Below are 55,567 nucleotides of genomic sequence, written 5' to 3' on the forward strand. Positions count from 1 at the left end.
TAAATCAGAGGAGCAAGCTCCTCATCATTCGCTCGACTTGCATGTATTAGGCACGCCGCCAGCGTTCATCCTGAGCCAGGATCAAACTCTCCATAAAAGTGTTTGACTTGCTCTTGTTTAATACTGACGGAATTAAATTTAATTCCTTACCTATTTCTTTTGTTCAGTTTTCAAAGAACTTTGTGCGTCGCTCGTTTTGGCGACTTTTATAAGATACCACCGTAGACCAGTTGATGTCAACCGCTTTTTTCAGTGAATCTTAATTTGTTTGTTTAGCCGCTGTAAAAGCGACAAGAAGTAATATACCACCTAAGTTATATCGTGGTCAATAGTTTTTATAAAAAAAATCATTATCTTTCTTTTTGCCTTAAATACCTTCTGCAATCTGCAGGCTTTGCAAACCGGCAGAACAAACGATAAATGATTTGATACCTTTCTTCAAGGACCATTTTTACAATTCCATCAATTTTTTTATCTTCTAGATCACATATCAGTTCTTCCATCTCTTTTTTTAACACGTATTCAAATTCATTCAACTCTTGATGGTTTAACAACATTCCGACCAAAACATAGCACCCCCGCTCGACTTTTTTTCTTTTATCATTATTGCCACTAAAATGCTCTGTTATTATTTTTTCGGTTTTTCTAAATATACGGCATATCTTGTCCGGACAATCATAAACATTTTGTAAGGAAGATTGGACAAGGGGGTAAAGGTTATATGAAATTTTTCTTTGTCATAAACGGTAAGAAAGTGAAACAATACATGGTTGTTGTCTTTGCGGCATTTTTTGCTGCATCCCTAGCCTTTGTGGGTCAGCAGCAGCTTTCTGTCTTCTCATCCAAAGATGGACCTCGTGCGATCTATAAAGGAGAAGACCAAGGCAACAAAATCTCTCTGACGTTTGACATCAGCTGGGGCGATAAACGGGTTACACCGATCCTCGATGTTTTAAAAGAGAAAGGTGTAAAGAACTGTACGTTTTTCCTTTCGGCTGCTTGGGCAGAACGTCATCCGGATATCGTGGAGCGTATTGTAAAAGATGGACATGAAGTGGCAAGTCTCGGTTACCAATACAAAAGCTATACCGAGTGGGAAGATAAACAAATTAAACGGGACATTCTTTTAGCACAAGAGAAGATTAAAAAGGTTTCGGGAAAAATGACTTCTCTTCTTCGTCCGCCAAACGGGAATTTTGATGAGCGTGTCTTAACGATTTCTGAGAAATTGAATCATACCGTTGTTCACTGGAGCATTGATACGAAGGATTGGAAGAACCCAGGAGTCAACCAGATTGTGACTACGGCAACAGACGCGACAAAAGCTGGAGATATCATTCTGCTGCACGCTTCTGATTCTGTTAAACAAACGCACATAGCATTGCCGCAGATCATTGATAAATTACGTGGTGACGGATTTAAATTCGTAAGTGTTAGTGAAATGATCGCCAACACGGAAGCACATAGCAAGGAAGTAAATTAGGCAGAACAAAAGCCCGCGCATTTATTAAGATGCGGAGGGCTTTTTTTGGTTTTGCTGCAATAATCTATGCAGCATTAATATTTGATAGGTATTACAAAGCATTAACGGAACAAACCCCATCCAAAGCGATAATGTATTGTTTTCTTTTAATACAGGCACCCACTCTAAGATGGTTACTACCGTAATAAAGAAAAGAGTTGGAATGAAGGCTACTTTTGTGGTCTGTTTTACTTTTACGTAAGCGATAATCATTCCATATACTAAAATCAGCAGCGGAATGCCAATATAATTAACGATACTTTCTCCTTCTTTATGAAAAGAGGTGTACCTTAAGTAGAATAAGTCAAATAAAACAACAGCTATTAAAACAACCTGTACGCCGTTCCATAAACGATGACTTTTAAAGATACCGAGTCCAAAACGATGGACCGTTAGATAAGCAAAGAACCCCATTTGACTAAATACGCTGAACAATGCACCGAAACCGATTAGTCCGAAAATGTATATGAACAGTTCGAACATGCTGCTGTTTTCAGGAAACTTTAAAATAAGACCAACTGTGATGGCACTCACAATACCGATTAAAAGTGTGGTTAAGAATAAAAAGAGCCAACTTCTGATTTTCACGTGCTTTTTCCCCCTCTAACTTGCTCCGTAACGATTGTACCAATGTCCTTTTTAAATTGCCAGTTTTCCTTTAAATAACCAGTATAAATTAAGTCCAAAACATCAAACCTAAACAATATCGAGCCCACTTGAAAGGAGGAGGAATTCGGTTGAAAAAAATGTCCATTTTTCTTGTTTGTATGATTCTGTTTGCTCTTTCGGGCTGTGCTCAAAATGAAGCCCAAGGAAGTTCTCAGATTGACTATGAAGCGACAAAGAAAATGCTTGTTGATTTGTTAAAGACGGACGAAGGTAAAAAAGCGATCAAAGAGGTATTATCTGATAAAGAAATTCAACAGGAAATCCTGATTGATCAGGAAGTTATAAAAGAGACCATCGAAAAACAGCTTCTTTCTGAAAAAGGTCAGAAGTTTTGGCAAACACTGTTTAAAGACCCTAAGTTTTCTGTAGCGTTTGCTAAAAGCATGCGTAAAGAACACGAAAAGCTGATGAAGGATCTCATTAAGGACCCTCAATATCAGGCAGAGGTAATGAAAATCATGCAAAATCCTAAAATGGCTCAAAAATTGTTAGAGCTCGTGGATACGCAGCCTGTCCGAAAAGAAATGAAAAAAGTTATGCTTGATACATTCGAAAACCCGATTGTTCAGGCTCAAATACAAGAGATGCTTAAAAAGATTGCACACGAAGAAATTGACCAATCGATCTCTAAAAAAGAGAAAGAAGCTTCTGGTGAAGAAAAAGGTCAAGACTCTGATGCCAGCACACAATAAAAGCCTCCCAATTAAGAGAGGCTTTTTTTACTTTGTTTTTTCAATTATGGTTTTAGCTATATGAATGTAATGCTCACCAATCGGGTGTGTTTGTTCATACACACTTGGAGCAAAATCATCTTCCTTGATCTCTGGCTGACCTAATGGAATCTGACCTAGCAATGGAACATTTAATTCATCTGCTAATCGTTTTCCGCCATCTTTACCGAATACATATTCCTTTTCCCCAGACGCTTCACTTTGGAAATAGGCCATGTTTTCAATAATACCAAGTACTTCATGGTTTGTTTTGATCGCCATCGTTCCCGCTCTAGCTGCTACAAAAGCTGCCGTTGCATGAGGTGTGGTCACGATCACTTCTTTACATTTAGGAAGCATCTTATGAACGTCTAATGCAACGTCACCTGTTCCAGGTGGCAGATCAAGAAGAACATAATCTAGATCTCCCCATTCTACTTCACTAAAGAAATTCATTAGCATCTTCCCTAGCATCGGTCCGCGCCAAATGACGGGTGCGTTGTCTTCCACAAAGAATGCCATGGAAATTACCTTAACACCAAAGCGGTCTACCGGAAAAATACGGTCACCTTTTACTTTAGGGCGTTCCGTAATGCCCATCATATCCGGTACACTGAATCCGTAAATATCCGCATCGATCAATCCGACTTTTTTGCCTAACCTCGCAAGTGCAACAGCCATGTTTACAGAAACAGTCGATTTGCCGACTCCTCCTTTACCGCTGGCGATTGCGATAAATTCAGTTTTGCTGTTTTCAGATAGAAGTGTTGGAGCCCCTGGTTGTTGTTGTTGAGACTGCCCTTCAGCTTGTACATCTTCTCTTTTTTCAAATCGCAAGCCGACAGATTCTACTCCTGCATTTTTTAACACTTGAACGATCTGTTGCTGCAGCTGCATTTGTTCCGGTGTTCCGGTGTTAGCAAGACCAATCTTCAAGCCCACATAACCTTCTTTAATCTTCAACTCACGAATACTTCCGGAGTCCACCATGCTTTTATGTAAATAAGGGTCTTGAATTGAACTTAACAGCTCGATGACTTTTTCTTCTGTAAGCACATAGACACATCCTTTACCGTAAAATTACCTTTTTAGTATAGCACAACCTCACCCAGCTGGCATGAAAGCGGTTTTATCCAAACAAAAAACCCCTCACTCTGGAGGAGTTTCATTTGTATAGTACCTGAGCATCCCTTGATAAATGGAAGCCGCTACTTTTCTTTGGTAAGAATCCGTTTTTAATAACTCTCGCTCAGATGGATTGGATAAAAACCCAACCTCGACTAAAGCTCCAGGTATTTCTGCGGAACGAAGTAAATAAAGACCTTCAATCGATTTAGCGAGACGGTTCGTGTTCTCTAGATTCCGTTTGATTTCGTCTTGTATGAATTTAGATACTTTTTCGCCTTCTTCTCTTCCTGGGTGGTAAAAAACTTGGGCACCTCTCCATCTGGAAGAAGGCAATGAATTCAGATGAATGCTAATAAATAAGTCCGCATGGTTTTCATTGATGATTCGTTTTCTTTCTTTTAAATCTTCCCACTTACGATGTCTTAGTTTTTTTGTGCCTTCATCTGCTAAGTCCTTGTCCGTTTCACGGGTCATAATGACAAGAGCCCCCGCTTCCTGAAGATAATCACGCAACATCACTGAGATATTTAACGCAATCTCTTTTTCAAGGACCTCTCCATCTCCAACTGCACCGCCATCTGCACCCCCGTGACCGGGATCGATTACGACGATCTTACCGGATAAAGGCAAATTCCAAGCACGCCATGAATCATTGTCCAAGAAACGATAGGTGAAAATAAAGATAAGGACTGCGCACCCTAATGCAAATGCGGCACCCTTCACCCACTTCTTCATATGTTGTCCCCCTATACATACAAGCCATATATCTTTATGTATATGGGACAAGGCAAAATTTATAACTTATTGGAGCTTCATCCGATAACGTTTTTCTCCATTACGATATCCTTCCATCCACCAAACATGAACAAAAGCCTCACAACAAAGATGCAACGATTCCATCATCATTTCCGTTCCCCAGCACCAGAACTGCCAATACTCAAAAAGACCATCCGCGATTGCCTGCTGCTTTTCGTATGCACGATCCTTGATCTTTTCTAGCGTCTCCCCATGATAAGCAAACCTGCTGTAACTCGCTCCAAGCAAATACGAATCGATCGCCATGTCGATACAAGCATCCTCAATATCATTCTGATACAGAAGAGAATATTGAAAAAACGGCTGAAATAACCGCTGAAATTCTTTTTTTATGTTAGCGAGTGATAGGTCACGAAGAACTTTACGTTCAAAGTTTTCTTTTTTATAGCGCTGTTTTTCTTTAAAGTTGTTTAAAACGATAGCCTTAGCCATAATTGCCTCCCCTTCCTACGTCTTAATTGAAGTACGTATTGTTTTTCCATACTGTTATTTTTCGCAAGCGATCAACAATCGAACCTGCATAAAAGATGGAAAGGGAAAAGCTGGCATCCCGTTAAAAAAATTAGCTGCTGAAACAAGAAGTTCTGTTCATTTCTGGGCCATATGAACATGAATCCAAAAGTTTTTGCCTTGAATCCGAAAATTCTGCCCTTGAATCCACGAGTTTTTGCCTTGAATCCAGAAATTCAGCCCTTGAATCCACGAGTTTACAATCCTCGACGAATTATGCGCCTGTTTTATAAGCTAAGCACCGTGCAATAAAATCTACAAACACAAAAAACCCTGATCTCCATAAGAGACCAGGGTTTTGTAAAACGAATTAACGTTTTGAGAACTGAGGTGCACGACGAGCGCCTTTAAGTCCGTACTTCTTACGCTCTTTCATACGAGCGTCACGAGTTAGGAACCCAGCTGCTTTAAGAGATCCACGGTACTCAGGATCTGCTTCTAAAAGTGCACGAGAGATACCGTGACGGATAGCTCCTGCTTGTCCAGTGTATCCACCGCCATGAACAGTTACTAATACGTCATACTTATCAGTCGTTTCAGTTGTGTTAAGTGGTTGCTTAACGATAAGCTTTAATGTTTCTAATCCGAAAAATTCGTCTATATCACGTCCGTTGATAACGATACGGCCTTCACCAGGAACTAATCGTACACGTGCTACGGAGTGCTTACGACGTCCAGTGCCATAATATTGTACTTGTGCCACGTAAATACCCTCCTTTTTTATCCGCGTAATTCGTAGTTTTCAGGTTTTTGTGCTTGATGATTGTGCTCAGCTCCAGCATATACGTGAAGCTTTTTGAACATTTTGCGACCAAGGCTGTTCTTAGGAAGCATACCTTTGATTGCAAGTTCAAGCATTTGGACCGGACGAGTTGTACGCATTTCTAATGCAGTTCTCGTACGAAGTCCACCTGGATGACCAGTGTGGCGGTAATAAATTTTGTCAGCTAATTTCTTACCTGTCAGATGAATCTTTTCTGCGTTGATGATGATTACATTATCACCAGTATCAACGTGTGGTGTATAAATAGGCTTATGCTTACCGCGAAGGATAGAAGCTACTTCACTCGAAAGACGTCCAAGAGTCTTACCTTCAGCGTCGATCACAAACCATTTACGTTCTACTTCAGAGGCTTTCGCCATGAAAGTCGTACGCATGTGTTTTCCCTCCTGTATCTTCAATCAATTTCAATTATATTCAATGTGAACATTTCCCAAAATATCTCCGGGGCATGTGGACGATATCTTTAGAAATACCAAATAATATCTTATAATATATAAACAACGATGTCAAGCGTATCCTAATATTTATTCCGTTTCTTCATCATAACTTACTTGAATCAAATAAAGGCCATGAGCAGGTGCTGTTTTACTTGCAAATGAGCGATCTTTTCGTTCAAGAATCGTCTTGATTTCTTCAGGTCTTTTTTTTCCTCGTCCCACATCCAAAAGTGTACCGACGATTATTCTCACCATGTTGTACAGAAAGCCGGTTCCTTTTATTTTAAAAGTCAGCTCTTCCCCATCCTCAACCATTTCCAGTCGGTAGATGGTTCTTACTTTATCCGTAACATGCGTTTTAACCGAAGAAAAAGATGTAAAATCATGAGTACCTAAAAAGTACTCGCATGCCTTCTTCATTTCACTTCTATTCAGGGGATAGGGATAATGAAACGTTTGATTCCTTCTGAAAATATCTGGTTGTTGCCCTGTAAGAAGTTTGTAGTGATACTCTTTGCTTGTTGAAGAAAAACGAGCATGGAAGCTTTCATCCATCTTTTCCACGTTTCTCACTTGGATGTCCTTAGGCAGCATGGCATTTAAGCCCCTCACCCATCCTGATTCAGGAATATCCATATTCGTATCAAAATGAACTACTTGCCCGAATGCATGGACCCCGGCATCTGTTCTTCCTGATGCTGAGGTAGGAACAAATTCCCCTTTGTGTACCTTTTGAAGAACTTTTTGAATGGAGCCTTGTACGGTTCTTCCTACAGGCTGTATTTGGTATCCGGCAAAGTCAGTACCGTCATAAGCTACGGTTACTTTCATACGAGCCATGTTTCAATCTCCTTTTAACTGCGTAATAAAAATAGAAGGACCGTCAATACAAACAGCAATAAAAGAGCGATCGTGTCTCTCGTATGCCACTCTAATGCTCTCAGCCTTGTTCTTCCTTCTCCACCGCGGTAGCCTCTCGCTTCCATGGCGAGCGCAAGTTCTTCCGCGCGTTTAAAGGACGAAACAAATAAAGGAACAAGCAGCGGCACGAACGCTTTTGCTCTTTCTTTTATAGGTCCGCTCGTGAAATCTGCACCTCTTGCCATCTGGGCTTTCATGATTTTCTCTGTTTCCTGTAAAAGGGTTGGAATAAACCGTAGAGAGATCGACATCATTAAAGCAAATTCATGAACAGGCAATCGCCACTTTTTCAATGGTCCCAACAAATGTTCAAGGCCGTCCGTAATATCTATCGGTGTTGTCGTTAATGTTAAAAGTGAAGTCATCAGCACAAGTAACAAGAGCCTCATTGCAATAAAAATCCCTTGGATCAGACCGCCTTCATAGATCTCAAGCCAACCCGCTTTATAAAGCATATCTCCTTCTTTTGTTAAAAACACATGCAACAGCATCGTAAAAACAACAAGGATCAGGATCGGCTTCAGTCCTTTATACAAAAAACGAAGAGGTACTTTTGACGATGCAATCGTAAAAGCAGTAAATACAATCAACAAACCATATGTGACCCAGCTGTTAGCAAGGAACACGATAAATAAGTAAAAGAACGCAGCGATCAGCTTTGATCGTGAATCCATCCTGTGCAATGGAGAGGATGCTGGATAATATTGACCGATAATCACGTTTTGCAGCATGTTACTTCCCCCTCTTCTTGAGGGATTCGCTTAAGCGTCTAGCCAGTTCATCAATCGTAAAAGCAGAAAGAGTAAGGTTCTGACCTGATTTTTCGTTCCATTTCAACAGAAACTGAACGGTCTCCGGTACATCCAGACCTGCCTGTTGCAGCGCTTCTCTCTGATTAAAGATCTCACTAGGCTTCCCATGTAAATAAAGTTCACCCTTGTGCATAACTGCGATGTCGTCTGCATACTTGGATGCATCCTCCATACTATGAGTTACAAGCAGCGTAGTCAGGTTGTTCTTTTTGTGAAGGTCATAAAATAGCTCCATGATCTCTACGCGTCCAGCGGGGTCAAGACCTGCTGTAGGTTCATCAAGGATAAGAACTTCAGGATTCATTGCCAAAACGCCAGCAATAGCGACTCTGCGCATCTGACCGCCACTTAAGTCGAAAGGTGACTTGCTAAGAACAGATTCAGGCAGTCCAACCAACTCGATCACTTTTTTTGCCGTTTCTTTTGCCTCATCAGCTGAAACGCCAAAATTAAGGGGACCAAACATGATATCTTTTTCAACTGTTTCTTCAAACAGCTGGTGCTCCGGGTATTGAAACACGATCCCTGCTTTTTTTCTTAATGGTTTTAAGTCCTGTTTTTTACCACCTGCTTCAAGAACCATTTCACCCATCTGTATAGAGCCTGCGGATGGTTTTAGAAGACCGTTCAAATGCTGGATCAGTGTAGACTTTCCAGAACCGGTATGTCCGATTAAAGCGAGAAAAGTTCCATCAGCAACATGTAGATTCACATCATGAAGAGCTCGTCTCTCAAATGGTGTCCCTTGCATATAACGGTGCTCTAATCGTTTTACGCTAATGTCCATAATGCATTCACCAGCTCTTCCTGCGTTAAATAACCTTTTTTAAGCTCAATGCCTTCTTGGCGCAGAGCTTCGCTTAATTTTAGCGAAAACGGTAAATCCAGACCTGCTGACTTCAATAATTCTCGTTGCTGAAAAATATCATCAGGTTTTCCTTCAGCTGCCTTTTCCCCCATTTTCATGACGACGACTCTGTCTGCACTTAGCGCTTCCTCTAAATCATGTGTGATGGAGATAACCGTAATGCCTTCTTTTTCATTTAATTCCCGTACGGTTTCAATAACTTCCACTCTACCTATCGGATCTAACATAGAAGTGGCTTCATCCAGTACGATAACCGATGGTTTTTGCGCGAGAATACCTGCTATTGCTACCCTTTGCTTTTGACCACCTGATAAATGATGGGGCTCTTGATTTAAATACGCCTGCATCCCGACTCTCTCAATGCTTTCATGGATGCGTTTGACCATTTCTGTTCGTGGAACACCAAAGTTCTCGAGTCCGAAAGCAATATCATCCTGAACACTTGTTCCAACAAATTGATTGTCCGGATTCTGAAAGACCATTCCGACTTGCCGGCGAATTTCCCATATGTCCTCTTGGTTTGCTGTTGTGAAGTCAGCCACGTTTACCGTGCCCTCGTTCGGAAATAATAAGCCGTTCAGCAGTTTGGCCAACGTGGATTTGCCTGACCCGTTGTGACCGACAATCGATAGCCATTCACCTTTGTACACATCCAAGCTTACATTTTTCAACGTAGCCGACTCTTCTCCTGGATAATAAAAAGTCACATCTTTAACTGAAATAATGTTTTCCATGTGACATCCTCCTCTTAGCTGCTCTCATTCTAAGCTGCTCTCTGCTCTAGATAGTTTTTAAAGCTCTGTACTTTAGTTTTGATTTTACACTTAAAAGAGCTGCAAACATTTATAGTACAGATAGAGCTTTAATCAATTAGACATCATTGACAGTTGATTGGAGCGCAAGGTGCGAGACTCCTGCGGGACCAGCGTGACAGTCGGAAAAGCGGAAGCGGCTTGTTAAGCCCCGACAAGCAAAAGATGAATGGACTATGAAGGCGCATTTTGCCTTCATGACCATTTAACTTTTGACCTCGAGGGGCTAGCCGCTGTAGCTAGACAGGTGAGACTACTAATGGCGCAAAGCGCCTAGGAGGCTCACCGCACGCCCCGCGGAAAGCGAGCACCTGGAGCGCAAATCAACTCTTACTCATAGCATCAATAAATCTGCAAATAAAAAAGGGCAAGATTGTCATTGAAGACTTGATCCCGCCCTTTCGTACGTGTATTAAACTAATTCAATGATAACCATTGGTGCACCATCACCACGGCGAGGGCCGATTTTTGCGATGCGAGTGTAACCACCGTTACGCTCAGCATAGCGAGGTGCAAGATCACTGAAAAGCTTTTGAAGAGATCTTTGTCCAGTCTCTGTGTCAGCTACTTCGTTACGAAGGAACGAAGCTGCTTGACGGCGAGCATGAAGGTCTCCACGCTTACCAAGCGTAATCATTTTTTCAGCAAATTTACGAACTTCTTTTGCACGTGCTTCTGTAGTTTCAATACGTTCGTTAATGATTAAGTCAGTCGCCAAATCACGAAGCATTGCTTTACGAACCGCAGATACACGACCTAACTTTTGGTATCCCATGCTTGTATTCCCTCCTCTGCGCGTTTCTCTCTAGTGTTAATAGAGCGCGTTTTACGATTAATCGTCAGCGCGTAATGAAAGACCTAACTCGTCAAGTTTCTCTTGAACTTCTTCAAGAGATTTCTTTCCAAGATTGCGTACTTTCATCATGTCTTCTTCAGACTTATTCGCAAGTTCTTGAACTGTATTAATGCCAGCACGCTTTAGGCAGTTGTAAGAACGAACAGAAAGATCAAGCTCTTCAATCGTCATCTCAAGAACTTTTTCCTTTTGATCTTCTTCCTTCTCTACCATAATCTCAGCGTTCTGAGCTTGATCTGTTAAGCCAACAAAAATGTTTAAATGTTCGCTAATGATCTTCGCACCAAGAGAAACTGCTTCCTCTGGACGAATGCTCCCATCTGTCCATACATCAAGCGTTAGCTTATCATAGTTTGTTACTTGTCCTACGCGAGTGTTTTCCACTTGGTAATTTACACGTGAAACAGGTGTGTAAATTGAATCCACAGGAATAACACCGATAGGCAGATCTTCGCGTTTGTTACCTTCTGCCTGTACATAACCACGACCACGTTTTGCATGAAGCTTCATTTGGAAATGAGCGCCCTTTGCAAGTGTTGCAATATGAAGATCCGGATTAAGGACTTCAACATCACTGTCATGTGTAATGTCACCAGCTGTTACGACACCTTCACCTTGAATGTCGATTTCAAGTGTCTTTTCTTCATCAGAGTAGATCTTCATTGCTAGTTTCTTTAAGTTTAAGATAATAGTTGTAACATCTTCAACTACACCTTCCACTGTAGAGAACTCATGCAATACGCCATTAATCTGAATAGATGTAACTGCTGCACCAGGTAGTGAGGACAACAAGATACGACGCAAGGAGTTGCCTAGTGTAGTCCCGTATCCACGTTCAAGTGGTTCAACAACAAACTTTCCGTATGTGGCATCGTCGCTGATTTCAACCGTCTCAATTCTTGGCTTTTCGATTTCGATCATTCAACTGAACCCTCCTTCAAACGTCGAATCTCGGCTGGATTGTACCAACCGAAATTCCCCATAGGCATTCCGACTTATCTTTTACCAAAACTTTCACTATAACCATTATAGACAAGTTATGGAATTATATACCGTGTATATCGTTACACACGACGGCGTTTTGGCGGACGGCAACCGTTGTGAGGTACAGGAGTAACATCACGAATAGCTGTTACTTCTAAGCCTACCGCTTGAAGGGCACGGATTGCTGCTTCACGACCAGCACCAGGTCCTTTAACGGATACTTCCAACGTTTTCATACCATGCTCCATTGCAGTTTTACCAGCTGTTTCAGCTGCCATTTGTGCTGCGAACGGAGTTGACTTACGAGAACCTTTAAATCCTAGGTTACCAGCAGTAGCCCAAGAGATTGCATTCCCGTGCGTGTCAGTGATCGTAATGATCGTGTTGTTAAATGTTGAGCGGATATGTGCTACGCCGACTTCAATATTCTTTTTGACACGACGCTTACGTGTATTAGTCTTACGTGCTTTTGCCATTTAGAGTTTACCTCCTTTACTTACTTTTTCTTATTCGCTACAGTACGACGAGGTCCTTTACGAGTACGGGAGTTGTTTTTCGTGTTTTGACCACGTACTGGTAATCCACGACGATGACGAACACCACGATATGCTCCGATCTCGATTAGACGCTTAATGTTTAGAGACACTTCACGACGAAGGTCACCTTCCACTTTATGTCCATCGATGACTTCGCGGATTTTATTTAATTCTTCTTCAGTAAGATCACGAACGCGTGTCTCTTCAGAAACGCCAGCTTTAGCAAGAACTTGCTGTGCCTTTGTTTTACCGATACCAAAGATATATGTTAACGAGATAACTACTCGCTTATCACGAGGAATATCTACACCTGCAACACGTGCCATAATTTTTGCACCTCCTGTATATTAACCTTGTTTTTGTTTATGTTTCGGATTTTCACAGATCACCATTACAGTGCCTCTGCGGCGAATTACTTTACATTTTTCACATATTGGCTTGACTGATGGTCTTACCTTCATTTTTATAACCTCCTTATGTCGCGGAGTACATTTGATTATTTAAAACGATACGTTATTCGACCACGTGATAAGTCATACGGAGACAACTCTACGGTTACTTTATCTCCTGGAAGAATTCGAATGTAGTGCATACGAATCTTTCCAGAAACGTGCGCTAGAACTTTGTGTCCGTTTTCTAGTTCAACACGAAACATGGCGTTCGGTAAAGGTTCGATAACCGTTCCTTCTACCTCAATAACATCATCTTTAGCCATCGACTTGATCTCCCTTCTTCAGAGCAATGACTTTCTCGTCGGAAAACTTCGCTACTGCATAACGCAATTTGCCATTGGTTACACGACCTGTTTCAAGAATGCTATTAACAACTTCCGGAGAAATAAAATCAAGCAGCTCTAAGTGGTTCAGGTTTTTTCTTTTGGCGCGATCGAACTTGCGCTTATCGCCATCTGCAACGAGAACAAAACGTCCGTCGAGAATACCGACTATAACACCTAACCGATCTGCGTCTCTTCCTTTTAGTATCCGAACCATCTGTCCTAAATTCGGTACCGAATCAGATTCGCTTACCATTTCATCACCTTCACTTAGATCTTTGTTAAGATTTCAAAGCCTTCCTCCGTAATGACAATCGTATGTTCAAAGTGAGCACACCATTTGCCATCCGTTGTGACAACCGTCCAGTTATCGGATAATGTTCGAACATAGCGAGTTCCCGCATTAATCATCGGTTCTATTGCTAAAACCATGCCCTTTTTCAAAACCGGTCCTTTACCAGGCGGTCCGTAATGAGGAATTTGCGGGTCCTCATGTAAGTCCTGGCCTATTCCGTGTCCAACATATTCGCGAACAACAGAAAACCCTTCTTCCTCAGCATACTTTTGTATCTCATGAGAAATATCGGTCAACCGGGCACCGGCTTTTGCTTTTTCAAGTCCTTTATACAAAGACTCTTCGGTTACATCCAGAAGTTTTTGAGCTTCATCAGAAATCTCTCCAACTCCATACGTCCAAGCGGAATCACCATGATAACCATTGTACTTTGCCCCTATATCTATAGAGATAATATCGCCATGGTTCAGTACACGTTTACCTGGAATTCCATGTACAAGCTCTTCATTTACAGAAGCACATATGCTTCCACTAAAACCATTATAGTTTTTAAACGAAGGAATTGCACCTTGGCTGCGGATAAACTTATCAGCAATTTTGTCCAGTTCCTTAGTTGTTACACCAGGCTTAATATGTTTTTTTAACTCTTGATGAGTTAAGGCAACGATGCGACCTGCCTCCCGCATGATTTCAATCTCTCGCGGTGTTTTGCAGATTATCATTTCGCCAATCCCCCAATAAGTTGGTCAATGTCTTGAAAGACTTTGTCGATATCCTGATCACCATTAATGTTTTTCAGGTAACCTTTTTCACCATAAAAATCAAGCAGTGGTTTTGCCTGCTTCATGTTTACATCTAAACGGTTTCGAACGGTCTCTTCATTATCATCTTGACGTTGGATAAGCGTACCGCCGTCTTTATCACATACTCCTTCAACCTTTGGCGGGTTGAATATTACATGATACGTGCTTCCACATGTTTGGCAAATCCGACGACCTGTTAAGCGCTGCATAAGATGATCCGAATCAACTGAGATGTTTAGAACATAATCAATTTTTCGGTCCAACTCATTCGTAATTTCTTCTAGCGCTTCCGCCTGGGCTACTGTCCGTGGGAAACCATCTAGTAAAAATCCTTTTTCGCAGTCTTTTTTAGAAAGTCGGTCACGTACGATACCGATTGTAACTTCGTCAGGAACGAGGTTACCCGCATCCATGTACGATTTTGCCTCAAGTCCAAGAGGAGTTTCCTCTTTAATTGCGAGACGGAACATATCTCCAGTAGATATATGTGGAATCCCGTATTTCTCAACAATTCTTTCTGCTTGAGTTCCCTTACCTGCTCCGGGCAATCCCATTAAGACTAGATACATCTAATCCCTCCATAAATCACAATCGTCTTTTTTAAAAGAGAGCTTGTTGGGAAGAAGTTTCTTCCCATGCCCTTATTTAATGAAGCCTTTGTAGTGTCGCTTAATCAGCTGACTCTCAATCTGCTTCATGGTGTCTAATGCCACACCTACAACAATCAGCAAGCTTGTTCCACCAATTTGAATGGCTGGCGGAAGGTTCAAACCTGGAATTGCTGTAAAGACAACTGGCAGAACTGCGATTGCAGCCAGGAAAAGAGATCCAACAAACGTTAATCGATACAGAATTCTTGTTATATAAGTTTGGGTGCTAGCCCCTGGACGAATGCCAGGAATGTATCCACCCTGCTTTTTTAAGTTTTCCGCCATTTGCTCCGGATTAACTTGGATAAATGTATAGAAATACGAGAATCCAATAATGAGGAGCGCATATATAATCATTCCGACTGGCTTCGTGTAGTCAAACGTGTTGATAATCCAAGCCGTAACATCATTCTGTCCAAAAAAGCCGGCAACAGTTCTTGGTGTGATGATCAAGGAAATCGCGAAGATAACCGGGATAACACCTGCTGCATTAACTTTAATCGGCAGATGAGTAGACTGGCCGCCAACAGGCTTTGTTCCAACGACCCGTTTTGCATACTGAATCGGGATTTTCCGAACACCTTGTTGAATAAAGATAACACCCATAATGATGAGTACAATCGCAAGTATAAGGAGGACAACCGTAACGATGTTCATAAACATCTGGTCGTTTCCGCCTTCGAATTGCGTTGTGAAAAGCTGGTTAACTGCTGTAGGAATAGCCGCGACAATCCCCGCAAAAATCAGAACTGAAATTCCGTTTCCAATACCTTTAAGGGTAATCTGCTCACCTAACCACATTAAGAATGCAGTTCCTGCAGTTAAAACTAACGCGATAAATAGATACGTAGTCATGCTAGGGTTTTGTATGAGTCCTGGAAAAAGATTGTTAAAACCGATAGACATACCGATTGCTTGGATAAAACCAAGTACGATCGTTCCATAGCGAGTGAACTGAGCTAATTTCTTTCGCCCAACTTCACCTTGCTTACTCCACTCCGTAAACTTAGGCACAACGTCCATCTGCAAAAGCTGCACGATGATCGATGCGGTAATATACGGCATGATACCCATAGCGAAAATGGAGAAGTTTTGTAACGCTCCACCGCCAAACGTATTTAAAAAACCAAAAATGTTAGCACTGTCGCCCGTACTAAACTTCAGTACATCGCGATTTACACCAGGTACTGGGATGAATGTTCCAAGACGGAACACCACCAGCATTGCAAGTGTAAACAATAACTTGTTTCTCAGATCACCCACACGCATAATGTTGGAGATTGTCTGGAACATTAGATCACCTCAGTTTTTCCGCCCGCTGCTTCAATTGCTTCTTTAGCAGAAACAGAGAATTTGTGCGCCTTAACTGTAAGCTTAACTTCCAACTTGCCATTTCCTAAAACTTTAATTCCGTTTTTAAGACTGCTTACTACTCCTGTTTCAATAAGAAGTTCAGGAGTTACTTCTGTGCCCTCTTCAAAACGAACAAGCTTTTCAAGGTTAACAACTGCATACTCTTTACGAGTAGGGTTGGTAAACCCACGCTTTGGCAAACGACGTGCAAGTGGATTTTGTCCACCTTCGAATCCTGGTCTTACTCCACCGCCTGAACGGGAGTTTTGACCTTTGTGTCCACGGCCACTTGTTTTACCATTACCTGATCCGATACCGCGACCTACACGGTTGCGAACTTTACGGGATCCTTCTGATGGCTTCAACTCATGAAGTTTCATCTGAGCACCTCCTCGTGATTTATTTATCTTATTAAGCTTCTAATTCTTTAACTGTTAAAAGGTGAGATACCTTGTTAACCATTCCGCGGATAGCCGCGTTATCTTCGTGCACAACTGTCTGGTGCATTTTGCGTAAACCAAGTGTCTTTACAACAACACGTTGAGTTTCCGGACGGCCGATAACACTACGAGTGAGGGTGATTTCTAATTTCTTAGCCATCTAAAATTCCCTCCTTAACCTAAAAGCTCTTGTACTGATTTACCGCGAAGTTTCGCAACGTCTTCAGCACGCTTTAAATTTTTCAATCCTTCGATTGTTGCACGAACCATGTTGATTGGGTTGTTAGATCCAAGTGACTTAGAAAGAATGTCACCTACACCAGCAAGCTCCAATACTGCACGTACAGGTCCACCAGCAATTACCCCAGTACCTTCAGATGCAGGCTTTAGAAGTACGTTCCCTGCTCCAAAACGTCCAATTACTTGGTGAGGAATTGATGTTTTTACAATCGGTACAGTTACTAAGTTTTTCTTAGCATCTTCAATCGCCTTACGGATCGCTTCTGGCACCTCTTGGGCTTTACCAGTACCGAATCCAACGTGACCATTTTTGTCACCTACGACAACCACTGCAGCAAAGCGGAAACGACGTCCACCTTTTACTACCTTAGCTACACGGTTAACCGTAACGACGCGTTCTTCAAGTTCAAGTTTGTTAGGGTCGATACGCATCAGGTTCCCTCCTTCGATTAAAATTCTAACCCAGCTTCGCGAGCTGCGTCTGCTAATGCTTTAATACGTCCGTGATATAAATATCCTCCTCGGTCAAATACAACCGATTTGATTCCTTTTTCAACTGCGCGCTTAGCGATTTCTTCGCCAATCGCTTTAGCAGCATCGACGTTTCCACCGTTTTCTACACTTACACCTTTATCAAGGGAAGATGCAGATACAATTGTTACACCTGCTTGATCATCGATCAATTGAGCATAGATGTGCTTTGTAGAACGGAATACGTTCAAACGAGGACGTTGTGCTGTTCCGCTTACAACGCGGCGAACACGAGCATGTCTTTTCTTACGAGCGACATTCTTATCAGCTTTCGTGATCATCCTTTGCACTCCTTTCCGCTACCTAACGGCTTTATTTACCTGTCTTACCTTCTTTACGGCGTACGAATTCACCTTCGTAACGAATACCTTTACCTTTGTAAGGCTCTGGTGAACGAACTGAACGGATGTTTGCAGCAACTTCACCTACACGTTGCTTGTCAATACCCTTAACGATTACCTTTGTGTTTGAAGGTACTTCAATGTCGATTCCTTGTTCAGGAACGATTTCAACTGGGTGTGAGTAACCTACGTTAAGTACAAGCTTGTTACCAGACTTGGAAGCACGATATCCAACCCCGATAATATCAAGAGCTCTTTCATAACCGTTTGTTACACCAATTACCATGTTGTTTAGTACGCTACGAGTTGTACCGTGTAGTGCACGGTGCTCTTTGTGGTCGCTCGGGCGTTCCACTGTAATTAAGTTATCTTGTTGATTAATTTTAATGTCAGCATTAAATGTGCGAGAAAGTTCACCTTTTGGACCTTTTACAGATACAGTGTTGTCAGATGCAACATTGATCGTAACGCCGCTTGGGACTTCTATCGGTTTATTACCTACGCGAGACATGATGACACCTCCATTCGCTTTTTATTACCAAACGTACGCTAGTACTTCGCCGCCCATTTGTGTTTGGCGAGCTTCTTTATCAGTCATAATGCCTTTAGAAGTAGATACGATCGCAATACCAAGTCCGCCAAGAACACGTGGCAATTCGCTTGATTTTGCGTATACACGTAAACCAGGCTTACTAATACGTTTAAGACCTGAGATTACACGCTCATTGTTAGAACCGTACTTAAGGAAGATGCGAATCATTCCTTGTTTGCTATCCTCTACATATTCCACATCGCGTACAAAGCCTTCACGCTTAAGGATTTCAGCTATTTCTTTTTTCATATTAGAAGCAGGAAGCTCCAACTTATCGTGACGAACAGTGTTTGCGTTGCGGATACGAGTAAGCATATCTGCAATTGGATCTGTCATAACCATTACTAGTTACCTCCTTCCCTTTTTTCAGGGTATTACCAGCTGGCTTTTTTAACGCCAGGAATTTGACCTTTATGAGCAAGTTCTCTGAAACAAATACGACACAATTTGAACTTGCGGATTACTGAATGAGGACGCCCGCAACGTTCACAGCGCGTATATTCTTGCACTTGGAACTTTTGCTTGCGTTGTTGCTTAGCAATCATGGATTTCTTTGCCACGGGTAAACCTCCTTTGGCTAAAGGTTATTTTTGGAATGGCATTCCGACTTGTGTTAGAAGCTCACGAGCTTCTTCGTCAGTGTTCGCAGTCGTTACAATAACGATGTCCATTCCGCGAACTTTGTTTACTTTATCATAGTCAATCTCAGGGAAAATCAATTGTTCTTTAACACCAAGCGTGTAGTTACCGCGGCCGTCGAAAGACTTCTTGGAAACCCCGCGGAAGTCACGAACACGTGGAAGGGAAACGCTGATTAACTTATCAAGGAAGTCATACATGCGCTCTCCGCGAAGTGTAACTTTTGATCCGATCGGCATGCCTTCACGAAGCTTAAATCCAGCGATAGACTTTTTAGCACGAGTAATCACAGGCTTTTGACCAGCGATTGCTGTAAGTTCTTCTACTGCTGTATCTAACACTTTAGAGTTGGAAACTGCTTCACCAACACCCATGTTGATAACGATTTTCTCGATTTTAGGTACTTGCATTACTGAAGTGTAATTAAACTTTTCCATTAGAGATGGTAAGATCTCTGCTTTATATCGCTCTTGTAGACGGTTCATTATGTGTCCTCCTTTCACTCTGAGACTTATTTATCTAGGAATTCACCAGATTTTTTGGCCACACGAACTTTTTTCCCTTCAACTACTTGGTAACCTACACGAGTAGGCGCACCAGTCTTAGGGTCAAGAGGCATTACGTTAGAAACATGAATCGGTGCTTCTTGGCTAAGAATTCCGCCTTGCGGATTAGCCTGAGAAGGTTTTGCGTGTTTTTTAACAACGTTCACGCCTTCAACAAGCACACGGTTCAATTTCGGAAACGCTTCAAGGATAACGCCTTGTTTGCCTTTATCCTTACCTGAAATTACTTGTACTTTATCGCCTTTTTTCACATGCAATGGCATTGTGATGTTGCACCTCCTTACAAGACAGTAAGAGCCTTGCTAGTAAATAGATTAAAGAACTTCTGGAGCAAGAGATACGATTTTCATAAATTGCTTGTCACGAAGTTCACGGGCTACTGGTCCGAAGATACGAGTTCCTCGAGGACCTTTGTCATCCTTTACGATTACAGCCGCGTTTTCATCAAAGCGGATATATGATCCGTCGTTACGGCGCATGCCACGCTTAGAACGTACCACTACTGCTTTAACAACGTCACCTTTCTTAACAACGCCACCTGGTGTTGCGGACTTAACCGAACAAACGATAATGTCACCAACGTTAGCGTATTTACGACCAGAACCACCAAGAACTTTAATGCAAAGTAGCTCTTTCGCACCGGAGTTGTCTGCTACTCTTAAACGGGATTCTTGTTGAATCATGCGAATGGACCTCCTTTCGGATACGAATATAATCCGAACAATTTATTAAATAATTACTGCTTCTTGAATAACTTCCACTAGACGGAATCGCTTATCCTTGGAAAGCGGGCGTGTTTCCATAACTTTCACGACATCACCGATCTTAGCAGTGTTATTTTCATCATGCGCTTTTAACTTTTTAGAGTATTTAACGCGCTTGTTATATAAAGAGTGTGTCTTGTATGTCTCAACAAGTACTGTAATCGTTTTGTCCATCTTGTCAGAAACAACACGACCAGTGTACACCTTGCGCTGGTTACGTTCACTCATTGTGCGAACCTCCTCTCAAGATTTAACCGTTAGTAATCCCAAGCTCTCTTTCACGTAAAACCGTTTTTGCACGGGCAATTGCTTTACGAACTTCACGAATGCGGGCTGGGTTTTCTAGTTGACCTGTCGCTAGTTGGAAACGAAGGTTGAAAAGCTCTTCTTTAAGTGCTTTTGCTTTTTGTTCAACTTCTGCAGTGGTCAGGTTACGAATATCATTAGCCTTCATTTGTGTCACCACCCACTTCTTCGCGTTTAACAAACTTACACTTTACAGGAAGTTTGTGTGCTGCAAGACGCAACGCTTCGCGTGCCACTTCTTCAGAGACACCTGCGATTTCAAACATAACTTTTCCTGGCTTAACTACTGCTACCCATCCTTCAGGAGCACCTTTACCGGAACCCATTCGAACTTCTAGAGGCTTTGCAGTGTAAGGCTTAGACGGGAAAATTTTAATCCATACTTTACCGCCACGCTTCATATAACGAGTCATCGCAATACGAGCTGCTTCGATCTGACGGTTTGTAATCCAAGAAGCTTCAAGGGCTTGCAAACCGAATTCTCCGAAGTGAACTTCCGTACCACCTTTTGCGTTTCCACGCATTTTACCACGGTGTTCACGACGATATTTAACACGTTTTGGCAATAACATAATTATTTGCCTCCTTCCTCTTTTTTCGTTCCTCTTGTTGGAAGGACCTCACCACGATAAATCCAGATTTTAATACCAAGCTTACCGTAAGTTGTGTCTGCTTCAGCAGTACCATAGTCGATGTCTGCGCGAAGCGTGTGAAGAGGAACAGTTCCTTCACTGTAATGTTCTGCACGAGCGATATCAGCTCCGCCAAGACGGCCTGACACTTGTGTTTTGATACCTTTCGCACCCATACGCATTGCACGTTGGATCGCCTGCTTCATCGCACGACGGAAAGATACACGATTTTCAAGTTGACGAGCGATGTTTTCAGCTACTAGCTTAGCATCAACGTCAGCTTGCTTGATTTCAAAGATGTTTACATGAACTCTTTTGCCAGTGATATCGTTAAGAGCTTTACGAAGTGCTTCCACTTCAGATCCACCTTTACCGATTACCATTCCAGGCTTAGCAGTTTTGATCGTGATGTTAACACGATTTGCTGCACGTTCGATTTCAACACCAGATACTGCAGCGTCTTTTAAACGCTTTTCAATATATGAACGGATTTTAAGGTCTTCATGTAAAAGATTAGCGTAATCCTTTTCAGCGTACCATTTTGAATCCCAGTCACGGATGACGCCAATACGTAGACCTATTGGATTTACTTTTTGACCCACGTCTTAACCCTCCTTCTTTTCAGAAACAACGATTGTGATGTGGCTAGTTCGTTTGTTGATTCTGCTTGCACGACCCATGGCACGTGGACGGAATCTCTTAAGGGTAATACCCTCATCAACGAACGCTTGCTTAATCACTAAGTTGTTCGGTTCCATTTCATAGTTGTGTTCTGCGTTTGCGATAGCAGACTTAAGCACCTTTTCAATTACAGGAGAAGCTGCTTTAGGCGTCAAACGTAGAATCGCAAGTGCTTCACCTACTTGCTTTCCTCGAATCAAGTCGATTACGATGCGAGCTTTACGAGGAGCAATACGCACTTGTTTAGCAATTGCTTTTGCTTCCATTTTGTGTACCTCCCCTCAATTAACGTCTTGTTTTCTTATCATCAGCTGCGTGACCTTTGTAAGTACGCGTTGGAGCAAATTCACCCAACTTGTGGCCGACCATATCTTCTGTTACATATACCGGCACATGCTTACGACCATCATAAACAGCGATTGTGTGACCGATGAAGTCAGGGAAAATCGTAGAACGACGAGACCAAGTTTTAACTACTTTCTTGTCGTTAGATTCATTAAGTACCTCGACCTTTTTCATCAAGTGGTCATCTACAAAAGGCCCTTTTTTCAAACTGCGACCCATTCGAGAACCTCCCTTTGTGTTTGCGCTACGGCTCGATTGAACCGTAGGACAATCACATTATTTTTTGCGACGTCGTACAATGTACTTGTCTGATTGGTTGTTTTTCTTACGAGTTTTGTATCCAAGAGTTGGTTTACCCCATGGAGACATTGGTGATTTACGTCCGATTGGAGCGCGTCCTTCACCACCACCGTGTGGGTGATCGTTAGGGTTCATTACAGAACCACGAACTGTAGGGCGGATACCCTTCCAACGTGAACGTCCTGCTTTACCTACGTTTACAAGTTCGTGTTCCAAGTTACCAACTTGACCGATTGTTGCACGGCAAGTTAGAAGGATCATACGAACTTCACCAGAACCAAGACGAACTAGTGCGTATCTTTCTTCTTTACCAAGAAGTTGAGCGTTAGCACCAGCTGAACGAGCTAGTTGTCCACCTTTACCAGGCTTAAGTTCGATGTTGTGAATTGTAGAACCTACAGGAATGTTAGCTAACGGTAAAGCATTACCTACTTTGATGTCAGCTTCAGTACCAGACATGATTTCTTGTCCAACCTGAATTCCTTTAGGAGCTAGGATATAACGCTTCTCACCATCTGCATAGTGGATAAGCGCGATGTTAGCTGTACGGTTTGGATCGTATTCGATTGTAGCAACGCGACCTGGTATTCCATCCTTGTTACGTTTGAAATCGATAATACGATACTTACGCTTGTGTCCACCACCTTGATGACGAACAGTTAGTTTACCTTGGTTGTTACGTCCACCTTTTCTGGTGACAGGAGCAAGCAAGGATTTTTCTGGCTGGTCAGTTGTGATTTCAGCAAAGTCAAGCTGAGACATACCACGACGACCGTTTGTTGTCGGTTTAAACTTTTTAATACCCATCGTAATTTCCCTCCTTTACGAGTTCTTTTTAAACTCCTTCAAAAAAGTCGAGTTCTTTGCTTTCTGGAGTTAATGTTACTACTGCTTTTTTGCGTTTAGACGTATAACCAGTATGACGACCTACGCGCTTGAACTTACCTTTGTAAGTTGCAGTGTTTACAGATTGTACTTTTACGCCGAAAATTTCTTCCAATGCAGCTTTAACATGAGTTTTAGTTGCACGTGGATCAACTTCAAACGTATATTTTTTGTCAGCCATTATTTCAGTAGAACGCTCTGTAATAACGGGGCGCTTAATCACATCACGAGCTTCCATTATGCGAGCACCTCCCCTACTTTTTCCACAGCGTCTTTAGTCATAAGAAGCTTGTCGTGGTTTAACACGTCAAGAACACTAACGCCGTTAGCCGTAACAACTGTTACGCCTGGGATGTTGCGAGCAGATAATGCAACATGGTCATTGTAATCAGCAGTTACAACTAGTGCTTTGCGATCTGCGGATAGATTTGCTAAAACTTGAATCATGTCTTTTGTCTTTGGAGCATCAAAACCTAGTGCTTCTAGAACAATAAGATCGTTATCTAAAACCTTAGAAGATAGCGCTGATTTAATAGCTAAACGGCGAACCTTCTTAGGAAGTTTGTAAGCATAGCTTCTTGGTGTAGGTCCGAAAACCACTCCACCGCCAACCCATTGTGGAGAACGGATAGATCCTTGACGAGCACGTCCAGTACCTTTCTGTTTCCATGGCTTGCGTCCACCACCTGCAACTTCGGAACGGTTCTTAACATCATGAGTTCCTTGGCGCTGTGATGCTTGCTGCATAATAACAGCGTCGAATAGTACGCTCTTATTTGGTTCAATACCGAAAACGGAATCGTTTAATTCGATATCGCCAGCTTGAGTACCATCTTGTTTAAATAATGCTACTTTTGGCATCAGATTGTCCTCCTTCCTTATTTAGCATCCTTTGCTTTAACAGCATAGTTAATTGTAACGTAGCTCTTTTTCGCTCCAGGTACGTTACCTTTGATCAAAAGAAGATTACGTTCTGTATCAACCTTAACTACTTCAAGGTTTTGTACAGTTACTGTATCTCCACCAGTACGTCCAGGCAATGCTTTCCCTTTGAAAACACGGTTAGGGTCAACTGCACCCATTGAACCAGGACGACGGTGATAACGGGATCCGTGACTCATTGGTCCACGAGATTGTCCGTGACGTTTGATAACACCTTGGAATCCTTTTCCTTTAGATGTACCAGTAACGTCTACAGCGTCACCTTCTGCAAAAATATCAACCTTGACTTCCTGACCAACTTCGTATCCCGCAGCATCAACATTGCGGAATTCCTTAACGTAGCGCTTAGGGCTTGTGCTTGCTTTTGCAGCATGACCTGCTTGCGGCTTAATCGTGCGGGATTCTTTTCTATCGTCAAATCCAAGTTGGATAGCTTCGTAGCCATCGTTTTCTACGGATTTCTTTTGAAGAACGACATTTGGAGTTACTTCTACAACAGTAACTGGAATTAAATCTCCGTTTTCAGCGAAAACTTGAGTCATACCAATTTTTTTACCTAAGATTCCTTTGGTCATTCGTCACACCTCCTATTAATAAGTAAAATATTATATAAAGCAATCGTGAAATTATAGTTTAATTTCGATGTCTACACCAGACGGTAGATCCAAACGCATTAACGAATCAACAGTTTGTGGTGTTGGCTCGATGATGTCGATCAAACGCTTATGCGTACGCATTTCGAACTGCTCACGAGAGTCCTTGTACTTATGAACCGCACGAAGGATCGTGTAGATAGCCTTTTCTGTAGGTAGTGGGATTGGACCAGATACCTTTGCTCCTGAACGCTTAGCAGTTTCAACGATTTTCTCAGCAGATTGATCAAGAATTCTGTGATCATACGCCTTTAAACGGATACGAATCTTTTGCTTTGCCATTATTTTCCCTCCTTTATTCGCCTATTTTGATAAACAGACATTGCTCCGCGGAAATTCAACCTGATATCGCCTGCCATGGCAAAGGGGCCTGGCGTGTCAGCAACCTTCCGAATCATCGCAGTGAATGACCAACATTACTCATTATAGAGAAAAGCAATGCCTAATGCAAGCTTTTTTCTAATTTTTATTGCTTAATCGCACTTTTTCTATTATAGAGGCTTTAGCCTATGATTTCAACTTCCTTTTTCTTCTTTTATATAGTGGAATGTGTTTCTTCTTATATAGAAGGTTTTTTTTCACGGTGGCGTGTGGCTTGTGTGTGGGCTTATGTGTGGGCTTGGCTATGTGAGCGGGATGTCGATATATGTCGACTCGTGGATATAAGGCAAAAACTTTTGGATTCAGCCCACAAACTTTTGGATTCAGCAGCAAAACTCGTGGATTCAGACCAAAAACTTTTGGATTGAGCATTAAAACGTTTGGAATGACACGTTTCGATGCAGCTCCGACCCCATTTTTACTACTGCTACATTGGAATTGAGAGCTCATGGTGGTTATTTTTTTAATGATGTATCATTTTTCATAAAAAATGAATCCTAATTTATATAAAAAAGCACCCTCCAAAAGGAGAGTGCTTTTATTAAAGAGTAATATGATTACTCAGTGATTGTTGCAACTACGCCTGCACCAACTGTACGTCCACCTTCACGAATAGAGAACTTAGTTCCTTCTTCGATAGCGATTGGAGCGATTAGTTCTACAGTCATCTCAACGTTATCTCCAGGCATTACCATTTCAACGCCTTCAGGAAGTTGGATGATACCAGTTACGTCAGTTGTACGGAAGTAGAACTGAGGACGGTAGTTAGAGAAGAATGGAGTGTGACGTCCACCCTCTTCTTTTGAAAGAACATAAACTTCTGATTTGAACTTAGTGTGTGCTTTAACAGTTCCTGGCTTAGCAAGAACTTGTCCACGCTCAACATCTTCACGAGAAACCCCACGAAGAAGTGCACCAATGTTGTCACCAGCTTCAGCATAGTCAAGAAGCTTACGGAACATTTCAACACCTGTTACAGTAGTTGATTTCGGCTCTTCAGTAAGACCAAGGATCTCAATTACATCACCAATTTTAACTTGTCCACGCTCAACACGACCAGTAGCAACTGTACCACGACCAGTGATTGAGAATACATCCTCAACTGGCATCATGAACGGCTTGTCTACGTCACGTGGAGGAGTTGGGATATAAGAATCTACCGCGTCCATAAGTTCGAAAATTTTAGCTTCCCACTCAGCGTCTCCTTCAAGAGCTTTAAGAGCAGAACCTTTAATTACAGGAATGTCATCTCCAGGGAAATCGTAATCAGAAAGAAGATCACGAACTTCCATTTCAACTAACTCAAGAAGTTCTTCGTCGTCAACCATGTCACACTTGTTCATGAATACAACAAGGTATGGAACACCTACTTGACGAGAAAGAAGGATGTGCTCACGAGTTTGTGGCATTGGGCCGTCAGCAGCAGATACTACTAGGATCCCACCATCCATTTGTGCTGCACCAGTGATCATGTTCTTAACATAGTCAGCATGTCCTGGGCAGTCAACGTGTGCGTAGTGACGAGAATCAGTTTCATACTCAACGTGTGCCGTTGAGATTGTGATTCCACGCTCGCGCTCTTCTGGAGCACCGTCGATTTGGTCATAAGCCATAGCTACACCTTTACCGCTCTTCTTTGCAAGAACAGTAGTGATAGCAGCTGTTAAAGTTGTTTTACCATGGTCAACGTGACCGATAGTACCAATGTTAGCATGCGTTTTGGAACGATCAAATTTCTCTTTACCCATGAGAAAGATTCCTCCTTAAATATGGTTACATATAGTAGATTTTTTATTTAAAACAGACAGGTTTGAAGCCGCCCATTTTAGATTACATGAAAATGTTGCTTCTTACAACCGGTGAGCTTAAGCTCCAGTTGCTTTTTTGATAATTTCTTCAGAAATTGACTTCGGTACTTCTTCGTAGTGATCGAAGTGCATGGAGTAAGTACCACGGCCTTGTGTACGAGAACGCAAGCTAGTTGCATATCCGAACATTTCAGCAAGTGGAACCATCGCCTTAACGATTTGTGCATTACCACGAGCTTCCATACCTTCTACACGTCCACGACGAGAAGTTACGTCACCCATAATGTCTCCCATGTACTCTTCAGGAACCGTTACTTCAACTTTCATAATCGGCTCAAGAATAGCAGGATCACATTTAGCTTTTGCGTTTTTAAGAGCCATTGAACCGGCAATCTTAAACGCCATTTCGTTGGAGTCAACATCATGGTAAGATCCGTCAACGATACGAGCTTTAAGGTCAAGTAATGGGAAACCAGCAAGCATACCGTTTTTCATTGATTCTTCAATACCATTTTGTACAGCAGGGATATATTCACGAGGAACTGCCCCACCAACGATTTTGTTTTCAAATACGAATCCAGATCCTTCTTCACCTGGCTCGAATTCAACCCAAACGTGACCGTATTGTCCACGACCACCAGACTGACGAACGAATTTACCTTCAACTTTAGCAGCTTGGCGAATTGTTTCACGGTAAGCAACCTGAGGAGCACCCACGTTAGCTTCTACCTTGAATTCACGGCGCATACGGTCAACTAGGATGTCAAGGTGAAGCTCACCCATACCTGCGATGATCGTTTGTCCAGTTTCTTCGTTTGTTTCAGTACGGAATGTTGGATCTTCTTCAGCAAGCTTAGCAAGTGCCATACCCATCTTGTCTTGGTCTGCTTTCGACTTCGGCTCGATAGATAGTGAGATAACCGGCTCTGGGAATACCATGGATTCTAAGATAACAAGGTTCTTTTCATCACAAAGTGTATCACCAGTTGTAGTGTCTTTAAGACCTACAGCAGCTGCGATATCTCCAGCATATACGATAGAGATCTCTTCACGGGAGTTTGCGTGCATTTGAAGGATACGTCCAACACGCTCGCGCTTTCCTTTTGTAGAGTTCTGTACGTATGATCCAGAGTTTAATGTACCTGAGTACACACGGAAGAATGTTAACTTACCAACATAAGGGTCAGTCATAACTTTAAATGCAAGTGCAGAGAATGGTGCTTCGTCACTTGATTCACGAGTTACTTCCTCTTCTGAATCTGGAAGAATTCCTTTGATTGCTGGTACATCAACCGGCGATGGAAGGTAATCAAGAACTGCGTCAAGCATAAGCTGAACACCTTTGTTCTTAAATGCCGATCCACACATTACTGGGTAGAAGTCAACGTTACAAGTCCCTTGACGGATACCTGCTTTAAGTTCTTCCTTCGTAATCTCTTCGCCTTCTAAGTACTTCATCATCATTTCTTCGTCAAGCTCAGCTACCGCTTCAACTAATTTGTTGCGGTATTCTTCAGCTAAAGGCATGTGTTCTTCAGGAATTTCACGAACTTCGATATCAGTACCAAGGTCGTTTCCGTAGAATACAGCTTTCATTTCAACTAAGTCGATGATTGCTTCGAATTGGTCTTCCGCACCGATCGGTAATTGAATCGGGTGAGCGTTAGCACCAAGGCGGTCATGAATGGTTTTTACGGAATATAAGAAGTCCGCACCAATCTTGTCCATTTTGTTTACGAATACTACACGAGGTACTCCGTAAGTTGTAGCTTGACGCCATACTGTTTCTGTTTGTGGTTCTACACCTGATTGAGCATCAAGTAAAGCAACCGCTCCGTCTAATACACGTAATGAACGTTCTACTTCAACTGTAAAGTCTACGTGTCCTGGTGTGTCAATAATGTTGACACGGTGACCTTTCCATTGAGCAGTTGTAGCAGCGGAAGTAATCGTGATTCCACGCTCTTGTTCCTGCTCCATCCAGTCCATTTGTGAAGCTCCTTCATGAGTTTCACCGATTTTGTGGATACGGCCAGTATAGTAAAGTACACGTTCAGTAGTCGTTGTTTTACCAGCATCGATGTGAGCCATGATACCGATATTACGAGTATTTTTTAAGGAGAATTCTCTAGCCATGAATTTCTCTCCTTCCTTATGCAAAGGAATTTTTATAGTGTTTTAGAGACAGTCCGAGAACTGTCTCTATGATTTTACCAGCGGTAGTGAGCAAACGCTTTGTTTGCTTCTGCCATTTTGTGCATATCTTCACGCTTCTTAACAGAAGCACCAGTGTTATTAGCAGCATCCATGATCTCATACGCAAGACGTTCTTCCATTGTCTTTTCTCCGCGTAGACGAGAGTAGTTCGTTAAATAACGAAGTCCTAATGTTGTACGACGCTCTGGGCGAACTTCAACTGGTACTTGGTAGTTAGCTCCACCAACACGGCGAGCACGAACTTCAAGAACTGGCATGATATTTTTAAGAGCTTGTTCAAACACTTCCATAGGATCTTGGTTTGTACGTTCTTTAATAAGATCAAACGCATTGTACAAGATTGTTTGAGCTACCCCTCTCTTACCGTCAATCATAATTTTATTGATTAGACGAGTTACAAGCTTAGACTTGTAAATTGGATCAGGTAACACATCACGACGAGCAACAGGTCCTTTACGTGGCATGTGGTCCCCTCCTTTCTGATAGTTGTAATATTTTTAAAATCTGATATTATTTCTTAGCTTCCTTAGGACGCTTTGTTCCGTACTTAGAACGACCTTGCATACGGTTTGTAACACCAGCCGTATCAAGCGCACCACGTACGATGTGGTAACGTACCCCTGGTAAATCCTTTACACGTCCTCCGCGGATAAGAACAACACTGTGCTCTTGAAGGTTGTGCCCGATACCAGGAATGTAAGCTGTAACTTCAATTCCGTTTGTAAGACGAACACGGGCATACTTACGAAGCGCCGAGTTCGGCTTCTTAGGAGTCATCGTACCAACACGTGTACAAACTCCACGCTTTTGCGGAGATGAAACGTTAGTTTGAGACTTTTTGAAGCTGTTGTAACCTTTATTTAACGCAGGAGAGTCAGATTTCTTAATTTTAGAAACACGACCTTTGCGTACTAATTGGTTAATTGTAGGCATTTGTTTTTCCTCCTCTCTCGATTTGTAATGCCACCGACCCAGGTGGTTCATTTTGGGACAAAAGAAAGTTTTTGCGCTTCGGAGCGAAAGGCATTGCTCCCACGCAAAAACAATAATTTTATCCTTTTATCGCAACAGTTGCGGCCCCGACATCTATACCGCATGCTTTTCCAAGCTTTTTCATGGAATCAACCTTCACGATCGGAACTCGACTCTCTTCGGCAATCTGCAAGACTTTGCTCGTTACCCGAAAATCAGCATCTTCCGCAACGACCAGCTCTTTGACTTCGCCGTTTTGTAAAGCTTTGATTGTTTGCTTAGTACCTACGATAATTTCAGAAGCCTGTGTCACTTTTTCATAAGACATACGAATATCCTCCAAAGTAACAATTCTTAGGAGCACATCCGTAATAATATCACCGATGCGCTCCCTATGTCAACATCTCATTTATTAATCTTGAGAAACTAGCGCTGTTGGCAATTCTGCTTCTTCGCTGTTCTCTTCTTCAACTACCGGCGAGTTGATACCGATGTTTCTGTAACGGTTCATACCCGTACCAGCTGGAATCAATTTACCGATAATTACGTTTTCTTTAAGTCCGAGTAATTCGTCACGCTTACCTTTAATGGCAGCATCCGTAAGAACTCGTGTTGTTTCTTGGAACGAAGCTGCAGACAAGAACGATTCTGTTTCAAGTGATGCTTTTGTAATACCAAGAAGCACCGGTCGTCCTGTAGCAGGAGTTCCACCTTCAAGAAGTACATTACGGTTAACATCAGTGAATGCATGGATATCCATAAGTGCTCCAGGAAGAACTTGAGAATCACCAGAATCGATGATACGCACTTTGCGAAGCATCTGGCGAACCATTACTTCAACGTGCTTATCGCCAATTTCTACCCCTTGCATACGGTAAACTTTCTGTACCTCACGCAATAGGTATTCTTGAACGCCTTCTGCACCGCGAACTTTGATTAATTCTTTCGGATCGATCGAACCTTCAGTCAATACTTGACCAGCCACTACTTTATCGCCTTCAACTGCCTTAATACGGGCACCGAATGGGATTGTGTAAGATCTAGATTCAATTTCACCTTGAACGACAACTTCACGCTTATCCTTATTGTCGTTCACGCTAACAACCGTACCTTCAAGCTCTGAGATAACGGCTTGACCTTTCGGGTTACGCGCTTCGAACAATTCCTGGATACGCGGAAGACCTTGTGTGATATCGTCTCCGGCTACCCCACCTGTATGGAAGGTACGCATTGTAAGCTGTGTACCTGGCTCACCGATGGATTGAGCGGCGATGATTCCAACAGCTTCCCCAACTTCAACGTCAGAGCCTGTTGCAAGGTTACGTCCATAACATTTTTTACATACGCCATGACGTGTGTCACAAGTAAATACAGAGCGGATTGTAACAGAATTAACGCCTACTTCTTCAATATGAGCAGCCATATCTTCTGTAATCAATTCGTTAACATTTACAAGGATTTCATTTGTTTCTGGATGGTACACCTTTTTATAAGCTGTACGTCCGATCAGACGCTCATGTAACGGTTCAATGATTTCATTGCCTTCTTTAATAGCTGCAACATCTAATCCACGGTCTGTTCCGCAGTCATCTTCACGTACAATAACGTCTTGAGCAACGTCAACCAAACGACGAGTAAGGTAACCAGAGTCAGCTGTTTTAAGGGCTGTATCGGCAAGACCTTTACGCGCTCCGTGAGTAGAGATAAAGTACTCAAGTACTGTAAGTCCTTCACGGAAACTTGATTTGATTGGAAGCTCGATGATTTTACCAGCCGGGTTGGCCATCAAACCACGCATACCCGCAAGCTGCGTGAAGTTAGATGCGTTACCACGGGCACCGGAGTCACTCATCATAAAGATCGGGTTGCGCTTATCAAGCGTGCCCATTAATTTATTTTGAATTTCGTCTTTCGCCAAACTCCAAATGTTGATTACACGCTCATAACGCTCTTCTTCTGTGATTAGACCACGTCGGAATTGCTTTGTAACGGTAACGACTTTTTCTTCCGCGATCGCAAGAATATCTTGCTTTTCAGGTAATACTACGATGTCAGAAACACCGATTGTAATACCAGCGCGTGTAGAGTATTTGAACCCTAAGTCTTTCATTCGGTCAAGCATCTTAGACGTTTCAGTAATTTTAAAACGCTTAAAGACTTCGGCAATAACCTTACCAAGAATTCCTTTTTTGAACGGAACGATTTCTTCACACTTCTCAATTTCCTCTTTTACATTAGCAGCCGGATCTAAGAAATACTTTTCAGGTGTTTCCACTTGAAGGTTTGTCGTAGTCGGTTCGTTAATATATGGGAATGACGGCGGCAGGATCTCGTTAAATAACAATTTACCTACAGTTGTCATAAGAAGCTTAGACTGCTGCTCCTCTGTAAAGGACTCTTTGTTTAAGCTGGATACTGGAACCGCAATTCTTGAATGCAAGTGTACATATCCATTTTCGTAAGCGATGATTGCTTCGTTAATATCTTTAAACACAGATCCTTCACCAATAGCTCCTGCACGTTCTAGTGTCAGGTAGTAGTTACCTAATACCATATCCTGTGAAGGGGTTACTACTGGCTTACCATCTTTAGGGTTCAAGATATTTTGGGCAGCAAGCATTAGAATTCGAGCCTCAGCTTGCGCTTCAGCAGATAATGGTACGTGGACCGCCATTTGGTCACCGTCAAAGTCAGCGTTATAAGCTGTACATACGAGCGGGTGAAGACGAATAGCACGACCTTCTACAAGTGTCGGTTCAAATGCTTGAATTCCAAGTCTGTGCAGTGTCGGTGCACGGTTTAGAAGAACCGGATGTTCACGAATAACTTCTTCTAAGACATCCCAAACTTCAGGCTGTACACGTTCTACCTTACGCTTTGCACTCTTAATGTTATGTGCAAGACCTTTTGATACAAGTTCTTTCATAACAAACGGCTTGAACAATTCAAGTGCCATTTCTTTAGGCAGACCACATTGGTACATTTTCAAGTTCGGTCCTACAACGATAACCGAACGACCAGAGTAGTCAACACGTTTACCAAGTAAGTTTTGACGGAAACGTCCTTGTTTCCCTTTCAGCATGTGTGAAAGTGATTTAAGCGGACGGTTTCCTGGTCCCGTAACTGGACGGCCACGACGACCATTGTCGATTAAAGCATCGACAGCTTCTTGAAGCATACGTTTTTCATTCTGAACGATAATGTTAGGAGCACCTAGGTCTAGTAGACGTTTCAGACGGTTGTTACGGTTGATTACACGACGGTATAGGTCGTTTAAATCAGAAGTAGCAAAACGTCCGCCATCTAGCTGAACCATCGGACGCAATTCTGGCGGAATAACCGGAAGCACTTCAAGAATCATCCAATCTGCTTGGTTGCCCGAGTGACGGAATGCTTCAAGAACTTCTAACCGTTTAATCGCACGTGTACGACGTTGTCCTTGTGCAGTTTTAAGTTCTTCTTTTAACATTTCAACTTCTTTTTCAGCATCAATATCTTCTAGAAGACGCTTAATCGCTTCTGCACCCATTTGGGCAGAGAACCCTTTTCCATACTTTTCACGGTATGTGCGGTATTCTTTTTCAGAAAGCAACTGCTTCTTTTCAAGTGGAGTATCTCCTGTATCAGTTACGACGTATGAAGCAAAGTAGATTACTTCTTCCAACGCTCTTGGAGACATATCCAAAACAAGACCCATACGGCTTGGAATCCCTTTGAAATACCAGATGTGAGAAACCGGAGCAGCAAGCTCGATGTGACCCATACGGTCACGTCGAACTTTAGCTCGTGTTACTTCAACACCACACCGGTCACAAACGACACCCTTATAACGGACGCGCTTATACTTTCCGCAATGACATTCCCAGTCTTTTGTCGGACCGAAAATTCTTTCACAGAACAAGCCGTCTTTTTCAGGCTTAAGTGTACGGTAGTTGATTGTTTCAGGTTTCTTTACTTCCCCTCTTGACCACGACCGGATTTTGTCCGGTGAAGCAAGACCAATTTTCATATATTCAAAATTATTTACGTCTATCAAGGAGCGTACCTCCCTTTTGATATCCTGTTTTAGTCATTCGAAGTATAAGACTCAAGATTTAGATTTAATTTCTCGCTTGCCTGATCGTCTTCATCATCAAGCTCTCTCATTTCAATTTCCTTGTCATCTCCAGAACAAATCTTAACGTCCATTCCAAGAGATTGAAGTTCTTTGATCAATACTTTAAACGATTCTGGAACACCTGGTTCAGGAACGTTTTCACCTTTTACAATGGCTTCATACGTTTTCACACGGCCGACAACATCATCGGATTTAACCGTAAGAATTTCCTGTAGTGTGTATGCTGCGCCGTATGCTTCAAGCGCCCATACTTCCATCTCACCGAAACGCTGACCTCCAAATTGTGCTTTACCACCAAGAGGCTGCTGTGTAACAAGTGAGTAAGGTCCAGTTGAACGTGCATGTAGCTTATCGTCAACCATGTGAGCAAGTTTGATCATGTACATGACCCCTACTGATACACGGTTATCAAATGCTGCACCTGTACGTCCATCATAAAGTACCGTTTTACCATCGCGAGCCATTCCGGCTTCTTCGATCGTTGACCAAACATCTTCCTCACGTGCACCATCGAATACCGGTGTTGCAACATGAATTCCAAGCTGGCGTGCAGCCATTCCAAGGTGAAGCTCCAATACCTGTCCGATATTCATACGGGAAGGTACCCCTAATGGGTTTAACATGATGTCAACTGGTGTTCCATCTGGAAGGTAAGGCATATCTTCTTCTGGCATAATTTTAGAAATTACACCTTTGTTTCCGTGACGACCAGCCATCTTATCCCCTTCGTGAATCTTACGCTTTTGCACGATATATGCACGAACGAGCTGATTCACACCAGGAGGCAATTCATCGCCGTCTTCACGGTTAAATACTTTCACATCCAAGATGATACCATCGCCACCGTGAGGCACACGCAATGAAGTATCACGGACTTCACGAGCTTTTTCTCCAAAGATCGCATGCAATAGACGTTCTTCTGCCGTTAATTCCGTTACCCCTTTAGGAGTTACTTTACCAACTAAGATATCACCGTCTTTTACTTCTGCACCAACACGGATAATTCCGCGCTCATCAAGATTACGTAAAGCATCTTCTCCGACGTTTGGAATGTCGCGTGTGATTTCTTCAGGTCCTAGCTTTGTATCACGAGCTTCTGATTCGTATTCTTCAATATGAATCGATGTATAAACATCATCTTTCACGAGACGTTCACTCATGATGACCGCATCCTCGTAGTTGTAACCTTCCCATGTCATGAAGGCAACAAGTACGTTACGTCCTAATGCAAGTTCTCCTTTTTCCATCGAAGGACCATCTGCTAAGATTTCCCCTTTGGTTACTCGGTCTCCTGTGCTAACGATTGGACGCTGGTTATAGCACGTTCCTTGGTTGGAACGAATAAACTTAAGCATGTTGTATGTGTCAAGGTCGCCAGAAACTTCCTTGCCGTCTACTTCTTTAATTCGGCGTACTTGAACTTGTTTTGCTGTAACGCGCTCAACAATTCCTTCGTGCTTACATATAACTGCAGCTCCGGAGTCTTTTGCAGATACGTGTTCCATTCCTGTACCAACGATTGGTGATTCAGGAACAAGTAAAGGTACAGCCTGACGTTGCATGTTCGCTCCCATTAGGGCACGGTTGGAGTCATCATTTTCCAAGAACGGGATACACGCTGTTGCAGCGGATACTACCTGTTTTGGTGATACATCCATATAATCGATACGTTCACGTTTAACAACAGTGTTGTCACCACGGAAACGTGCGATAACGTCTTCTTTTAAGAACTCTCCGTTTTCGCCAAGCAAAGAGTTTGCTTGTGCTACAACGTAAAGATCTTCTTCATCAGCAGTCAAGTAATCAATACGGCTTGTTACATGACCAGACTCCGGATCAACACGTCGGTATGGCGTTTCAATAAAGCCATATTGGTTCACTTTCGCATAACTGGAAAGCGAGTTGATTAATCCGATGTTCGGACCTTCAGGTGTCTCGATCGGACACATACGTCCGTAGTGAGAGTAGTGAACGTCACGAACTTCAAAGCCTGCACGTTCACGTGTAAGACCACCAGGCCCTAGTGCAGAAAGACGACGTTTATGCGTCAATTCAGCCAGCGGGTTGGTTTGATCCATGAACTGCGATAACTGAGAGCTACCGAAGAACTCTTTAATGGAAGCAATAACCGGACGAATATTGATCAACGCTTGTGGTGTGATCGCGTTCGTATCCTGAATGGACATACGTTCACGAACGACACGCTCCATTCTTGAAAGACCGATTCTGAATTGGTTTTGCAGAAGCTCACCTACAGAACGCAAACGGCGATTTCCAAGATGGTCAATATCATCTGTATTACCTACTTGATGCAGAAGATTGAAGAAGTAGTTAATAGAAGCAATAATGTCTGAAACGGTAATGTTTTTAATTTCTTTATCAACAAGTCCGTTTCCAATAACATTAATGATTCTTTCACCTTCTTGATCATCAGGCGCATATATTTTGATAGATTGAAGGGCGATGTCTTGATCCTCTGCCACTCCTCCTGCTGGTGTAACCGTTTTGAAGCCTACACCACTTTCAAGAGCAGGAATAATCTTATCTAATGTTCTGCGGTCCAACAATGTACCAGCTTCAGCAACTACTTCACCCGTTTCAGCGTCAACTAGTGTTTCAGCTAATTTCTGGTTAAATAGACGATTTTTTATATGAAGCTTTTTATTGATTTTGTAACGTCCAACATTTGCTAAGTCATAGCGTTTCGGATCAAAGAAACGAGAATCTAATAAACTTTTTGCATTATCTACTGTTGGAGGCTCTCCCGGACGAAGGCGTTCATAGATTTCCAGAAGGGCTTTTTCCGTTCCTTCTGTATTATCTTTATCTAGCGTATTACGCAGATACTCATCTTCTCCAAGCAAATCAATGATTTCTTGATCAGACCCAAACCCTAAAGCTCTAAGCAATACGGTAATCGGGATTTTTCTTGTGCGGTCGATACGCACATAAACTACGTCCTTAGCATCGGTTTCAAACTCCAGCCAAGCACCGCGGTTTGGAATGACAGTTGCGGTAAAACCTTTTTTACCGTTTTTGTCTATCTTCTCGCTATAGTAAACACTTGGTGAACGAACGAGCTGTGATACAATTACACGCTCTGCCCCGTTGATCACAAAGGTTCCCGTATCTGTCATTAACGGGAAATCTCCCATAAATACTTCTTGCTCTTTTACTTCGCCCGTCTCTTTATTGATCAGACGCACTTTCACACGAAGCGGAGCAGCGTAAGTAACATCGCGCTCTTTTGATTCATCTACAGGATACTTCGGCTCACCTAAGTTATAATCAATAAACTCTAAAACGAGGTTCCCTGTAAAATCTTCAATCGGCGAAATGTCTCGGAACATTTCACGTAACCCCTCATCAAGAAACCATTGATAGGAAGCGGTTTGAATTTCAATTAAGTTTGGTAATTCAAGCACTTCGCTAATCCTTGCATAACTTCTTCGTTGGCGGTGGCGTCCAAACTGAACTAGTTGACCTGTCAACTGCTTCACCCCTCAAATCCAGCGTTTTTTTCGTGTTTCTTATTTCTATCTAACATTCTATTAAGAACATTAGAAAACAAAAAGAAAAAGGGTTTCATAAACTTAAAACCACAGTTTTCCTATTTTGATAAAAGCTGATTATATAATTTTGTCCAACTTTTTCACATTTTATACGTCTAAACATGAGTAAAAAACGTTGATATATCAACGTTTATTCGCTTACCACGAAAAATAAGCAAGAAAATGCGAATCCATTGGCATTTTATAATACTATCATACGGGTTTTATCAAGTCAAACTTTTCTTGCGCGCAAAATATAATAACCTTTTTTCTTTGCAACTGTTTCAACTTGCCCGAACAACTCTTCTATTTTTTCCATTGCAGATGGAGCACCTTGTTTCTTTTGAATAACGACCCATAACTCGCCACCCTCACGTAGTTTTCCATGAGCGTCTTCAAAAATTTGATGAACAACTGCTTTTCCTGCTCGGATCGGCGGATTCGTAATGATAGCCGCAAAGTCATCATCTTCTATTTCAGAAAACAAATAACTTTTTTTAACTTTAACGTTATCAATTTTGTTTTGCTCGGCATTTAACTTCGAAAGCTCTATAGCTCGCTCGTTAATATCCACCATATGAACAATGCGGTCGGGTTCCGCCTTCGCAAGCGATAAACCGATAGGACCATATCCGCAACCTACATCTATATAATCACCTGATACTTCGGGTGCAACAAAAGAATCTATTAATACACGGCTGCCGAAATCTACTTCCTTCTTTGAAAAAACGCCAGAATCAGTCGTAAATCGAAACTTCGTGTCTTTTAATACGAATTCCCATGTTTCCCTCTTGCTTTCAGTACCTGGTGTTTCAGAATAATAATGATTTTTCATTTTTTACAACAACTCTCCTTACCTTCTGATAAAGACAGTATTCCCGTTTCCTTTTTGTTTAACGTCTTTTTAATGAAGCAAACAAGCAAAAAGGCTCGCCATCGGGCGAACCTTTTCTTTTGAATTACTTAACTTCAACAGAAGCTCCAACTTCTTCAAGTTTAGCTTTGATTTCTTCAGCTTCTTCTTTAGATACGCCTTCTTTAACTGGCTTTGGAGCACCGTCAACAAGTTCTTTCGCTTCTTTAAGGCCAAGACCTGTAAGTTCACGAACAACTTTGATAACTTTAATTTTTGAAGCTCCACCGCTTGCAAGAATTACGTCGAATTCAGTTTGTTCAGCAGCAGCGTCTCCACCAGCAGCTCCACCAGCAGCAGCTACAGGAGCAGCAGCAGTTACACCAAACTCTTCTTCGATTGCTTTAACTAGGTCGTTAAGCTCTAAAACAGTCATTGTTTTTAAGCTTTCGATGATTTGCTCTTTTGACATTATAATTTCCTCCTTATGGAATGTAAGTTATTGGTTGAAGATTCAGCTTATGCGCCTTGTTCTTCTTTTTGTTCAGCAACAGCCTTAGTAGCCAACGCAAAGTTGCGGATAGGTGCTTGAAGCACGCTGAGTACCATTGAAAGAAGACCGTCTCTTGATGGAAGTTCAGCAAGAGCTTTCACTTCTTCTAGAGAAGCAATGCGTCCTTCGATTACACCAGCCTTGATTTCAAGCGCATCGTGTTTCTTAGCGAAGTCGTTAAGGATCTTAGCAGGAGCTACAACGTCTTCATTGCTGAATGCGATAGCTGTAGGTCCAGTTAAATGCTCTGATAATTCTTTAAGGTTATTTTCTTCAGCAGCGCGGGATACCATTGAGTTTTTGTAAACCTTAAACTCGATTCCAGCGTCACGCAATGACTTACGAAGTTCAGTAACCTCAGCAACTGTAAGTCCACGGTAATCAACAAGGATCGTTGATTGGCTCTTTTGAATTTTCTCAGAAATCGTGGATACTAACTGCTTTTTTGTTTCTAAAATGCTGCTCATTATTACACCTCCTGTAAAATGATTGCATCACCGCAGGTTTTGTTTCAAAAAAACAAAGCCTCCACTGTCATAGACAATGGAGGCGTGAGTATCTAAAAGTCATAAGTAAAGAACTAATGAGCTAATCGATGCTTCACCTCGGCAGGAATGTTTAAGCCATTTGGCTCCTACTGTCTACGGCATTCATCTGATGCATTTGTGTTTAACAGTATATAATATAACGGGTAGATTCCCGTTTGTCAACTATCGTTTTACAGTGAAAGAAGATGGATTAACTTTAATCCCAGGTCCCATAGTAGAAGAAATAGCTACGTTCTTCATGTAAGTTCCCTTTGAAGCAGCAGGCTTCACTTTTAACAATGTTTCAATAATTGTTGAAAGGTTTTCTGCTAGCTTGTCAGCTTCGAAAGATACTTTACCGATTGGAACGTGAACGTTACCTGTTTTATCAACACGGTATTCTACTTTACCAGCTTTGATTTCGTTAATTGCTTTTTCAACTTCAAATGTAACTGTTCCTGTTTTAGGGTTTGGCATTAAGCCTTTAGGTCCTAAAACACGTCCAAGTTTACCAACTTCAGCCATCATGTCTGGAGTTGCAACGATTACGTCGAACTCAAACCAACCTTGTTGGATTTTGTTGATGTAGTCAGAATCTCCAACGTGATCTGCTCCAGCAGCTTCTGCTTCTTTCGCTTTTTCGCCTTTAGCGAAAACTAGAACACGTTGAGTTTTACCAGTTCCGTTTGGAAGCACTACTGCTCCACGAACTTGTTGGTCAGCTTTCTTAGTATCTACTCCAAGACGAACTGCAACTTCTACAGACTCATCGAACTTTGCAGGTGCAGCTTTTTTAACAAGCTCAATCGCCTCTGCAAGCTCATATGCTTTTGTGCGGTCTACTAATTTAGCCGCTTCTTGGTACTTCTTACCTTTGTTTGCCATTGTAATTGTCCTCCTTATGTGGTTTAGCGGATATTCCTCCCACTTATTGCGCTCTTTACAAAGCACAACCTTAACGCATGAATAAAGGTTGCGAACCGTGTTACCGGCAGGATCTCATCCATTTACTCGCAACCTGTTAGACATCAATCATGGAATTAGTCTTCGATGACAATTCCCATGCTACGCGCTGTACCTTCAACCATACGCATTGCAGCTTCGACGCTAGCAGCGTTTAGATCTGGCATTTTTGTTTCTGCAATTTCGCGAACTTTATCACGTTTTACAGTCGCAACTTTTTTCTTGTTCGGCTCACCTGAACCTGACTCGATTCCCGCAGCTTTCTTTAAAAGAACAGCAGCCGGAGGAGTTTTAGTGATAAATGTAAATGAACGGTCTTCGAAAACCGTGATTTCTACCGGAATGATTAAACCAGCTTGATCAGCAGTACGAGCGTTGAATTCTTTACAGAATCCCATGATGTTTACCCCAGCTTGTCCTAGTGCAGGTCCAACTGGCGGTGCCGGGTTTGCTTTACCAGCAGGGATTTGCAATTTTACCATCTTAATAACCTTTTTAGCCACGCGACACACCTCCTTAAGTCCGTGATGTGGTATTATGGGCCGAAACCCTCCCACTCAAAAATACGCTTCCCCTCCTAAAAGAGAAGAAGCAGTTGATTAGAAATATCAAACATAAAAAATTCTATCACCTTTTAGTGGTGATTACAAGTCTTTTTCCATTATAACTTACTAACTTGATTAAAATCGAGCTCTACAGGTGTTTCACGGCCAAACATGTTGACGTGAACTTTCAGCTTATGTTTCGTCGCGTCGATCTCTTCAATCGTTCCAACGAAATCAGCAAAAGGACCTTCTTTCACCTTTACAGATTCCTTAATCTCGAAATCTACTTCAACGCGAGGCGCTTCCATACCCATACCTTTAAGAATATGTTCAACTTCCTCAGGCAATAGCGCCGTCGGTTTTGAACCCGCTCCAGCAGAACCGACAAATCCAGTTACTCCAGGCGTGTTTCGAACAACGTACCATGAATCGTCTGTCATGATCATTTCCGTTAACACATAACCCGGGAATACCTTTTTCATGCTCGTCTTCGTCTTGCCGTTCTTTGTTTCGGTCTCTTCTTCTACAGGTACAAGTACACGGAAAATTTTATCTGTCATCCCCATAGATTCTAAACGCTTTTCCAAGTTTGCTTTTACCTTATTTTCATAGCCTGAATAGGTATGAACTACGTACCAATTTTTTTCCATACGATGGGACCCGTGCCCTTTCCCTCCTAAAATGGATAATTCTCTAGCATTCTATCCAAAAGAAGCTGTATCTAATCTACCCTAAAATAAGCTCTACTAATTGTGAGATACCAAGATCCACAACCCAGAAGAACAAAGCCATAACTACTACAGTTGACAGTACAATCCCCGTATAGCGAAATAATTCTTTTCGCTTAGGCCAGCTGACACGCTTCATTTCCTTATTTACATCAGAAAGAAACTTTGCTGGTGATTTTTTTGTCTTTTCTGCAACATCCGCCATCTTCACAAACCCCCATGCCTTTAATTCATTCAAACATTTATAAAAAAAGCTTGCTTCGCTTACTTCGTTTCCTGGTGAATGGTATGAGCGTTGCAGTAGCTGCAAAACTTTTTAACCTCGACTCGTTCAGGATTGTTTTGCTGGTTTTTCATCGTTGTATAATTCCGTTTTGAGCATTGCTTACAGGCTAAAAATACTTTTTTTCTCATGCTAAATAAACACCTTTCGTGCGACAAACCCACTCATCCACGTTACAATGTTACTTTTAAAACATTAACATAGGGGTATACGCTTGTCAATAAAGGGAAAAACGAAGATCTGCATGCTTTTTTCCTTGATTTTTATCCTGTGGTATTTATCAAACAAGAAACAAGTACGATAATTTTACTGGTTTGAAGTTACTTGGACCAATCCTTTAATGTGCTTCCTGCTGATTGAAGCGCAAGGTGAGACTCATAACGGTGAGAAGCAGAGAGGTGGCTCACCGCATGCCCCTCGGAAAGCGAGCAGCCTGGAGCGGAAATCAACGGCTTCACAATTGCTGCAATCTTAACGAGAACAGTTTTAATAACGAACAAAACAAAAAACAGGGAGGGCTCCCTGCTTTTAAGATGTTATTTCTCTTAGTTCCAAATACCGCTCTAATTTGCGCTTTACCCGTTGAAGTGCGTTATCGATTGATTTCACATGCCTGTCGAGATCCACTGAAATCTCTTGATACGACCTTCCGTCTAGGTAAAGCATAAGAACTTTCCGTTCAAGGTCGCTTAAGATTTCACCCATCTTCACTTCAATATCATCAAACTCTTCTTGATTGATAATAAGCTCTTCAGGGTCAGTGACCTTTGTACCACAAATAACATCCATAAGTGTGCGGTCAGACTCTTCATCATAAATAGGCTTGTCCAGCGACACATAGGAATTTAGCGGTATATGCTTCTGTCTTGTTGCGGTTTTGATAGCAGTAATCATTTGCCTTGTAATACAGAGTTCGGCAAAAGCTTTAAAGGATGACAGCTTGTCCTCTTTAAAATCACGAATCGCTTTATACAGCCCGATCATACCTTCTTGAATAATATCTTCTCGGTCTGCTCCGATTAAAAAGTATGACCTTGCTTTGGCACGAACAAAATTTTTATATTTATTGATTAAATATTCAAGTGCTGCGCTGTCTCCCTCATGAACCAGTTCCACAAGGCTTTCATCTTCCATTAGCTCGTAATCGCTTACTGACAGTTCCTTGAGATCTATGTTCACGACAATCCCCCCGACCAGGTTTTTACCGGCAAAATATAGCAATATTATACTTCATATTTCACAAAAGCGTCAACATTCCTTATTTTTGCCCTCTTCTCCATCTTTCAAATATTTCGGCAATTTCCTCTGATAGATGGATAGATGAGGGGTTTTGGGATCTTTTTCTTTCTCCGACAGACACATGAATCTGTTTTTGAATTTCGTCCATTTCGTTCTTTAATTCCCGGGCAGACTTTCGAAGGGCTCCTTTTCCGAATATCTGCCACTGTTCAGTTGAATCAGATGTAGCAACATATATGCGCGTCTCAATAGATTTTAACTCTCCGACCAGCCGTTCAATCCGCTCATCCGCCGTTTCATTCTCACGTGTAAAAATGACATCCACACGATGGTTTTTTGTTTTTTTTTCAGTACCTGGTGAGAGATGGGCATCAAACACGACAATCACTTCATATCCAGTAGAACCTTGGTATTCTGCCATATATTCAATCAACAGGTCTCTAGCTTTTGCAAAATCGGTTTGTTTTAAATTTCGAAGTTCAGGCCATGCGCCAATGATGTTGTACCCATCAACAATCAAATACTGGCGTGTCTTCATTTTCGGGCGCTTAACGGATAGCGGTTACGGTAAACCTCATACATGAGAAGACTCGCTGCAACAGATGCATTAAGTGAAGTAACCTTTCCCTTCATAGGCAGCTGGACAAGAAAATCACACGTTTCCGATACGAGTCTTCCCATTCCTTTTCCTTCACTTCCAATAACAAGCCCTAAAGGCATGTCCCATTTTGCTTCTCTGTAATCTTCTTTTCCTTTCATATCCGCTCCGGCAAACCACATTCCACGATCCTTTAACTCTTTCATCGTTTGAACAAGGTTTGTTACACGAACAACTGGCATGTATTCAATCGCACCTGTTGAAGCTTTTGCAACGGTTGCCGTTAAACCGACAGAACGTCTTTTGGGGATGATAACACCGTGAGCACCAACCGCATCGGCTGTACGAATGATCGACCCTAAATTATGCGGGTCCTCTAGTTCATCAAGCAAAATAAAGAATGGTTCCTCACCTCGTTCTTCTGCAACCTTAAAGAGGTCATCGATATCAGCATAGCTGTATGCTGCTACACCAGCTACTACGCCTTGATGGTTTCCTCCGCCGCTTAATGAATCCAGCTTTTGCTTAGGCACATATTGAACAAGCACATTTTGTTTTTTAGCCATCGAAACGATCGTGCTTACCGGTCCTTTTTGAGACCCTTCTCCTACAAAGATTTTATTAATATCACGCCCTGAGCGCAGTACCTCCAAAACTGGATTTCTTCCAATTATCAGTTCTTGTTCTTGTTCTTTTTCTCTATCTTCACTCATTATTAAACCCTCCCCCTATTCTAATTATCTAAAAGAATTTGATCCATGATCGCCTTTAAGCGGTCATGCTTCTTCAACAGATACAGATATCCGATGATTGCTTCGAAGCTCGTAGCATGTCTGTATGTTTGAACGTCTGTATTTTTTGGAACGGTGCCTTGATTAGCATTTCGTCCCCGCTTGATGACAGCCACTTCATCTTCGGTAAAAAAATGTTCTTCGAGCAACTGATTGATCATGCCTGCCTGGGCTTTGGCAGATACGAACTTTGTCGCAGACACGTGAAGCTTATTCGGTTTCACCTGTCCGTTTCGGATCAAATGCTCGCGGACAAACTGTTCCATAACTGCATCTCCCATATAGGCAAGCGTTGTCCCGCTCAGTTGTTTTAAATCACCATCAGAAAGTTTCATTTATTTGTCTCTTTTCCACCGAACACCTTGTGCGGTATCTTCAAGAATAATGTTTTGTTCTTTAAGAAGATCTCGGATTTCATCAGCACGGCTGAAATTCTTTTCTTTACGTGCCTGATTCCGCTCTTCGATTAGAGCTTCGATTTGTTCGTCTAAAAGCTCGGCTTCCTTATGAAGCGTTAAGCCTAGTACGCCTGAGAGCTCATCAAAAAGGCTGATAAAGTTCGTGATAATAGCTTTAGACGTATTTTTCTCCTGCAGATATACATTGGCTTCCTTTGAAAAATCAAACAAAGTCGAAATGGCTTTTGCCGTATTAAAATCGTCGTTCATATCTGCAACGAATTGCGCTCTCGTACCATCGATCACAGATGTCCATTTCTCGTTGTCATCGGCTAAATCAGCCGAAACGGTTAAGCGGTGTTTTAAGTTTTCATACGCTGTCCGAATTCTGTTCAAGCCTGTTTCAGCCGCATCAAGTAGCTCTTTGCTAAAGTTGATCGGATTGCGATAATGCACAGCAAGCATAAAGAAACGAATTACTTGTGGATCCTGCTCTTTAACAAGGTCATGAACGAGCACAAAATTTCCTAATGATTTAGACATTTTTTCATTGTCTATATTAATATACCCATTATGCATCCAATATTTAGCCATCGGAGCTTCATTTAATGCTTCGGATTGCGCGATTTCATTTTCATGATGCGGAAATGCTAAGTCCTGTCCGCCTCCATGTATGTCGATGGAATCCCCTAAGTATTTTTTTGCCATAGCCGAGCACTCGATGTGCCACCCTGGTCGGCCGTTACCCCAAGGACTTTCCCAGTAGATCTCTCCCTCTTTCGCACCTTTCCAAAGGGCAAAATCAAGAGGATCCTCTTTTTTCTCTCCGATTTCTATTCTGGCTCCCGACTTTAGATCATCTATGGACTGATGAGAGAGCTTTCCATATCCATTAAAAGAACGTGTTTTAAAATAAACATCTCCTGACGCTTCATAAGCAAAGCCTTTTCTGATCAGATTCTCGATAAACTCGATAATCTCAGGCATTGTTTCCGTTACACGAGGATGTGCGTCTGCTTTTTCGACACCAAGTGCACATGTGTCTTCATGGTAAGCATTGATAAATTTCTCCGCAATGGTCGGCACATCACTGCCCATCTCATTTGCAGCTCTAATAAGCTTATCATCGACATCCGTAAAGTTAGAGATGAATTGAACTTCATATCCTCTATATTCCAAGTACTTTCTTACCGTATCAAATACAATGGGAGGACGGGCGTTACCGATATGAATATAATTGTATACAGTCGGTCCGCAAACGTACATCTTCACTTTTCCTTCTTCTAACGGTACAAAAGGCTCCTTTTGACGAGTCAATGTGTTATAAATGACAATACTCATTAAAGTTCACTCCCTTTTTTCAGTTTTTCCAACTCTTCACATAACTTTCTCATTTCCTCATGCAGTTCTCTGAATTTATCAGCAACTGGATCTGGCAGGTCACGGTGATCAAGGTCACAGCCAACCTTTTTCCCGTCTTTAATTACGACGCGTCCCGGAATACCGACAACGGTAGCGTTAGGCGGTACATTTTGTAATACAACCGAACCCGCTCCGACTTTTGAATTTTTCCCTACTGTAATGGATCCCAATATTTTGGCGCCTGTAGCAACTAAGACATCATCCTCCAACGTTGGATGCCGTTTCCCTTTTTCTTTACCGGTTCCGCCTAGTGTGACTCCTTGATATAACGTCACGTCATTACCGATGATACAGGTTTCACCAATAACGACTCCCATTCCGTGATCGATAAAGAAGCGCCTTCCGATCTGTGCACCCGGATGTATTTCAATACCTGTAAAGAACCGGCTGATCTGAGAGATGATTCGAGCTAAGAACAACCAATTTCGTTTAAAAAGCTTATGTGCCAATCTGTGCGACCATACCGCGTGCAACCCAGAATACGTTAATATCACTTCAAGCGAACTTCTCGCTGCTGGATCCTTTTCAAAAACAACCTTAATATCTTCTTTCATGGCTGAAAACATATCCTCAACCTCCTTGCTTAATAAAAATAGGCTCATTTCTAAAAGATTGTATTAGTAAACATTTTTTGTGGAATGCTCTTCCTTGATTAGTTGAAGCGAGCATCCTGGATTGGAAATCAACATCTTCTAATAGAGAAAAAATGTTTGCGGAAACGGCTAAAAATAAAATAAAAAACGCCCCTGTGCCGAATGACACAGAGACGTTGAATTAGACGCGGTTCCACTCTGTTTAACAGGTTTATTGTACTCACCTGTTCCCTTAAGCTCCTTAACGGGGAGAATCCGCTCAAGCCTACTCTTTTTTCAGCATGAGACTCCGAGGGGCACTTCAGCAGGCATTCTTCATAAACCACTTTCAGCCGATGATGGTTCTCTCTATTATGAAAAGGCGCCAGCCTACTTTCCTCATCTACGTTTTTACCTTTAAATTTAAGTTTCTTTTACTATATTATAATCTTTGCAAAATGTGTACTTTTATTACTTATTAGTTTTTGATAAAACAGCATTTAGGCGTTTTACAATGATGTCTTTCCCTAAAAGAGAAACAGCAGCTGGTAAGTCTGGACCATGTTGCTGACCTGTCGTAGCAACACGGATGGGCATGAACAGGTTCTTCCCTTTTTGCCCGGTTTCCTTTTGAACAGCTTTCATCATCGCTTTAATGTCTTCCGCTTCAAACGATTGACTATTCTCAACCTGACTTAAGAAAGCCTCCATCACTGATGGTACATCTTCTCCTTGTAGAACTTCCAGAGCCTCACCTTCATACTCGATCTCCTCTTTAAAGAACAGCTCAGTAAGGTCTACAATTTCTGCGCCATAGCTCATCTTTTCTTGGTGAAGAGCGACAAGCTTAGTTACCCATTCTTGTTCCTGTTCACTTAGATCTTTAGAGATTCTTCCAGCTTTGATAAGATGAGGCAAGCAAAGTTCAACGATGCGCTCCACATTTTGCTGCTTCATATATTGATTGTTCAGCCATTCCAGTTTCTGCGTATCAAAAACAGCTGGCGCTTTAGACAACCTGCTAGGATCAAAGATTTCGATAAACTGTTCACGGCTGAAGATCTCTTCTTCTCCGCCTGGTGACCAGCCTAAAAGAGCGATAAAATTAAATAACGCTTCTGGCAGGTATCCTAAATCTTTATATTGCTCGATGAATTGTACGATGGACTCGTCACGCTTGCTTAATTTCTTTCGGTTTTCATTAACGATCAACGTTGTATGACCAAACTTCGGATGTTCAAATCCTAGCGCATCATAGATTAAAAGCTGCTTAGGCGTGTTTGAAATATGATCATCACCACGCAGTACGTGAGAGATCGCCATTTCATGATCATCGATAACAACCGCGTAATTGTAAGTCGGGACACCGTCTTTCTTTACGATTACAAAATCACCAAAGCCGCTTGATTCAAACGAAACTTCACCTTTAACCATATCGTCAAACGTTACTGTACGATCTTGCGGTACTAAGAAGCGGATGCTAGGACGTCTTCCTTCTGCTTCAAGCGCCGCTTTTTCTTCAACCGATAAGTTTCGGCAGCGGCCGTCATATACAGGTGTAACCCCTTTTGCCATTTGCTCTTCACGAGACGCTTCAAGCTCTTCTTCCGTACAATAACAAGTGTATGCAAGACCCTTTGAAAGAAGTTCATCTGTATACTTTTCATAAAGATCTAAGCGTTCCATCTGGCGATAAGGACCGTAGTCTCCGCCGATATCTACGCTTTCATCCCAATCCATACCGAGCCATTTCAAGTGGTTTAACTGACTTTCTTCTCCGCCTTGAATGTTGCGTTTCTGATCCGTGTCTTCAATTCGAATAATGAATTTTCCGCCTGTGTGGCGTGCATATAAATAATTAAATAAAGCCGCTCGTGCATTCCCAATATGTAAGTGTCCTGTTGGACTTGGTGCATAACGTACTCGAACTTCGTTTGCCATCCTGCTTCACCTCTATAGATATAAAATTTTAAGCTTTTTCAATTAACACAACCGCTTGAGCGGCAATGCCTTCTTCGCGTCCCGGAAATCCTAATCTCTCTGTTGTTGTTGCCTTTACATTGATTTGGTCGGGAGAAACCTCGAAAATCCGGGCTATGACTGCTCTCATCTCTTCAATATATGGCAGCATCTTTGGCTTTTGAGCAATAATGGTGCAATCTATATTCCCTAAACGATACCCTTTTTTCTCGACAAGTTTCCATGAATCTAGAAGTAAACGCTTCGAGTCAGCACCTTTATATGCAGGGTCTGTATCAGGAAAATGCTTGCCAATATCTCCTTCACCCGCTGCTCCTAGCAGTGCATCTGTAATTGCATGCAGCAGTACGTCCGCATCGGAATGTCCTAAAAGTCCTTTTTCATAAGGAATCGTTACGCCGCCAATAATCAATGGGCGGTCTTCACAAAAGGCGTGAACATCAAAACCTTGTCCGATACGCATCATGCTTTTTCCCCCTGTCTATCTAAAAGAATCGCTTTTCCATATAACAAGTCATCTGCCGTAGTTAATTTTATATTATGATAGTCTCCCATTACAATAGCGACTATATGTCCAAATCGTTCCACAAGGCTCGCATCATCCGTTCCCAGCCAGCCTTCGTCTTCCGCTTTTCGATGTGCTTCTTTTACGATAGAAAGACGAAAAGCTTGCGGGGTTTGAACAGCCCACAAGCTGGATCGGTCGATCGTTTCTTCCACCTGATCGTTAACAACCCGTTTCACCGTGTCTTTTACCGGAACAGCTAAAACCGCAGAGCCTGTTTCAGCCGCTTTTTCAACGAGCTCGTTAATATGATGCTTTGTGATGAAAGGACGTGCAGCATCGTGGATGAGGACAAGTCCAGAATCCTTTGGAACCCTCTTTATTCCCTCGTACACACTTTGCTGACGTTCACTTCCGCCTGAAACGATATGGCGCACTTTTGTATATTGGAAGGTTTGAACAAAATCTTGCATCTGCTTTAATTCCTGTTTGCTGCCAACAAGGATTATCCCCGTACAATCAGGGTCATCTTCAAAAACGTCAAGTGTATGTGCCAGAACGGGTCTTCCTAAAAGCTCAATCCATTGCTTAGCAACACCAGCATTCATTCGTTTGCCTTGTCCGGCTGCAGGAATTACTGTCCAATAATTCACGTGCTTTCCCCACCGTTCATTACAATGCTTTTTCTAACAGCTTTTTTTTAGCAAAAATCATTCGTCCTGCTGATGTCTGAAGAACAGAAGTAACGACAACATCAATCGTTTTGCTTATATATTCTCGTCCATCTTCAACAACGATCATCGTTCCATCATCTAGATAGCCAACACCTTGATTCTGCTCTTTCCCGTCTTTAATTACTTGTACAACGAGTTCTTCTCCTGGAAGGACGACTGGTTTTACCGCATTAGCAAGGTCATTGATGTTAAGAACCGCAACATTTTGCAGTTCGCACACTTTGTTTAAGTTAAAATCATTTGTCACGACTACACCCGTTAATAGCTGAGCGAGTTTTACAAGCTTGCTGTCAACTTCGGTTACTTCCTCAAAGTCACCTTCATAGATTTCGACTTTCATCGATAGCTCTTTTTGGATACGGTTTAAAATATCCAAGCCACGGCGACCTCTATTGCGTTTCAGCACATCTGAAGAGTCGGCGATATACTGAAGCTCTTCTAGAACAAAACGAGGGATAATAAGCGGACCTTCTAAAAAGCCAGTTTGGCAGATATCTGCCACACGTCCATCGATAATAACACTCGTATCCAGAATCTTATACGTACCTCTAGGCTTTTCGCTCTCCACTTCTTTCTTTCGTTCTTTTCCTTGGCGGTTTAATGAAAAGAGCTGAATCATTTCATCTCTCTTTTTAAAACCGACTTGAAATCCTAAGTAACCGAGTAAGAACGTTATCGCGATAGGCAAGATTGAGCTTACAACGACAATATCCATGTTGTTAAGCGGCGATTGGATTAAAAAAGCGACAATAAGTCCGAAAATAAGTCCCATCGTTCCTGATAACAGATCCGTTGCAGGGGCCTTAACTACCGTTTCTTCTGCCCAACGAATTAATCCTACCACGTAATCGGACAGCCAAAATGTAGATAAAAATAATATAAGTGCACCAATCACTGCCCCAACATATGGGGATGTTACTTGATTCGGCAAGTCACCAAAGTTAAGAACACGAATGAGATCTGGAATATACAGATAGCCTAGCATGCCCCCTATGATTATAAAAAACAATTGAACAATTCTTTTTAGCATGCCTGATTCACCTCCCCTAATCATTATTTACAAAATGACTGCTTTAAAAACGTAGCAAATGGATATTTTTATTAATATTTTTAGCCTTTTGTATTCTTGCCTTTTCTCAAAGGAGCTAAATGTGACGATCTACGAAAAGCTGTTCTTGTATTCTTTTTAAGCCTTCTTTTACTTTCCTAGCTCGAATCTCCCCAATTCCTTCTACCTCGTCCAACTCATTGATCGAAGCTCTTAAGATTTGTGGAAGGTTTTCAAACGCATCTGTTAAGTTCTCAATAATTACAGCTGGAAGTCTTGGAATCTTCCCAAGGATTCGATACCCGCGAGGATGGATTGTCTCATCCTGTATGTTCATACCGGCTGAAAAGCCTAAAAGTTTCATAATAACGGATTCATCAAATAATTCTTCACTGGAAAGTTTGTTTAATTGGCGAAGAATCGCATAAGGATCACTTTCACTGTCCTTCATGTAATCTTTTATAAGGAGCAAAGCTTCTTCCTCGATGTTGGAAACGAGCTCCTCCATCTGAATTCTGATCAGTCTTCCTTCAACACCAAGTTCATTAACATATTTAATGATTTCATTTTTTATGCGTAAAACCATTTCAATTCTGTGAATAACTTGAGTTACTTCCTGGAAAGTGACGAGCTCTTCAAATTCAAGCGCACCAAGATTGGTAACACTTTGATCAAAAACGACTTTATATTTTTCAAGCGTTTGAATGGCCTGATTTGCTTTGGTTAAGATAACACCAATTTCTTTTAGCGAGTAACGAATCATCCCTTGGTATAGAGTGATGACGTTTCGGCGCTGAGAAATGGAGATAACTAGGTTACCTGTCTGTCTCGCAACCCGCTCTGCCGTTCTATGCCGGATTCCTGTTTCAGTAGAAGGAATAACCGTATCCGGTATCAGCTGTGTATTTGCAAATAGTATTTTCGCTGCATCTTCATTGAGAATAATCGCACCATCCATTTTAGCAAGCTCATAAAGGGATGCTGGCGAGTACTTACAATTTATTGAAAAACCGCCGTCGACGATTTCTTTTATTTTATCATTATAGCCAACAACAATAAGTCCGCCGGTATTCGCCCGCAAAACGTTATCGATTCCTTCCCGAAGCGGTGTTCCGGGGGCAACGAGCTGTAGCATCTGGCTAATGATCGCTTCTTTAATCGCATGATCCATAATATGCTTTACCCTCCTAACGCTGCTTGTAATGCCTCATAAACGGTAGATACACCTACGACCTTAATTCCTTTAGGCACAGTCCATCCACCTATGTTCTTATCAGGTATAATTGCACGCGTAAATCCTAGCTTTGCTGCTTCATGTATGCGTTGTTCAATTCGCGAAACTCGTCGTACTTCTCCAGTTAATCCGATTTCCCCTATCATAACATCTGTGGGCTTTGTAGGTGCATCTCTAAAGCTTGAAGCGATACTTACCGCAACAGCCAAATCAATCGCCGGTTCATCCAGTCTTACTCCGCCTGCCACATTCAAATATGCATCTTGATTCTGAAGCAGCAGTCCTACTCTTTTTTCCAATACAGCCATCAATAAAGAGACGCGGCTATGATCTATACCTGTTGCCATTCTTCTAGGGTTCCCAAAACTTGTTGGTGAGATGAGCGCCTGAAGTTCAACAAGCATTGGGCGGGTACCTTCAAGTGAAGCTACAACCGTTGAGCCCGCTGCCCCTTTTGATCGCTCTTCTAGAAATATTTCAGAAGGATTCAATACTTCTTCAAGTCCTTCTTCCTTCATTTCAAATACACCAATTTCATTTGTTGAGCCAAATCGGTTTTTTACCGCTCTTAAGATTCGAAAAGTATGATGTCTTTCGCCTTCAAAATACAATACGGCATCCACCATATGCTCTAAGAGACGAGGACCTGCTATATTTCCTTCTTTTGTAACATGTCCAACGATAAAAATAGCAATTCCTTTTGTTTTGGCCATCCGCATTAAATGGGAGGTACATTCTCTAACTTGGGAGACACTTCCTGGTGCCGATGTCACTTCTGACCGGTATACGGTTTGTATGGAGTCAATGATCATGACAGATGGCATTACGTCACTCATCGCCTGTTCGATCAGTTCCATATCCGTTTCTGCTAAAACAAATAAATCTTTTGCTGCAATATCAAGTCTGTCCGCTCTTAACTTTGTTTGCTTTACAGATTCCTCACCAGATATGTAGAGAACACGTTCCCCTTTTTGAGCGAGTTGGGCCGAAGTTTGCAGGAGAAGGGTTGATTTTCCGATTCCCGGATCCCCTCCAACTAAAACTAAAGAGCCTGGAACGATTCCCCCGCCTAATACACGGTTAAACTCTTGATAGTTTGTAGGAATTCGAGGTTCCTGCTCACTTTTTATTTCTACGATCGACTGTGGTCTTTGCTTGAGGTTCGAATCTCCAGAGCTTAGTCCTCTCACACTTTTTTCAGGACGGATCGTCTCTTCTACCATCGTATTCCACGCCTGGCAACCCGGACATTTCCCCATCCATTTTGGAGATTCATAGCCGCAATCCTGGCAAAGAAAGATTGATTTTACTTTCGCCATCAAAAAAACTCCTCTTCCTAACTTCACACCATAAAACACGCTTTTTTATACAATTTGAAGCTTTTATATATACAACCATTAAATGATAAAAATAAAAATAGTTATTCACTCATATCATAACATAAAACCTAACAACTCTTTCCATTTGCGCTCTGCAAAAAAAGGCGAAACGTAAGAATTATTTCGACAAAAACCCGGAGGACATGACTGTCTTCCGGGTTTCATTTGTATCTTTTATTCATATTAAGCATCATCTGTTATATCCTGTCGTTTCCGATGAGCTGTATTTGATGTTTTTCTTTATACCGTTTCTACTACAAAGTCATTCTCTTCCACATCAATCTTTACCGTCTGCCCTTTGTTGATGTTCCCTTTTAGAAGTTCTTCAGATAAACGGTCTTCAATTTTCCGTTGAAGAGCTCTTCTTAACGGGCGAGCACCATAATCAGGATCATACCCTTCATCCGTGATCTTCTCTAAAGCCGCTTGAGAAAGTTCGATTTCGATTCCTTGATCACTCAGACGCTTTTTCAAAGAGTCGGACATAAGTCTCACAATTTTTAAGAGGTGTTCTTTTTCGAGAGAATGGAACACGATGATCTCATCAATACGGTTTAAGAATTCTGGTCGGAACGCTCGCTTCAATTCATCCATTACTTTGGATTTCATATCGTTGTATTTTTGACCTTCGTTGTGGACCGCAAATCCGAGTGAGCGATTACGTTTTAACGTGCTCGCACCTACGTTTGAAGTCATGATGACTACCGTGTTTCGGAAATCGACTGTACGACCTTTTGAATCTGTAAGTCGGCCATCTTCAAGCACTTGAAGTAAAATGTTGAATACTTCAGGATGTGCTTTCTCGATCTCGTCAAGCAAGATAACAGAATATGGCTTTCTTCTTACTTTCTCCGTTAGCTGACCGCCTTCTTCATGTCCGACATATCCTGGAGGTGAACCAACAAGTCGAGATGTAGTATGTTTCTCCATATATTCAGACATGTCGATTCGGATAATCGCATCTTCATCCCCGAACAGCGTTTCAGCTACAGCGCGAGCAAGCTCTGTTTTACCTACACCCGTCGGCCCTAAGAAGATGAAGGAGCCGATCGGACGTTTCGGATCTTTTAA

The 55,567-nt window shown here is 42.0% G+C and carries 72 protein-coding genes, 1 rRNA gene and 2 other annotated features (1 of these 75 cut by a window edge); of the genes, 2 read left to right on the top strand and 71 right to left on the bottom strand.

The window, feature by feature from the left end:
• Window positions 1-97: ribosomal RNA gene (locus tag KUV80_RS17425) — 16S ribosomal RNA — on the bottom strand; the annotation flags it as partial.
• 253 nt (window positions 98-350) lie between these two features.
• Window positions 351-557 (bottom strand): hypothetical protein, encoded by a 207-nt coding sequence (locus KUV80_RS17430; RefSeq protein ID WP_246625286.1) that lies wholly within the window; start codon window positions 555-557, stop codon window positions 351-353.
• A gap of 164 nt (window positions 558-721) precedes the next feature.
• Between KUV80_RS17430 and pdaB the strand changes: the two genes are divergently transcribed.
• Window positions 722-1,483 carry a polysaccharide deacetylase family sporulation protein PdaB gene (pdaB, locus tag KUV80_RS17435; RefSeq protein WP_222464012.1) on the top strand — a complete coding sequence of 254 codons (762 nt, stop codon included), beginning with the start codon at window positions 722-724 and terminating at the stop codon, window positions 1,481-1,483.
• Window positions 1,484-1,507: 24 nt separating this feature from the next.
• On the opposite strand, the gene KUV80_RS17440 is transcribed toward pdaB, so the two are convergent.
• Window positions 1,508-2,110: a KinB-signaling pathway activation protein gene (locus tag KUV80_RS17440; protein WP_222464013.1), complete on the bottom strand. Its 603-nt coding sequence runs from the start codon at window positions 2,108-2,110 to the stop codon at window positions 1,508-1,510.
• A 158-nt stretch (window positions 2,111-2,268) separates the two neighbouring features.
• On the opposite strand from KUV80_RS17440, the gene gerD reads away from it, so the two are divergent.
• A complete protein-coding gene (gerD, locus tag KUV80_RS17445) occupies window positions 2,269-2,883 on the top strand; it encodes a spore germination lipoprotein GerD (RefSeq protein WP_246625287.1) in 615 nt (204 codons plus the stop codon).
• 27 nt (window positions 2,884-2,910) lie between these two features.
• On the opposite strand, the gene KUV80_RS17450 is transcribed toward gerD, so the two are convergent.
• The 68 genes from KUV80_RS17450 to clpC all read right to left on the bottom strand — a co-directional run.
• On the bottom strand, window positions 2,911-3,957 hold the full coding sequence (locus KUV80_RS17450) for a P-loop NTPase (protein ID WP_222464015.1): 1,047 nt from the start codon (window positions 3,955-3,957) through the stop codon (window positions 2,911-2,913).
• A 93-nt stretch (window positions 3,958-4,050) separates the two neighbouring features.
• On the bottom strand, window positions 4,051-4,764 hold the full coding sequence (cwlD, locus tag KUV80_RS17455; protein WP_222464016.1) for an N-acetylmuramoyl-L-alanine amidase CwlD: 714 nt from the start codon (window positions 4,762-4,764) through the stop codon (window positions 4,051-4,053).
• A gap of 66 nt (window positions 4,765-4,830) precedes the next feature.
• Complete coding sequence (locus tag KUV80_RS17460) at window positions 4,831-5,277, bottom strand: DUF2521 family protein (protein ID WP_222464017.1); 447 nt, start codon at window positions 5,275-5,277, stop codon at window positions 4,831-4,833.
• Between the two features lie 388 nt (window positions 5,278-5,665).
• Window positions 5,666-6,058: a 30S ribosomal protein S9 gene (gene rpsI / locus KUV80_RS17465; RefSeq protein ID WP_066237857.1), complete on the bottom strand. Its 393-nt coding sequence runs from the start codon at window positions 6,056-6,058 to the stop codon at window positions 5,666-5,668.
• Between the two features lie 17 nt (window positions 6,059-6,075).
• Window positions 6,076-6,513, bottom strand: a complete 438-nt coding sequence (gene rplM / locus KUV80_RS17470; protein ID WP_222464018.1) for a 50S ribosomal protein L13 — start codon at window positions 6,511-6,513, stop codon at window positions 6,076-6,078.
• 150 nt (window positions 6,514-6,663) lie between these two features.
• Window positions 6,664-7,416 (bottom strand): tRNA pseudouridine(38-40) synthase TruA, encoded by a 753-nt coding sequence (gene truA / locus KUV80_RS17475; protein ID WP_222464019.1) that lies wholly within the window; start codon window positions 7,414-7,416, stop codon window positions 6,664-6,666.
• A gap of 14 nt (window positions 7,417-7,430) precedes the next feature.
• The gene (locus tag KUV80_RS17480) at window positions 7,431-8,228 is read right to left on the bottom strand and encodes an energy-coupling factor transporter transmembrane component T family protein (protein ID WP_222464020.1); all 798 of its coding nucleotides are present in this window, start codon (window positions 8,226-8,228) and stop codon (window positions 7,431-7,433) included.
• A gap of 1 nt (window position 8,229) precedes the next feature.
• Window positions 8,230-9,096, bottom strand: coding sequence for an energy-coupling factor ABC transporter ATP-binding protein (locus KUV80_RS17485; RefSeq protein WP_222464021.1), 867 nt, complete (start codon window positions 9,094-9,096; stop codon window positions 8,230-8,232).
• On the bottom strand, window positions 9,081-9,911 hold the full coding sequence (locus KUV80_RS17490; protein ID WP_222464022.1) for an energy-coupling factor ABC transporter ATP-binding protein: 831 nt from the start codon (window positions 9,909-9,911) through the stop codon (window positions 9,081-9,083). Before KUV80_RS17490 ends, KUV80_RS17485 begins: the two co-directional genes overlap by 16 nt.
• A gap of 490 nt (window positions 9,912-10,401) precedes the next feature.
• The gene (gene rplQ, locus KUV80_RS17495) at window positions 10,402-10,764 is read right to left on the bottom strand and encodes a 50S ribosomal protein L17 (protein ID WP_188404457.1); all 363 of its coding nucleotides are present in this window, start codon (window positions 10,762-10,764) and stop codon (window positions 10,402-10,404) included.
• A 57-nt stretch (window positions 10,765-10,821) separates the two neighbouring features.
• Window positions 10,822-11,766, bottom strand: coding sequence for a DNA-directed RNA polymerase subunit alpha (locus tag KUV80_RS17500; protein WP_222464023.1), 945 nt, complete (start codon window positions 11,764-11,766; stop codon window positions 10,822-10,824).
• Between the two features lie 143 nt (window positions 11,767-11,909).
• On the bottom strand, window positions 11,910-12,305 hold the full coding sequence (gene rpsK / locus KUV80_RS17505; protein ID WP_222464024.1) for a 30S ribosomal protein S11: 396 nt from the start codon (window positions 12,303-12,305) through the stop codon (window positions 11,910-11,912).
• Window positions 12,306-12,325: 20 nt separating this feature from the next.
• Window positions 12,326-12,691, bottom strand: a complete 366-nt coding sequence (rpsM, locus tag KUV80_RS17510; RefSeq protein ID WP_222464025.1) for a 30S ribosomal protein S13 — start codon at window positions 12,689-12,691, stop codon at window positions 12,326-12,328.
• Window positions 12,692-12,712: 21 nt separating this feature from the next.
• Entirely contained in the window at window positions 12,713-12,826 is a 114-nt protein-coding gene (rpmJ, locus tag KUV80_RS17515; protein ID WP_007203526.1) for a 50S ribosomal protein L36, read from the bottom strand.
• Window positions 12,827-12,861: 35 nt separating this feature from the next.
• On the bottom strand, window positions 12,862-13,080 hold the full coding sequence (gene infA, locus KUV80_RS17520) for a translation initiation factor IF-1 (RefSeq protein WP_066237890.1): 219 nt from the start codon (window positions 13,078-13,080) through the stop codon (window positions 12,862-12,864).
• Entirely contained in the window at window positions 13,073-13,357 is a 285-nt protein-coding gene (locus tag KUV80_RS17525) for a KOW domain-containing RNA-binding protein (protein ID WP_246625285.1), read from the bottom strand. The genes infA and KUV80_RS17525 overlap by 8 nt, the downstream gene beginning before the upstream one ends.
• Window positions 13,358-13,410: 53 nt before the next feature.
• Entirely contained in the window at window positions 13,411-14,157 is a 747-nt protein-coding gene (gene map / locus KUV80_RS17530; protein WP_222464027.1) for a type I methionyl aminopeptidase, read from the bottom strand.
• Window positions 14,154-14,807, bottom strand: a complete 654-nt coding sequence (locus tag KUV80_RS17535; protein WP_222464028.1) for an adenylate kinase — start codon at window positions 14,805-14,807, stop codon at window positions 14,154-14,156. The genes map and KUV80_RS17535 overlap by 4 nt, the downstream gene beginning before the upstream one ends.
• 72 nt (window positions 14,808-14,879) lie before the next feature.
• Window positions 14,880-16,181: a preprotein translocase subunit SecY gene (secY, locus tag KUV80_RS17540; RefSeq protein WP_222464029.1), complete on the bottom strand. Its 1,302-nt coding sequence runs from the start codon at window positions 16,179-16,181 to the stop codon at window positions 14,880-14,882.
• Window positions 16,181-16,621, bottom strand: coding sequence for a 50S ribosomal protein L15 (rplO, locus tag KUV80_RS17545; protein WP_222464030.1), 441 nt, complete (start codon window positions 16,619-16,621; stop codon window positions 16,181-16,183). The genes secY and rplO overlap by 1 nt, the downstream gene beginning before the upstream one ends.
• Window positions 16,622-16,652: 31 nt before the next feature.
• A complete protein-coding gene (rpmD, locus tag KUV80_RS17550) occupies window positions 16,653-16,841 on the bottom strand; it encodes a 50S ribosomal protein L30 (RefSeq protein ID WP_222464031.1) in 189 nt (62 codons plus the stop codon).
• A 14-nt stretch (window positions 16,842-16,855) separates the two neighbouring features.
• Window positions 16,856-17,356: a 30S ribosomal protein S5 gene (gene rpsE, locus KUV80_RS17555; protein WP_222464068.1), complete on the bottom strand. Its 501-nt coding sequence runs from the start codon at window positions 17,354-17,356 to the stop codon at window positions 16,856-16,858.
• A 14-nt stretch (window positions 17,357-17,370) separates the two neighbouring features.
• Window positions 17,371-17,733 (bottom strand): 50S ribosomal protein L18, encoded by a 363-nt coding sequence (rplR, locus tag KUV80_RS17560; RefSeq protein WP_066285554.1) that lies wholly within the window; start codon window positions 17,731-17,733, stop codon window positions 17,371-17,373.
• Between the two features lie 31 nt (window positions 17,734-17,764).
• Window positions 17,765-18,304, bottom strand: a complete 540-nt coding sequence (gene rplF / locus KUV80_RS17565; RefSeq protein WP_222464032.1) for a 50S ribosomal protein L6 — start codon at window positions 18,302-18,304, stop codon at window positions 17,765-17,767.
• Window positions 18,305-18,328: 24 nt separating this feature from the next.
• Window positions 18,329-18,727 (bottom strand): 30S ribosomal protein S8, encoded by a 399-nt coding sequence (rpsH, locus tag KUV80_RS17570; protein ID WP_222464033.1) that lies wholly within the window; start codon window positions 18,725-18,727, stop codon window positions 18,329-18,331.
• 32 nt (window positions 18,728-18,759) lie between these two features.
• Window positions 18,760-18,945, bottom strand: coding sequence for a type Z 30S ribosomal protein S14 (locus tag KUV80_RS17575; protein WP_222464034.1), 186 nt, complete (start codon window positions 18,943-18,945; stop codon window positions 18,760-18,762).
• A gap of 24 nt (window positions 18,946-18,969) precedes the next feature.
• Window positions 18,970-19,509, bottom strand: coding sequence for a 50S ribosomal protein L5 (gene rplE, locus KUV80_RS17580; protein WP_222464035.1), 540 nt, complete (start codon window positions 19,507-19,509; stop codon window positions 18,970-18,972).
• A gap of 26 nt (window positions 19,510-19,535) precedes the next feature.
• The gene (gene rplX / locus KUV80_RS17585) at window positions 19,536-19,847 is read right to left on the bottom strand and encodes a 50S ribosomal protein L24 (RefSeq protein ID WP_222464069.1); all 312 of its coding nucleotides are present in this window, start codon (window positions 19,845-19,847) and stop codon (window positions 19,536-19,538) included.
• Between the two features lie 57 nt (window positions 19,848-19,904).
• A complete protein-coding gene (gene rplN, locus KUV80_RS17590; RefSeq protein ID WP_066237936.1) occupies window positions 19,905-20,273 on the bottom strand; it encodes a 50S ribosomal protein L14 in 369 nt (122 codons plus the stop codon).
• 45 nt (window positions 20,274-20,318) lie between these two features.
• Window positions 20,319-20,582: a 30S ribosomal protein S17 gene (gene rpsQ, locus KUV80_RS17595; RefSeq protein WP_222464036.1), complete on the bottom strand. Its 264-nt coding sequence runs from the start codon at window positions 20,580-20,582 to the stop codon at window positions 20,319-20,321.
• A 22-nt stretch (window positions 20,583-20,604) separates the two neighbouring features.
• The gene (rpmC, locus tag KUV80_RS17600; RefSeq protein ID WP_066237940.1) at window positions 20,605-20,808 is read right to left on the bottom strand and encodes a 50S ribosomal protein L29; all 204 of its coding nucleotides are present in this window, start codon (window positions 20,806-20,808) and stop codon (window positions 20,605-20,607) included.
• On the bottom strand, window positions 20,798-21,232 hold the full coding sequence (gene rplP / locus KUV80_RS17605; RefSeq protein WP_066237943.1) for a 50S ribosomal protein L16: 435 nt from the start codon (window positions 21,230-21,232) through the stop codon (window positions 20,798-20,800). The genes rpmC and rplP overlap by 11 nt, the downstream gene beginning before the upstream one ends.
• A 2-nt stretch (window positions 21,233-21,234) precedes the next feature.
• On the bottom strand, window positions 21,235-21,894 hold the full coding sequence (rpsC, locus tag KUV80_RS17610; RefSeq protein ID WP_222464037.1) for a 30S ribosomal protein S3: 660 nt from the start codon (window positions 21,892-21,894) through the stop codon (window positions 21,235-21,237).
• 3 nt (window positions 21,895-21,897) lie between these two features.
• A complete protein-coding gene (rplV, locus tag KUV80_RS17615; protein ID WP_066237948.1) occupies window positions 21,898-22,239 on the bottom strand; it encodes a 50S ribosomal protein L22 in 342 nt (113 codons plus the stop codon).
• A gap of 19 nt (window positions 22,240-22,258) precedes the next feature.
• Window positions 22,259-22,537 carry a 30S ribosomal protein S19 gene (gene rpsS / locus KUV80_RS17620; protein WP_222464038.1) on the bottom strand — a complete coding sequence of 93 codons (279 nt, stop codon included), beginning with the start codon at window positions 22,535-22,537 and terminating at the stop codon, window positions 22,259-22,261.
• Between the two features lie 57 nt (window positions 22,538-22,594).
• Complete coding sequence (rplB, locus tag KUV80_RS17625) at window positions 22,595-23,425, bottom strand: 50S ribosomal protein L2 (RefSeq protein WP_222464039.1); 831 nt, start codon at window positions 23,423-23,425, stop codon at window positions 22,595-22,597.
• A gap of 28 nt (window positions 23,426-23,453) precedes the next feature.
• Window positions 23,454-23,741 carry a 50S ribosomal protein L23 gene (rplW, locus tag KUV80_RS17630; RefSeq protein ID WP_222464040.1) on the bottom strand — a complete coding sequence of 96 codons (288 nt, stop codon included), beginning with the start codon at window positions 23,739-23,741 and terminating at the stop codon, window positions 23,454-23,456.
• Complete coding sequence (gene rplD, locus KUV80_RS17635) at window positions 23,741-24,364, bottom strand: 50S ribosomal protein L4 (protein ID WP_222464041.1); 624 nt, start codon at window positions 24,362-24,364, stop codon at window positions 23,741-23,743. Before rplD ends, rplW begins: the two co-directional genes overlap by 1 nt.
• A gap of 17 nt (window positions 24,365-24,381) precedes the next feature.
• Window positions 24,382-25,020, bottom strand: coding sequence for a 50S ribosomal protein L3 (gene rplC / locus KUV80_RS17640; protein ID WP_222464042.1), 639 nt, complete (start codon window positions 25,018-25,020; stop codon window positions 24,382-24,384).
• Between the two features lie 51 nt (window positions 25,021-25,071).
• A complete protein-coding gene (gene rpsJ, locus KUV80_RS17645) occupies window positions 25,072-25,380 on the bottom strand; it encodes a 30S ribosomal protein S10 (RefSeq protein WP_053356198.1) in 309 nt (102 codons plus the stop codon).
• Between the two features lie 656 nt (window positions 25,381-26,036).
• Window positions 26,037-27,227: an elongation factor Tu gene (gene tuf, locus KUV80_RS17650; protein ID WP_222464043.1), complete on the bottom strand. Its 1,191-nt coding sequence runs from the start codon at window positions 27,225-27,227 to the stop codon at window positions 26,037-26,039.
• Window positions 27,228-27,344: 117 nt separating this feature from the next.
• Window positions 27,345-29,423, bottom strand: a complete 2,079-nt coding sequence (gene fusA, locus KUV80_RS17655) for an elongation factor G (RefSeq protein WP_222464044.1) — start codon at window positions 29,421-29,423, stop codon at window positions 27,345-27,347.
• Between the two features lie 74 nt (window positions 29,424-29,497).
• Entirely contained in the window at window positions 29,498-29,968 is a 471-nt protein-coding gene (gene rpsG / locus KUV80_RS17660; protein ID WP_066237973.1) for a 30S ribosomal protein S7, read from the bottom strand.
• 46 nt (window positions 29,969-30,014) lie between these two features.
• Complete coding sequence (rpsL, locus tag KUV80_RS17665; protein ID WP_077365504.1) at window positions 30,015-30,437, bottom strand: 30S ribosomal protein S12; 423 nt, start codon at window positions 30,435-30,437, stop codon at window positions 30,015-30,017.
• Between the two features lie 118 nt (window positions 30,438-30,555).
• Window positions 30,556-30,804: a 50S ribosomal protein L7ae-like protein gene (locus KUV80_RS17670; RefSeq protein WP_222464070.1), complete on the bottom strand. Its 249-nt coding sequence runs from the start codon at window positions 30,802-30,804 to the stop codon at window positions 30,556-30,558.
• 84 nt (window positions 30,805-30,888) lie between these two features.
• Entirely contained in the window at window positions 30,889-34,512 is a 3,624-nt protein-coding gene (gene rpoC / locus KUV80_RS17675) for a DNA-directed RNA polymerase subunit beta' (protein ID WP_222464045.1), read from the bottom strand.
• 29 nt (window positions 34,513-34,541) lie between these two features.
• On the bottom strand, window positions 34,542-38,084 hold the full coding sequence (rpoB, locus tag KUV80_RS17680) for a DNA-directed RNA polymerase subunit beta (RefSeq protein ID WP_222464046.1): 3,543 nt from the start codon (window positions 38,082-38,084) through the stop codon (window positions 34,542-34,544).
• A 292-nt stretch (window positions 38,085-38,376) separates the two neighbouring features.
• Window positions 38,377-38,979: a class I SAM-dependent methyltransferase gene (locus KUV80_RS17685; protein ID WP_222464047.1), complete on the bottom strand. Its 603-nt coding sequence runs from the start codon at window positions 38,977-38,979 to the stop codon at window positions 38,377-38,379.
• A 124-nt stretch (window positions 38,980-39,103) separates the two neighbouring features.
• A complete protein-coding gene (gene rplL / locus KUV80_RS17690; protein ID WP_222464048.1) occupies window positions 39,104-39,469 on the bottom strand; it encodes a 50S ribosomal protein L7/L12 in 366 nt (121 codons plus the stop codon).
• A gap of 47 nt (window positions 39,470-39,516) precedes the next feature.
• Entirely contained in the window at window positions 39,517-40,017 is a 501-nt protein-coding gene (gene rplJ, locus KUV80_RS17695; protein WP_222464049.1) for a 50S ribosomal protein L10, read from the bottom strand.
• Window positions 40,018-40,059: 42 nt separating this feature from the next.
• Window positions 40,060-40,215: a sequence feature (ribosomal protein L10 leader region), on the bottom strand.
• Between the two features lie 45 nt (window positions 40,216-40,260).
• Window positions 40,261-40,962, bottom strand: a complete 702-nt coding sequence (rplA, locus tag KUV80_RS17700) for a 50S ribosomal protein L1 (protein WP_222464050.1) — start codon at window positions 40,960-40,962, stop codon at window positions 40,261-40,263.
• 155 nt (window positions 40,963-41,117) lie between these two features.
• Window positions 41,118-41,543, bottom strand: a complete 426-nt coding sequence (rplK, locus tag KUV80_RS17705; protein WP_066238005.1) for a 50S ribosomal protein L11 — start codon at window positions 41,541-41,543, stop codon at window positions 41,118-41,120.
• A gap of 158 nt (window positions 41,544-41,701) precedes the next feature.
• On the bottom strand, window positions 41,702-42,235 hold the full coding sequence (gene nusG, locus KUV80_RS17710) for a transcription termination/antitermination protein NusG (RefSeq protein ID WP_222464051.1): 534 nt from the start codon (window positions 42,233-42,235) through the stop codon (window positions 41,702-41,704).
• A 76-nt stretch (window positions 42,236-42,311) separates the two neighbouring features.
• Entirely contained in the window at window positions 42,312-42,518 is a 207-nt protein-coding gene (gene secE / locus KUV80_RS17715; protein ID WP_222464052.1) for a preprotein translocase subunit SecE, read from the bottom strand.
• 59 nt (window positions 42,519-42,577) lie between these two features.
• On the bottom strand, window positions 42,578-42,727 hold the full coding sequence (gene rpmG, locus KUV80_RS17720) for a 50S ribosomal protein L33 (protein WP_077365486.1): 150 nt from the start codon (window positions 42,725-42,727) through the stop codon (window positions 42,578-42,580).
• 397 nt (window positions 42,728-43,124) lie between these two features.
• Window positions 43,125-43,775: an RNA polymerase sporulation sigma factor SigH gene (sigH, locus tag KUV80_RS17725; RefSeq protein ID WP_066285495.1), complete on the bottom strand. Its 651-nt coding sequence runs from the start codon at window positions 43,773-43,775 to the stop codon at window positions 43,125-43,127.
• 79 nt (window positions 43,776-43,854) lie between these two features.
• Window positions 43,855-44,373, bottom strand: a complete 519-nt coding sequence (locus KUV80_RS17730) for an NYN domain-containing protein (protein WP_222464053.1) — start codon at window positions 44,371-44,373, stop codon at window positions 43,855-43,857.
• Window positions 44,370-45,146, bottom strand: a complete 777-nt coding sequence (rlmB, locus tag KUV80_RS17735; RefSeq protein WP_222464054.1) for a 23S rRNA (guanosine(2251)-2'-O)-methyltransferase RlmB — start codon at window positions 45,144-45,146, stop codon at window positions 44,370-44,372. Before rlmB ends, KUV80_RS17730 begins: the two co-directional genes overlap by 4 nt.
• A 20-nt stretch (window positions 45,147-45,166) precedes the next feature.
• The gene (locus KUV80_RS17740) at window positions 45,167-45,559 is read right to left on the bottom strand and encodes a Mini-ribonuclease 3 (RefSeq protein WP_222464055.1); all 393 of its coding nucleotides are present in this window, start codon (window positions 45,557-45,559) and stop codon (window positions 45,167-45,169) included.
• On the bottom strand, window positions 45,560-46,963 hold the full coding sequence (cysS, locus tag KUV80_RS17745; RefSeq protein WP_222464056.1) for a cysteine--tRNA ligase: 1,404 nt from the start codon (window positions 46,961-46,963) through the stop codon (window positions 45,560-45,562).
• Window positions 46,963-47,610 carry a serine O-acetyltransferase gene (gene cysE, locus KUV80_RS17750; protein ID WP_222464057.1) on the bottom strand — a complete coding sequence of 216 codons (648 nt, stop codon included), beginning with the start codon at window positions 47,608-47,610 and terminating at the stop codon, window positions 46,963-46,965. The genes cysS and cysE overlap by 1 nt, the downstream gene beginning before the upstream one ends.
• Before the next feature lie 193 nt (window positions 47,611-47,803).
• Window positions 47,804-48,031: a binding site (T-box leader), on the bottom strand.
• A gap of 56 nt (window positions 48,032-48,087) precedes the next feature.
• Window positions 48,088-49,557, bottom strand: a complete 1,470-nt coding sequence (gltX, locus tag KUV80_RS17755) for a glutamate--tRNA ligase (protein WP_222464058.1) — start codon at window positions 49,555-49,557, stop codon at window positions 48,088-48,090.
• Between the two features lie 28 nt (window positions 49,558-49,585).
• A complete protein-coding gene (ispF, locus tag KUV80_RS17760; RefSeq protein WP_222464059.1) occupies window positions 49,586-50,062 on the bottom strand; it encodes a 2-C-methyl-D-erythritol 2,4-cyclodiphosphate synthase in 477 nt (158 codons plus the stop codon).
• Window positions 50,059-50,754 (bottom strand): 2-C-methyl-D-erythritol 4-phosphate cytidylyltransferase, encoded by a 696-nt coding sequence (gene ispD, locus KUV80_RS17765; protein WP_222464060.1) that lies wholly within the window; start codon window positions 50,752-50,754, stop codon window positions 50,059-50,061. Before ispD ends, ispF begins: the two co-directional genes overlap by 4 nt.
• A gap of 19 nt (window positions 50,755-50,773) precedes the next feature.
• Complete coding sequence (locus KUV80_RS17770; protein WP_222464061.1) at window positions 50,774-51,865, bottom strand: PIN/TRAM domain-containing protein; 1,092 nt, start codon at window positions 51,863-51,865, stop codon at window positions 50,774-50,776.
• Between the two features lie 115 nt (window positions 51,866-51,980).
• Entirely contained in the window at window positions 51,981-53,054 is a 1,074-nt protein-coding gene (gene disA, locus KUV80_RS17775) for a DNA integrity scanning diadenylate cyclase DisA (RefSeq protein WP_222464062.1), read from the bottom strand.
• Window positions 53,055-53,062: 8 nt separating this feature from the next.
• Window positions 53,063-54,436, bottom strand: coding sequence for a DNA repair protein RadA (gene radA / locus KUV80_RS17780; RefSeq protein WP_222464063.1), 1,374 nt, complete (start codon window positions 54,434-54,436; stop codon window positions 53,063-53,065).
• Between the two features lie 300 nt (window positions 54,437-54,736).
• Window positions 54,737-55,567, bottom strand: the final stretch of a protein-coding gene (clpC, locus tag KUV80_RS17785; RefSeq protein WP_222464064.1) for an ATP-dependent protease ATP-binding subunit ClpC. The gene runs 1,590 nt beyond the window's last position; only the last 831 of its 2,421 coding nucleotides appear in the window; its start codon lies beyond the right edge, outside the window; it ends in the stop codon at window positions 54,737-54,739.

This window comes from Fictibacillus nanhaiensis (assembly GCF_019801215.1).
Classification (GTDB): domain Bacteria; phylum Bacillota; class Bacilli; order Bacillales; family Fictibacillaceae; genus Fictibacillus; species Fictibacillus nanhaiensis_C.

Excerpts from the sequence above, each read along its gene's own strand:
- rpmG (WP_077365486.1), bottom strand. The coding sequence starts at position 42,727 with ATGAGAAAAAAAGTATTTTTAGCCTGTAAGCAATGCTCAAAACGGAAT.
- rplD (WP_222464041.1), bottom strand. The coding sequence starts at position 24,364 with ATGCCAAAAGTAGCATTATTTAAACAAGATGGTACTCAAGCTGGCGAT.
- rpsM (WP_222464025.1), bottom strand. The coding sequence starts at position 12,691 with ATGGCACGTGTTGCAGGTGTAGATATTCCTCGTGATAAGCGAGTAGTT.
- rpsS (WP_222464038.1), bottom strand. The coding sequence starts at position 22,537 with ATGGGTCGCAGTTTGAAAAAAGGGCCTTTTGTAGATGACCACTTGATG.
- KUV80_RS17480 (WP_222464020.1), bottom strand. The coding sequence starts at position 8,228 with ATGCTGCAAAACGTGATTATCGGTCAATATTATCCAGCATCCTCTCCA.
- nusG (WP_222464051.1), bottom strand. The coding sequence starts at position 42,235 with ATGGAAAAAAATTGGTACGTAGTTCATACCTATTCAGGCTATGAAAAT.
- rplN (WP_066237936.1), bottom strand. The coding sequence starts at position 20,273 with ATGATTCAACAAGAATCCCGTTTAAGAGTAGCAGACAACTCCGGTGCG.
- KUV80_RS17430 (WP_246625286.1), bottom strand. The coding sequence starts at position 557 with ATGTTGTTAAACCATCAAGAGTTGAATGAATTTGAATACGTGTTAAAA.
- rplA (WP_222464050.1), bottom strand. The coding sequence starts at position 40,962 with ATGGCAAACAAAGGTAAGAAGTACCAAGAAGCGGCTAAATTAGTAGAC.
- pdaB (WP_222464012.1), top strand. The coding sequence starts at position 722 with ATGAAATTTTTCTTTGTCATAAACGGTAAGAAAGTGAAACAATACATG.
- rpsH (WP_222464033.1), bottom strand. The coding sequence starts at position 18,727 with ATGGTTATGACAGATCCAATTGCAGATATGCTTACTCGTATCCGCAAC.
- rplV (WP_066237948.1), bottom strand. The coding sequence starts at position 22,239 with ATGGAAGCAAAAGCAATTGCTAAACAAGTGCGTATTGCTCCTCGTAAA.
- cysE (WP_222464057.1), bottom strand. The coding sequence starts at position 47,610 with ATGTTTTCAGCCATGAAAGAAGATATTAAGGTTGTTTTTGAAAAGGAT.
- radA (WP_222464063.1), bottom strand. The coding sequence starts at position 54,436 with ATGGCGAAAGTAAAATCAATCTTTCTTTGCCAGGATTGCGGCTATGAA.
- truA (WP_222464019.1), bottom strand. The coding sequence starts at position 7,416 with ATGGCTCGTATGAAAGTAACCGTAGCTTATGACGGTACTGACTTTGCC.
- rlmB (WP_222464054.1), bottom strand. The coding sequence starts at position 45,146 with ATGAGTGAAGATAGAGAAAAAGAACAAGAACAAGAACTGATAATTGGA.
- KUV80_RS17500 (WP_222464023.1), bottom strand. The coding sequence starts at position 11,766 with ATGATCGAAATCGAAAAGCCAAGAATTGAGACGGTTGAAATCAGCGAC.
- KUV80_RS17525 (WP_246625285.1), bottom strand. The coding sequence starts at position 13,357 with ATGGTTCGGATACTAAAAGGAAGAGACGCAGATCGGTTAGGTGTTATA.
- infA (WP_066237890.1), bottom strand. The coding sequence starts at position 13,080 with ATGGCTAAAGATGATGTTATTGAGGTAGAAGGAACGGTTATCGAACCT.
- KUV80_RS17685 (WP_222464047.1), bottom strand. The coding sequence starts at position 38,979 with ATGAAAAATCATTATTATTCTGAAACACCAGGTACTGAAAGCAAGAGG.
- cysS (WP_222464056.1), bottom strand. The coding sequence starts at position 46,963 with ATGAGTATTGTCATTTATAACACATTGACTCGTCAAAAGGAGCCTTTT.
- rpsQ (WP_222464036.1), bottom strand. The coding sequence starts at position 20,582 with ATGAGTGAACGTAACCAGCGCAAGGTGTACACTGGTCGTGTTGTTTCT.
- rplF (WP_222464032.1), bottom strand. The coding sequence starts at position 18,304 with ATGTCTCGCGTAGGTAATAAACCGATAGAAGTCCCAAGCGGCGTTACG.
- rplL (WP_222464048.1), bottom strand. The coding sequence starts at position 39,469 with ATGTCAAAAGAGCAAATCATCGAAAGCTTAAAAACAATGACTGTTTTA.
- rplO (WP_222464030.1), bottom strand. The coding sequence starts at position 16,621 with ATGAAACTTCATGAGTTGAAGCCATCAGAAGGATCCCGTAAAGTTCGC.
- KUV80_RS17740 (WP_222464055.1), bottom strand. The coding sequence starts at position 45,559 with ATGAAACTTTCTGATGGTGATTTAAAACAACTGAGCGGGACAACGCTT.
- rplR (WP_066285554.1), bottom strand. The coding sequence starts at position 17,733 with ATGATCACGAAAGCTGATAAGAATGTCGCTCGTAAGAAAAGACATGCT.
- KUV80_RS17460 (WP_222464017.1), bottom strand. The coding sequence starts at position 5,277 with ATGGCTAAGGCTATCGTTTTAAACAACTTTAAAGAAAAACAGCGCTAT.
- tuf (WP_222464043.1), bottom strand. The coding sequence starts at position 27,227 with ATGGGTAAAGAGAAATTTGATCGTTCCAAAACGCATGCTAACATTGGT.
- rplC (WP_222464042.1), bottom strand. The coding sequence starts at position 25,020 with ATGACCAAAGGAATCTTAGGTAAAAAAATTGGTATGACTCAAGTTTTC.
- rplE (WP_222464035.1), bottom strand. The coding sequence starts at position 19,509 with ATGAACCGTCTACAAGAGCGATATAAAGCAGAGATCTTACCATCTCTA.
- KUV80_RS17730 (WP_222464053.1), bottom strand. The coding sequence starts at position 44,373 with ATGAAGACACGCCAGTATTTGATTGTTGATGGGTACAACATCATTGGC.
- rplM (WP_222464018.1), bottom strand. The coding sequence starts at position 6,513 with ATGCGTACGACTTTCATGGCGAAAGCCTCTGAAGTAGAACGTAAATGG.
- rplW (WP_222464040.1), bottom strand. The coding sequence starts at position 23,741 with ATGGAAGCTCGTGATGTGATTAAGCGCCCCGTTATTACAGAGCGTTCT.
- cwlD (WP_222464016.1), bottom strand. The coding sequence starts at position 4,764 with ATGAAGAAGTGGGTGAAGGGTGCCGCATTTGCATTAGGGTGCGCAGTC.
- secY (WP_222464029.1), bottom strand. The coding sequence starts at position 16,181 with ATGTTCCAGACAATCTCCAACATTATGCGTGTGGGTGATCTGAGAAAC.
- rpsG (WP_066237973.1), bottom strand. The coding sequence starts at position 29,968 with ATGCCACGTAAAGGACCTGTTGCTCGTCGTGATGTGTTACCTGATCCA.
- KUV80_RS17770 (WP_222464061.1), bottom strand. The coding sequence starts at position 51,865 with ATGCTAAAAAGAATTGTTCAATTGTTTTTTATAATCATAGGGGGCATG.
- gltX (WP_222464058.1), bottom strand. The coding sequence starts at position 49,557 with ATGGCAAACGAAGTTCGAGTACGTTATGCACCAAGTCCAACAGGACAC.
- map (WP_222464027.1), bottom strand. The coding sequence starts at position 14,157 with ATGATAATCTGCAAAACACCGCGAGAGATTGAAATCATGCGGGAGGCA.
- KUV80_RS17670 (WP_222464070.1), bottom strand. The coding sequence starts at position 30,804 with ATGTCTTATGAAAAAGTGACACAGGCTTCTGAAATTATCGTAGGTACT.
- KUV80_RS17535 (WP_222464028.1), bottom strand. The coding sequence starts at position 14,807 with ATGTATCTAGTCTTAATGGGATTGCCCGGAGCAGGTAAGGGAACTCAA.
- rpsL (WP_077365504.1), bottom strand. The coding sequence starts at position 30,437 with ATGCCTACAATTAACCAATTAGTACGCAAAGGTCGTGTTTCTAAAATT.
- disA (WP_222464062.1), bottom strand. The coding sequence starts at position 53,054 with ATGGATCATGCGATTAAAGAAGCGATCATTAGCCAGATGCTACAGCTC.
- rplP (WP_066237943.1), bottom strand. The coding sequence starts at position 21,232 with ATGTTATTGCCAAAACGTGTTAAATATCGTCGTGAACACCGTGGTAAA.
- rplQ (WP_188404457.1), bottom strand. The coding sequence starts at position 10,764 with ATGGGATACCAAAAGTTAGGTCGTGTATCTGCGGTTCGTAAAGCAATG.
- rpsK (WP_222464024.1), bottom strand. The coding sequence starts at position 12,305 with ATGGCAAAAGCACGTAAGACTAATACACGTAAGCGTCGTGTCAAAAAG.
- rpsJ (WP_053356198.1), bottom strand. The coding sequence starts at position 25,380 with ATGGCAAAGCAAAAGATTCGTATCCGTTTAAAGGCGTATGATCACAGA.
- fusA (WP_222464044.1), bottom strand. The coding sequence starts at position 29,423 with ATGGCTAGAGAATTCTCCTTAAAAAATACTCGTAATATCGGTATCATG.
- rpmJ (WP_007203526.1), bottom strand. The coding sequence starts at position 12,826 with ATGAAGGTAAGACCATCAGTCAAGCCAATATGTGAAAAATGTAAAGTA.
- KUV80_RS17490 (WP_222464022.1), bottom strand. The coding sequence starts at position 9,911 with ATGGAAAACATTATTTCAGTTAAAGATGTGACTTTTTATTATCCAGGA.
- rpmC (WP_066237940.1), bottom strand. The coding sequence starts at position 20,808 with ATGAAGGCTAATGATATTCGTAACCTGACCACTGCAGAAGTTGAACAA.
- rpmD (WP_222464031.1), bottom strand. The coding sequence starts at position 16,841 with ATGGCTAAGAAATTAGAAATCACCCTCACTCGTAGTGTTATCGGCCGT.
- rplJ (WP_222464049.1), bottom strand. The coding sequence starts at position 40,017 with ATGAGCAGCATTTTAGAAACAAAAAAGCAGTTAGTATCCACGATTTCT.
- rplB (WP_222464039.1), bottom strand. The coding sequence starts at position 23,425 with ATGGGTATTAAAAAGTTTAAACCGACAACAAACGGTCGTCGTGGTATG.
- ispF (WP_222464059.1), bottom strand. The coding sequence starts at position 50,062 with ATGATGCGTATCGGACAAGGTTTTGATGTTCACGCCTTTTGTGAAGAC.
- gerD (WP_246625287.1), top strand. The coding sequence starts at position 2,269 with ATGTCCATTTTTCTTGTTTGTATGATTCTGTTTGCTCTTTCGGGCTGT.
- KUV80_RS17485 (WP_222464021.1), bottom strand. The coding sequence starts at position 9,096 with ATGGACATTAGCGTAAAACGATTAGAGCACCGTTATATGCAAGGGACA.
- secE (WP_222464052.1), bottom strand. The coding sequence starts at position 42,518 with ATGGCGGATGTTGCAGAAAAGACAAAAAAATCACCAGCAAAGTTTCTT.